Below are 56,150 nucleotides of genomic sequence, written 5' to 3'. Positions count from 1 at the left end.
GGTATACTCAGAGGCAGGCCTCAGAATGTATCAAAACGGGACCACACTGCACGGTTTGCAGTTGGAATCAGAAATTGGTCAAAAACCTACGCCGAAGTCTTACTACTATCCCAAAGGGCCAATGGCACAGGTCATAACGTCTGAGTTTGGACGAGAAGCCGACAGCATCGGTATTGTCGGCCTCGGAGTCGGTGCTCTTTCCTGCTACAAGCTTCCATTTCAGAAATGGGCATTCTTTGAAATCGACGCCATGGTTGACCAAGTGGCGCGCAATCCTTCCCTTTTCACCTACATCTCGGAATGCGCACCAGATTCGCCAACACACCTTGGTGACGCACGCATTGTCCTGGCGCACACAGATTATTCCTTCGATATTCTCGTCCTGGACGCATACAGCTCTGATGCTATTCCTGTGCATCTGATCACTGAAGAAGCGGTGCGGATGTATACAGAGCGACTGGCTGATGACGGAATAATGGTCTTTCACGTCAGCAACCGGTACTACGATCTGGTCGACCCGCTTGCGCGCATTGCAGACAAACTTGGGTTCCACGCGGCCAAACAGTTCCATCGGGTTGAGCCGGGCGCAAACGAACTAGGCGCATCGGATTCCCAAGTGGTGATTGTCAGCCCAGATCAGAGAAGAGTCGACGGTTTTGTCCAAAATGGAAAATGGCAGTCCGTGGTTTCTGATGGGGGTGAGCCGTGGACGGACGATAAGGCAAACTTGCTGTCCGCGCTCATATTGCTCAAAGACTAGTAGCAAACGCACTAATGTGAGACAGCGTTTTCTTCCAACCGGCAGAAATTCCGCTTTTAAGGTTCAAATGACCCCGCCGTTTTCCTCAAGGTGCCTTTACGGCACTGGAAAAGGCGGCGTTTTGCCGATACAGGTGCGCCAACAAAGGACGCCGGTATGCTGAAAACCCGTATCATTCCCTGTCTGGATGTCGCCGATGGCCGTGTTGTCAAAGGTGTCAATTTCGTTGGCCTGCGTGACGCGGGCGATCCTGTAGAGTCGGCCAAAGCCTATGACGCAGCAGGCGCGGATGAGATCTGTTTTCTGGACATTCACGCCACCCATGAAAACCGTGGCACCATGTTTGATGTGGTTCAACGCACGGCTGAACAGTGTTTTGTTCCGCTGACTGTCGGTGGAGGCGTCCGCACCAAAGACGACGTGCGTGCGCTGCTGTTGGCTGGTGCCGACAAGGTCAGCTTCAACTCGGCCGCTGTCGCCAACCCCGATGTCATCGCCGAAGCTGCAGATCAATTCGGTAGCCAGTGTATTGTCTGCGCCATCGACGCCAAAACCGTCAGCCCGGGCAAATGGGAGATTTTCACCCATGGGGGTCGCAAACCGACCGGCATCGACGCAGTTGAGTTCGCCAAAACCGTTGTCGCCAAAGGGGCCGGCGAGATTCTGTTGACCTCGATGGACCGCGACGGCACCAAAGCCGGGTTCAATCTGCCCCTGACCCGCGCGATCTCAGACGCGGTGGACGTGCCGGTGATTGCCTCGGGCGGCGTAGGCAACCTGGATCATCTGGTCGAAGGTGTGACAGAGGGCGGGGCCAGTGCCGTACTGGCGGCCTCAATCTTCCACTTTGGCGAATACACCATCCGCGAGGCCAAGGAACACATGGCTGCTGCTGGCATCCCCATGAGGCTGACATGAACATCCTGCACGATCTGGCCGCGACGATTGAAGCCCGCAAGGGGGCCGAGCCCGACTCCAGCTGGACCGCAAAGCTACTGGCCAAGGGGCCTGAGAAATGTGCCGAGAAATTCGGGGAAGAGGCTGTTGAGGCCATCATCGAAGCCGTCAAGGGTGACAAAGGTAAACTGACGGCCGAGGCTGCGGATGTCCTCTATCACCTGTTGGTCATGCTGGCCGCGCGGGACGTGGCGCTGGATGACGTTTTGGCCGAGTTGGCCCGACGCCAGGGCACAAGCGGAATCGCGGAAAAGGCATCACGCCCAAAGACCTAAGCGCGGGTTCCGTCCTGCCGCCCTGCCCTGTATAGTCAGGGATCAGTGTGGGACCGACCGAGGAACGCAGGAATGACCAGGGCTCTGGCCAGTGTAATGGCTTTGCTTTCGCTTGTGATGATTACCGCGTGTTCGGCGCCGCCGCGCACGACCGGTGATGAAGTTCAAAGACTGGCAATGGAAATCCGCAGCCTTGGTCCCGACATCGACCCCGAAGAAGCCGACCGCGCAGCCAGCATCGCCTATTCCTATACCGCGCAGTTGGTTCAGGAATACGAAATTACTGACCCGCCGCTGATCCACAATGCCAAGGTCAACAAGGGTCTACGCCCGCGTGGGCTGTGTTGGCATTGGGCCGAGGATATCGAACGTCGACTGAAGCAAGAGAACTTCCAGACCTTGGAATTGCACCGCGCGATAGCAAATGCGGACAATCAGTTCAGAATCGACCACAGCACGGCCATCATCAGCCGCAAGGGTGAGACGATGTATGACGGCGTGGTGCTGGACCCATGGCGGTACGGCGGTGTTCTGTTCTGGTCGCCCTTGGTGGAAGACACCAAGTATGAGTGGGTGCCGCGCAGCGTTGTTCTGGAAAAGCGCCGCCAGGAACAATACGGGGAATTGCTGCCGTATGTCGGCGGCTAACCTTCACAGTCTGGAAGAAATCACTCCGGTCGCGAATCCACCCATGCGCAGCTCACCAAACAGGCGCTGATATTCGATTTTAGGGCAGCGATTCATCACCACATCCACGCCGCGCGCCTGTGCTTTGGCTGCGGCTTCGGGGTGTTCAACGCCGATCTGCATCCAGATCGTGCGTAGGTCGGGAAAAGAAGACAGTGCTTCGTCGACTATTGGCGGAACAGCTTCGGAACGGCGAAAGATGTCAACCATATCGACCGGCTGAGTAATCTCGGACAATGACGCGCGAACGGTCTGCCCGAAAAGTACTTTCCCGGCATGACCTGGGTTCACCGGGATCACCGTGTATCCCTTAAGTGAAAGATACCGCGCGACATAATAGCTGGGCCGCACCGGGTTCATCGAAACGCCCACGACAGCAATCACCTTGGTGCGACGCAGGATGTCTTTCAGGAATGGGTCTGTGTAATTCGGCATGCGGGCACCCTAGACTTGGCGCAGCAAAGAAAAAAGCGCTCAGGTCAAACCTGAGCGCCAGTTGTTGGAACGAGGGACAGTGAAATGACCCGCGGCAGTTCCGTTCCGCGGTCACTGTGACATTTAGGCATAAGTTCAGAGAAAAAAAGAGGGGCGTCGCATTTTTGTGATGACAGCCCGAAGAAGGCGGAAATTCGCCTAGTCTTGATACAGCACCACAGGCCAGTTTTCCTCGGCCATGTGAATGTATTCTGCACGATCTCCGCGCCAGAGCTGCTCAATCTCAGGTGAGTGGGTCAGGTACAGCCGGCCTTCCACCATATCCCAAAGCATCGGATCGGTGCTTTTTAAGATACCTTGCGCCATGGCATAGGCGCAGTAGCCCCCGAACTGAGGGGAAAAGGCGCGAGGATTGCTTTCAAACAGATCGCGATTCTCGGCCGAGGCGAAATGCCACTCGGCCCCTTTCCAGATCACAGAATATTCTGGCAATCCGCGGACCGGCGTTTCCTCAAGAAAATATGAGACAGGGTCGTAGCCGGCCATGACGGCACCGTCCGCCTCATAGAAGACGGGCATGTCCTGTGCTTGGGCGGCAGAAAGAAGGGCAACGGCGGCTATCGCGCCAAGTATGAAACGTTTGATTGGCATCACATGCTCAGGATTACAAATTCAGGGTATCAAAATGCAATCTTTTGTCGCGCGAAACACCCCTATTAACGCGGTTGTGAACGCTCGTGTCGTATTATCCCACGTCAGTCAAAGATATCCTCGACCACATCCCATGCTTCATCAATGACGCGCGCAAAAATCCCCTTTTTCTTCTTTTTCTTTTTGGACTTGTATGCGGTAGCGGTTTTGTAGCTGTCGCGCTTTGGCTTGTCATTGCACAGCTTGCGCTTGGGAACCATCTTGAGGTCATGCAAAGGGGCCCCACAGCTAGAGCAGCTGAGTTCGTGGCGTTGCTTCCCTTTCAGAACCAACGCAGCGCGCGTTCCGCAGTAACAGCAAGTAGCGATTTTGGTCGGGCTGGTAATGGCTCTCTCCTGTCTATCGATGCCTTGAAGCATATAAGGCAATTGCGGCAGCATTTGAGACGTTAAGAGAACCAAACCCACCGGCTGCGTCGATTTTCACCAGTTGATTGACAGTTTCCTTGGTCTTTTGCCGCAGGCCGGGTCCTTCGGCCCCCAGCACCAACGCGACAGGTTGGTCCAGTTTGCCGCCCAACGCCGTCTCGATGGTTTGTTCGGCCTCACCGTCCAGACCCAATACCTGAAAGCCCATGTTCTGCAGCTCGACAATAGTATCCGCCAGATTGCGCACGCGCAGATAGGGCTGACGCTCCAGTGCTCCACTCGCGGTTTTGGCCAGCGCGCCCGTCTCCGGCGCCGAATGGTGCCGCGTACCGATCACGGCACTGGCTCCAAGCACTTCGGCCGAGCGAAGAATCGCCCCGACATTGTGCGGGTCAGTCACGCGGTCCAACAAAATGACTCTCGGATGTTCACGCCCGATGCAGTTTTCGGCCAACCCGCCCCAATCCAGCGGCTTGACCTCAAGCGCAGCCCCCTGATGAACCGAACCGGGATCAATGGGCGCGTTGAACTTGCGCGGGTCGACCATTTCGGCCTCAATCCCTGCAAATTCAATCGCTTCGGCCAGTTTGTCCCGCGCGTTTCGCGTCACGATCAGTTTCAGTTTCTGCCGGTTCGGGTTCATCAAAGCATCCCGAACGGCATGCAAACCGAACAGCCAAACGGTTTCAGACGCCGCAGCTTTGCGCGCCTGTTCCTTTTCAACGACCCACTTGGGTTTCTTCATTTCTTGGGCCTCCGGGCCGGGAATTCGGTTTCCTGCGTCAAAGCCAAATTTTCCTGTTGACGCTTCTTCAAGGCGCTAGTAATCACGCCTCCACGTCAGGTGCAACGCCTGACAGTGGGCGACAGGCCGCAAGGTGTGGCAGGGGACTGTAACTCCCTCGCGGAGACGCACGCCTGGTTCGATTCCAGGGTCGCCCACCACTTTCCAATCACATGCAGATCACTCAATCCAAGCACTTTCGTTTGCGCTGGCCTTCGATTGCGCGGCTCTGTTGCAAATTGTTGACATCGGCGGGACGCTGCGCGACGGATCAGCGGTCTTGCCACTGGAAGTGCAAATCGCCTCCGGTTAATCTGATCGCAAACAACGAACAGCAGGATACCCAGCGAAGTCAGGGCTTTGCGGATCCATCCGATGTGGAGAGCAAATGCTACAGGCAATACGTGAAGCGCAGGAAATCGGCATTCCGTTCGATGATGTTTTTCCCCATCAATACGCAGTCAGATCGGACAATGTGGCAGCGCCCGAAGGTTGGAATACAGTTGAGTTCGCCCCGTTCAAAATTCATCACAGTCCTCGGCTAAACGTTGCGCAACCCGATTGCGCCGACGCCAGCCTACAGCTGTTGATTCTGGGGATCGCGGTCGACACCGGAACGGTTATAGCAGACGATACACAGGTCGATCTTGGTGCCAGCCCGACTTGGCGCGATCTGGAAGACTGGCTTGAAAACCTGGCCGGGCGCTTTGTCATATTCGGCAGGCTTGGACGCGAGCAAAGGCTGTACTTCGATCCTACCCTGGAATTGTCCTGTTTCTATGATCCAAAGACCGGCCTTATCGGCTCATCACCTTTCATGGCGCTGGACCGACCCATTGAGCCAAGTCGCTATATCCGGGTCGAGGACGTCATGTCTGGGGCAACCAACTTTTCACTGGGCATCACTGGTGATCGCGATTTGCGGCTGGCGCGGCCAAATCACTCTCTGACCCTTGACCGGTATCAGCAATTCCGCCATTGGCCCCGATCGGACGCGCCGTTTACCGCAGTTGCGGATATTGACACTGATGCATCAGAAATAGTGACACGTCTCGGGGCGACAGTTGGTGCGCTTGCGCGATCTTTCCGGTCCGCCATTCCGATTACTGGTGGGTATGACAGCCGGGCACTGGTCGCGTCAGCCAAGGACCACCTTGGACATGTCAGTGCGTTTTATACTCACCGGATTAACTATCTGTCATCGCTGGATTGTCTGCTTGCCCAGAAAATTGGACAGAAGCTTGGTTTTGAGCCCGAACGGATTGATGGCATGAAGCTGGCTGAAGAACACGGCCCGTCGGATGAACTGAGCCTCGAGGAAAAGCTGTTCGGGCTTCGTACGGGCGGACATACGTCGACTATGGGGTATCGTGAACTGGCGGCACACGAATTCCTGCCTGATGCCGAGATTTCTATGCGTGGAAATGTCATGGACATGAACCGTGCAAATCAGTGGAAAGGGCAGGATGCGTTTCGATTTCCACATCTGGTGCGGCGCCTGCGCTTAAGGGCGCCTGAAGGCATTCCACCCGCTGTCTATTGGCAACGTGAGGTGATGACTTGGCTTGACACACTGCCACCGGAAACGCACCGCTACGCGTTTGACCTATCATTTCTTGAGAACATCCTTCCAAACACAATGGGTGCCGGGCTGAACGGGATGCCGCGTCACTTTACGCTCAATCCGTTCAATGACAGATATCTGATCTCGCGCAGTATGGGCATTACTCCTGCCCTGCGCCGGAACGGAGAGCTAAACGCGGCGATCCTGCGTCAGTCGGTGCCCGAACTGGCCGAGCTTCCTTACAACCAAGAGATCAAGCGCGACCCCGAGGCGCGCCGTGCCGCCGAAGCCCTGTTTGCAGATTAACCGACGCCTAGTTGGGCAGGCATGGCCATTCACCAACCACCTGCCCGCCTCGGATGGCAAGCATGGTGCCGAACTGATTCAGTACAGCCTCGCTTTGAGCAGGGCGCAGCAAGGCGATGTCGCCCGGCGACACGTCTGCCGTTCGCGGGCCAGTCCACACTTCCTGATTGCTTGAACGGCCAAAGACCGCTGAGTAGCCAAACCCTGCTGGGAATACCGGCTGGGCAAGGAAGTGGCCGCCAAAGATCGCTATATCCGTTTTTTGTCGCGGCAAAAACTCTAGACCCGGCAATGCGTTACCCGGCATTGCTTTAAGAACTGGTGTCGCAATGAACGCGGCTGGTGCAAACGCCTGCGTCGTGGCGTGGTCAAAATCGCCGGGCTTTACCAGGACCGAGCCGAATGCGACCTCATTCGCGGACCCCTCGGCAAGGTAGGATTGAAAGGTCAGGCTGCCACCTGTGTTCAGACACAACTCATCTTCGTCATGCGGCAAAGCGGCGACGGCTGTGTTGAACGCATCTGCGCTGGCCCGCGCCGCGCGGTTGCGCAAAACGCCCGGCATTTTCGCCAAATGCGCCTCGTACCCCATCACCCCGGCAATCTGCCCGTAAGGGTGCGCCATTATTTGTTGGGCAAGTTCTGCGACATTCTGAGAATTTAGCCCGCCACGGTGCAGGCCGATATCCAGTTCCAAAGACAAACGCAGTGACGTCTGGCGATTTGAAGCCAACGCCAGATATTCCCCAAGCCGAGCTGGAGTGTCGATCAACCATTGAACGCGCCTTGCCGCATCGGGATTGGTGGACAGAAGCCTTGCAGCAGAACTGACAGGCAAGGGCTTTCCAATCAGATGGTCCGTATCGGGCTCGGCCGTCAAAAGCGCCTGCAACATCGGTTCGGAAAACGTCATCAGGCCAGAGGTCGATATGCGCTCGCGAATGAAATCCAATAAAGGCAGACAGGGCAGAGACTTGGCGACCAGCCTGCGGGCCAGTCCAACATCAGCAACCCTGTCGGCGACAACACAATTGGCGTCCAACAAGTCCAGGTCCACTACGACGACCGGCTTGTCGACCCCGTGCGATCGCAGAACATCTGACAGAGCTTTCAGGGCTGCTGCATTCATGGTCGAAACAACCGAGCAAGCGCGGAGGTCAAAAACTTACCCTGTGGATCGAGCCGTTCGCGCAGCGCACAAAACCGATCAAAATCCGGATACATTGCGGACAGGTCTTTGTAAGCCAAATTGTGCATCTTACCCCAATGAGGGCGGCCCCCTGCTTCGACAAATAGCGGCTCAATGGCTTCGAAATACCGTTTATGATCCTCGGCTGCGTCGGCGTGAATAGCGATGGAAATGCGCGGCCCACCCTGGAACGGAGACAGACAGGCCGTGTCACCAGCAGTCTGGCGCACTTCGATCGGAAAGTAGATGTCCTTGTGGTGGCGATGTAGGCGCGTCAGAACCTCTTGCAGAACATCCCCAGCCACATCTGGCGGCAGATGGTATTCCATTTCCTTGAAACGAATATGCCGGTCGCTACATAAAACCCGCCAGCTCTCGCCAACATAATCCTCGTCCGACTGCGCCATCGTCAGCACTTTGAGCATTGCACTGCGCAACCCTTCGCTGATCCGTCCCGCGCTGCGCGCAAGTTTCAGTACCTTTACAGCGATCATATCCAAATCGCGCGGTGCTTTGCTTTCGGCTGCATCCGTGATGGCGTGACGAAGTTCGACAGTCTTTCCGGTAAACGGGATGCAGAAGAATTCGAAATTCCGGTTCTCTGCCCATTTCTCGTGCATCGTGGCCAGACTTTCCTCGACCGAGGCAAGCTGAACCTGACGACGTAAGTTGTACTTTGGCACGACCGAAATCTGCGCTTCGGTCAGAACGCCTAGCATCCCCAAACTGACCTGTACCATCTCAAGCGGGATATCATCCGTGGTCAGAATATCGCCGCTTGCCCCGACCATTCGGGCCGCCGTGACTTCTGCCGCAAGGCACGGCAAGTCCCGCCCGGTCCCATGGGTCGCCGTCGACACCGCGCCGGCCAGTGATTGTGCGTTGATATCTCCAAGGTTACGGAACGCCAGCCCCCTGTCCGCCAGCGTCGGTGACAAATCTCGCAACCGCGCATTGGCGTTGACCCACACCCGATCCTGCCGGGCATCGCCAGGTGTTGATAGATCCAAATCAGACAAGTCCACGATCCGGTCACCACCGGCTACGATTGGCGTAAAGGAATGCCCCGCACCCAAGACCCGCAGGCTTTGGGGTCGCGCGATCTCATTTTGCAGTTCAGCAATCGACGTCGGGCGCGCTATTGGCGTATCCGTGCGCTGGTTTCCGGCCCAGTTGGTCCACATGCACTGTCTCCTCCGAGAGAAAGGATTGCAGCACATGCGACACGAAACAAGTCAGGAAAACAGAAGCTTACCCAACGGGAGCTTTGTCAGGCCGCGGCCTCACGTTGCGCAGTGACTCGGTCGAACCATGCGATGATGCTTTCAGAATCAGGTTCGATCTGTTCAGCAGCACCACCTGTGAACGCGTCGAATTTTTCCTTGTTCAGACCATTCACACCGACAAGGACGGGAACATCCTGCGCCAGTGCTTCGGCGATCACCGGGCGGAATCCGCGCCCGTCAGCCTCATGTTTTCCGAACTTGTTGATGATCAGCAATTGCGGCGCGTCGGCCAGCGTAGAGGTCACATATCCGACGGCCTGTTCCAGCGCGGCAGGATCCAGACGACAACCACGTGACTGCTCACCAAGGGATTGCGAGATACGGATCGTCTCACCCTCGGGCAGAACGCGAACATCCATGTCACATTTGCTGCTATCCGCGCATTCGGTGTTGGTTTGAACCACACCCGCAAGGCTCGCGCCTTTGGCGAGCAGGTGTTCGGCAACCGCACTTAACAGGCGGTCGGTTGCGCCGCGGTCGGTGGTAGTAACATAGGCCAGATGCATCCAAGGACCCCTTAGTACAGATTTGTAACGTTCCAGATAGCACGCAAGGTCCTGCGCGACCACTCTCTTGGATCACGGTAATGGCGATAATCCGATCACAGGCGCGTGCAAATGAAGCAATGCCATGAAGATCGCAATTGCAACCAGCCAGACCCAAGGGCGCGGCCACGGTTGTGGTACGCGCAGCGACAGGCGGGCCGTGTTGCGGGACAACCGGGTCCATTCCATACCCAAGTCGCGTTGTTTGCGGCGGTCGATCAGTGCCATGCCGAATGTCGAAAAGCCTGCAAAAAGCCCGAACAGGATCACGTGTGACAGGCTGCCATTGGCCAGCAGATGAGCCCCCGCCCACAGCATCAAAGCCGCAAGAACAGGGTGGCGCGTGGACCGCAGGATGCCCGGTTTTTCGGGATCGAATGTACGATGCCCCATCCCGCCAAATGAGAACGGGTTTTGGATCGATATGCCCGCGACAGCCAGCCAGCACACGATTGGCATCACCAAGAGTGGCGCCCAGCGAAAGATGACAAGCGGCGGGATGACCTCAACATATGGCGCTTGCGCTGCGGCGACGATCAGCCATGCCAGCACCAGAAGGGAAAGTGCGGAATATGCCGCAAAATAACCCTTGCGCCCTAGTGTTTCGATCAGTCGACTGCGAACACCCGGCCTCACCGGGATGGCATGGCTGAGAAGAAAGGTGATCAGTGCTGCAAGAAAGAAGGCCCAACTGGTCATAGTATTCTCCGAACGTGTTACGCGCGGTCTACGCCCCGAAGGCTGTCCGGTCTTTGTCCAAGATCAAACGCGGGGTAGAAGGGGCGGACGCGCCGCCCCTGCCCCATTTTACAGTCCCAACGCTTTGCGCCGTTCTTCGGCAAAACCCTGCACGATACGATCGGCAACAAGCGCTAGAATCGCCATAGCGGCACCGGCCGAGATGCCCAGACCCACATCCGCCTGACCTAGCGCCAGATAGATCGACTGTCCCAGACCGGTGGTCCCGATCAGCGCAGCGATCACCAGCATTGCAAAGGCATAAAGGATGGTCTGGTTCAGCCCCAGCAGGATCGTCGGCGCAGCATATGGCGCGCGCACATCCCGCATGATCTGCCACTCGGTCGCACCGCTTGAGATCGCGGCCTCCATCATCTCTTCCGGAGTGTTGACCAGCCCGTGACGCGTGTAGCGGATCATCGGAACGATGGCGTAAGCACAGATCGCCAGAAAGGCCGAGAACTCGCCAATCTGGAACACCATCAGCACCGGGATCAGGAAGACGAATAGCGGGATCGTCTGCAGCATGTCGCAAATTGGACGAACGACCTTCCAGACCGGCGCCCATACCGCGCTGGCCAGGCCGATCAAGCCCCCTGCGACGGCGCAGGAAAACACCGCAGCCCCACTGAGGTAAAGCGACAGCAAGGCGCGTTCCCACAGTCCGGACACGAGGATGGTGCATAACAAACCCACCGAAAGCGCCGCTAGACGCCAGCCGCCCGCGACACAGCTGAGCGCGGCAGCGCCGGTCAGAACGAAAGGCCATGGCAGGTTTGCAATACCAGTTTCCAACATTCCGATCAGGATCAGCACGATCAAACCGCCCGTCAGGTGACCGCGCCATGCCATCAGTGCGGCGATCGCCGCGCCGACGGCGAAAAGGCCGAAGCTCATGCCAGCCGTCCACTGGAAACCCCAGGTGAATGGCAGAACAGCCTGATCCAGACCGATCCGCAGCGGCAACAAAACATAGAACAGCGAGTTGTTCTTGAGCGCATCCAGCCAAGGACCGTTCGTTTGCGTGAACGCGGTCAGGCCGCTATCGACAGCCTCAGCCATCGGGTCCAGCAGGGTCAACTCGGAGGGGTTCGGCAGCCATGCCCAAAAGGCGGCGGTAAACAGGACCGTAAAGCCCAGAACTGCCCAGACGACGCGTTGGTCATAACGTTTACGCTCGGTGGCCAGCGTGCCGCTCATCCTGTCGATCACTACGGCAAAGACCACAATGACCAGGCCAGCCATCAGCGACTCGCCAAACTGCGCCTTGCGCATGGTCAGAAGGACTTCCCAACCGATGTCGTTGAACCCGCCGATAACGGCGGCGATGATGACCATCGACAAAGCGGCCATCAGACATTGGTTTACGCCGACCATGATCTGCGTCGCGGCAGCCGGAATTTCGACTTGAAACAGCTGCTGAAACCGCGTGCCGCCAGACATGATGGCAGCCTCTTTGATCTCGGGTTCGACCCGTTCCAGACCCAGCATCATGTTACGCGCCATTGGCGGTGCCGCGTAGATGGCCGAGGCAATCAGACCCACAACCGGGCCAAAGCCGAATAGCAGCAATAGCGGGGTCAAATAGGCAAATGTCGGAACCGTTTGCATCACGTCCAAAACCGCCTGAACAAAGGACCTGACGCGCGGCACCTCGTTGGCAAGGATGCCGATGGCACCGCCGACGACTAACGCGACGGGCACAGAAACGGCAACCAGCGCCAGCGTATTCATACTCTCGGCCCAGTAGCCAGATGCCAGCACAAAACTCAGGCCAAAGAATCCCAACGCCGCCATAGGCAAACCGCCCAGAAACCAACCCAGCGCCGTCACCAGACCAATCAGAATCGGCCACGGTGTATTACCTAATACGAAATTGGCCCCGTTCATGGGATATGCCATCAAATCGGAAAACAACCGCATCGCTGGTTTGATGCCGTTCAGAAACCAGTCCAAAAACGCGCCAACCCACTCAGTCGCGGGCAATTCCCAGGCGGTGGGCCACTTGACCAGCCAAGGCGCAAGACCCTCCAACGCAAGGCAAACCGCGCCCACGACGACTGTGATTAATGCCGCCTTCGCGCCAACCGTCAATTGGATCGCGCTGTTGCTGGGGATGTCTGAAACGGCAGTCATGTCTCATCCACCTGAAGGGCGGCGGCAAGATCAGAAGGATGAACCGTGCCAACAATATTGCCATTTTCATCGCGCACAGGAACGGGCTCATAAAGCTCCATGCAATGCGCCAACGCGGCGTCCAGGGTCATCGAGGTTGTCAGGCCAGGATCATCCGGGCCACGTTCAGACTCGTCCCGCATGACCGAGGCAACCTTGGCGTGCTGACCCTTGGCCACGTCTTTCGAGAATTCGCGCACGTAATCATCTACGGGGCGCAATACGATATCCGTCGGCGTTCCGATCTGGACGATCTTGCCATCGCGCATGATGGCGATGCGGTCGGCCAGTTTCAGCGCTTCTTGGATATCGTGAGTAATAAACACGATGGATTTCTTCAGCGTCGCCTGAATGCGCAGGAATTCGTCCTGCAGCTGTCGGCGGATCAGTGGATCAAGGGCCGAGAACGGCTCGTCCAGAAACCAGATGTCCGGGTTCACCGCCAAAGACCGTGCAATTCCCACGCGCTGACGCTGACCACCGGAAAGCTGACGCGGGTAGCTGTCCTCGCGGCCCTCCAGCCCGACCAAAGTGATGACCTCTTGCGCGCGAGCCATTCGTTCCTTTTTGCCGACGCCCGATACGCGCAGTGGATAGGCCACGTTGTCCGCAACGGTCATGTGTGGAAACAGGCCAAAATGCTGGAACACCATGCCCAACTTCTTGCGCCGCAATTCGGTCAGCGCTTTCTTCGACGCACCGATGACGTTTTCGCCGTCGACACGGATTTCGCCCCCCGTGCCCGGCAACAATTGCGAGATACAGCGGATCAGTGTGGACTTGCCCGACCCAGACAGGCCCATGATGACGAACAGCTCGCCCTCTTTGACTTCAAAATTTGCGTCCTGAACGGCCGGGATGAACCCGTGTTCGCGCAGATCGGCGGCGGCTTGGTCTGCATCATTCCCTGACCGAGACAGCGCGTCGGTCAGGGCTTTGTCTGCGCCTTGACCAAAAACCTGCCAGAGATTCTGGCAGGTAATGGCTGGCGTATTCGCGTCAGTCACTTATGCGAACTCACTGCGTTGCCGCGTCAACAACCGGACGCCATTTGTCTTCGTTCGCAGCCATCCATTCGGCGACAACTTCTTCGACTTTACCGCCGTCAACGTCGATCGCGCCCATCATCGGCTGCTGGTCCTCGACCGCCAATTGATAGTTGGACAGGATTTCATAGGCCGCGGGCCATTTTTCTTCCATCCCGTTCCAGCTGGCTTTGAAGATGCGCGAGGGCGAGAAATCGCAGTCGTTCACGGCGTTCGGGTTCGGTCCCCATGCCGGATCGTTAAAGCAGGCTTCTTCACCGGCAGGCAATTCAACGAACTGAACGTCATAGGCCGACATCGCCCAATGCGGCTGCCAAAAAGTGATCAGCAGCGGCGACTTGCGCTCGGTCGAGGCGCGCAATTCTGCGATCAGAGCACCTTCGGAACCGGCAGGCACAGCTTTGAACGGCAGCTCAAGACCGGTCATACGGTCGGCGCCGGGCGTACCCCAATCAGCAGGATAGTCGACCAGGCGACCACCGGGCAGAGTTTCAGCGGTTGCGAAAACCTGCGCGCAATCCTTCAGCGCTTCCCACGCCGGCAGACCGGGGCACAGATCGGCCACGTGCGCCGGATAAGCGATGCCTTCCTTGGCATCCAGGCCCAGATCGCCGATCTCAACGACGGTACCTTCGTCGATTTTCTTGGCGTATTCGTCCGAGACGTTTGACGACCAGATTTCCAGCGTCGCAGTGATGTCGCCATCCGCGATTGCCTGGAACTGGTTCATCATACCAGCGGTCACGTATTCGACGTTGTAACCTGCGGCTTTCAGCATCTCGCCCGCTACTTGGGTCGTTACGTGCTGACCGGTCCATTCGTTGATCGCCAGTTTGATCGGCTCGTCCACGGCCCCCATATCGGCGGCGTAAGCGGAACCGGCTACCATCATAGCCAACAGGCTGACACTGAGTTTTTTCATCGACATTCTCCCTGTCTTTTTTTGTTTTTCGTCCACCTCAGCGCACAGGTGCGCGCCGGAAGGTTGAACAGACGACAATACCATGTCGCAACATGCACAAAATTAGCCGCAAAAGGGAAGTGAACACTTTGAACAAAGGCGGAATTTTTCGCCTTGTACTAAGCTGCAAGTCCCCACCCGCTGCGTTGTACTGATCGCGCGCGTTTTTGCTTAACACAAATATTTGGCGCAGGTCTTTGATTGACGAGTCAATCACAAACCCGAATCCCCTGTTTTGTCGAGTATTTCTTTTCCCGATGTTCAATTTTTTTGCATTTTTTGATCTCAGACGCACCAAATGTCCAAAAACTCACTCTCTTTGAGACCTTGCGACGAAGCGATCAACAAGCAACTTTGTCGGTGGAGGACATGATTGATGCATCACTTCGATGAAATTTTTGTAATGGCTGCCAATCGCCATGGTGGTCCGGATGCGTTGAATGAAAAGTTGAGCAAACCCAAAAGTCTGGCCGAGCTTGCTGAGATGCCGGAAGATCGCTGGCTTTCGATTATCACCAAATCCATCTTTCAGGCGGGGTTCAACTGGAAGGTCATCGAAAACAAGTGGGACGGGTTTGAAATCGCATTTGACGGTTTCGATGTCGGACGCTGCGCCTTCATGGATGATGAGAAATTCGACGCCTTGCTGCAGGATACCCGCATTGTGCGCAACGGAACCAAGATCGCGACTGTTCGTGACAATGCCGCCTTTTTGCTGGAGCTTCGTGACGAAGGCGGTGCGGGTCAGGTTCTTGGGGGTTGGCCATCGGACGACTTTGCCGGGCTGCTAGCGATGCTGGGCAAGCGAGGGTCGCGTCTGGGCGGGGCTTCGGCCCAATACGCCATGCGATTTGCAGGGCGCGACAGCTTTATCCTCTCGCAAGACGTCATCGCGCGATTGATTGGCGAAGGCGTGGTCGACAAGGCCCCAACATCAAAAAAGGCGATGGCTGCGGTGCAAGAGGCCTTTAATACATGGATGAAACAATCCGGCCGATCGCTGTCCGAAATCAGCAGGGTTTTGGCAATGAGCCTGTGAAAACGGGTTGCAGCGCGGGCACTTCGCATTAGGCTTTGATTATGGCCTTTCGTATTTTGATGACGCTATTAATTTTGCTTGCTGCCTGTGGTCGCCCTTTGACGGATCAGGAACGCGCATTTGCAAGTGCCGTTCAAGGCGACACGCTGGATTTGGATCGCGTGCGACTTGTCGAAGGTGCGCCGGTAACGCCGATCACGTTTTACCGCAAGGACCGGCCGCGCTTGGCCTGTCGGGAACGTATCCTGCCACCAACCGAAGAAGGTGTCGTCACCGCGAAACCCGCCGCTGTTGCGTTGTTCAATAAGGTCTATTTTAACAAGGACTGGTACCTTGAGGACTATATGTCCGATTTCCCGGAACAGATGGACCTTATTGCCGGGATGTTGCTTGCACACGAACTGACCCACGTCTGGCAATGGCAGAACCGCCAGTCCACTGGTTACCACCCCCTGCGAGCCGCCGCCGAACATGGCGGAAGCAAGGACCCGTACTTGTTCGACCTGCAGACATCGCCTGATTTTTTATCCTATGGATTCGAACAACAGGGGGCGATCGTCGAGGAATACGTCTGCTGCCGGGCATTGGACCCTACCGCACCGCGGACCCAGCGCCTGCATGACATGTTGGGCGCGCATTTCGACTTGTCACCGCTGCCTGGCGCGCAACGCGAGCGTGCCGTTGTCATTCCGTGGAGCGGAGCGAAGGTCGAAGGGATCTGCCGCGAAGGCTAAGCCTTATTGCAGCGTCTCCAGATATGCCACCAGATCCACAATCGGCTGACTGGTCAGGATAGGCTGACCGTCTGGGGTTTTCATCGTGGTATCCTGCCCGTCGAAATAGGGACCGTAAACCGGCATCGGGCTGCCATGACTTACCAAGGGATCACGCCCGTCGATACGCGCCACAACGCTGGCTGTTGGGAACATTCCATCCCCGGATGCCAGCTGTGTCAGATCAGTCGGCTGGATCACCAACACACCAGCCATTGGCCCCTGCCCGGTCGCATCGATCCCATGACAAGTCGCACAATAATGCTGATAGAGTTCGGCACCGGTTTCAACGTTCTGCGCTATGGCCTGAGACGCCAACGCAGCAACACTCGCGCAAACGGCCCTGAACATCGGTCTGATCATCGCATCCTCCTGTCACGATTGACATTTGCAGGCTTGCCCGCCGGGCGGCTTGGCGCAATGATCCAGATCAACGAAGCGGGAGGATACGGGCAATGACACAATACGCAGCCATTATGCTGGCGGCCGGGATCGGCGTTCCGATTCTGGCGGCTTTGAATGCCGCACTGGGCAAGCTGATCGGGTCCCCGACAACCGCCGGCGTAGTCCTGTTTGCCATCGCGTTCCTGGCGTCAGCCCTGGTCATGCTGCTGTTTCCAGGAATGGAAGCGCTATCCAAGGTGGCCCAAGCCCCGAAACACCTGTTGTTGGCCGGTGTTTTGATTGCGTTTTATGTTTTGTCGATCACGCATGTTGCCCCCCATTTCGGGGTCGGTAACGCAGTGTTCTTTGTTCTGCTTGGACAGCTGATCAGCACGGCGGCCATCGATCATTTTGGCCTGTTTGGTGCTCAGGTCACGCCGCTGACATGGATAAGGGCCGGGGGTATCGCCGTGATGGCGGCCGGTGTCGCCATCACTCAACTGGCTTAAGAACACCCGCCTCCAGCCGCAGTTTTCGGTCCATCCGCGCGGCCAGATCCATGTTATGCGTGACAATCAACGCTGAAAGCCCTTCATCCCGGACCAGCGACATCAAAGCACCAAATACCTGATCCGAGGTTTCGGGATCCAGGTTACCGGTCGGTTCATCCGCCAGCAAAACGCGTGGCTTGTTCGCCAGGGCCCGGCAAAACGCAACACGCTGCTGCTCGCCCCCTGACAGGGCGGCGGGGCGGTGTTTGGCACGTGCCGCCACTCCAACGCGGTCCAGCAAGGCCATCGCCCTGTCCAGTGCAGCCTTCTCGGATACACCGTTAGCCAGTTGCGGCAGGGTGATGTTTTCCAGCGCAGTAAACTCGGGCAACAAATGATGGAACTGGTACACGAACCCAACGTCCTGCCGTCTAAGCGCTGTACGGGTTCGATCCCCCCTGCCCGCTACATTCTGGCCCGCGATCTCAACTGATCCTTCATCTGGTTTGTCCAGTAGCCCAGCAATGTGCAACAGTGTCGATTTGCCTGCCCCGGATGGCGCGACCAAAGCCACAGCCTCACCTGCGCGCAATTCCAGATCGACCCCACGCAACACCTGCACCTCACCTGGAGTGCCCTTGAGGTAGGTCTTGGTCAAACCGTTCAGCCGCATCGTCAGATCATTCATAGCGCAGCGCCTCAACCGGGTTCAGCCGCGCCGCGCGGCGGGCCGGGAAATAGGTGACGATGAATGACAGCCCCAACGACAGCCCAATCGCCTTGAGAACATCTGAAAGGTGCAACTCGGCGGGTAAGGAGTAGATGCCGCGAATGGACGGATCCCAGACGCCGCCGCCCATGACGTAGTTCACGAATGAGAATATCGGGTCGATATAGATGGCAAACAGGCAGCCGAGGATCACGCCCATGACGGTGCCAATGATGCCTGTGAATGCACCGCAGATGAAAAAGACCCGCAGGATCGACCCTTCGCTCAGGCCAATGGTGCGCAGGATACCGATATCGCGCCCCTTGTTTTTCACCAGCATGATCAGGCCCGACACGATGTTCATTGCTGCGATCAGGACGAGGATCGACAGGATGATAAACATCACGTTGTCCTCAACCTCAAGCGCACGCAGAAATCCGCCCGACGCATCCTGCCAAGTCCAGATCTGGCTGCGCCCGCCTGCGGCCTCGAGGATGGGAATCAGAACCGGGGTCATTTCCTCGGGCCGTTCGACCATCACTTCGATCTCGTCGGCCACACCGTCGCGGTTGAAAAAGCTCTGAGCTTGCGTGAACGGCATATAAACGCGGGTGCGGTCGATGTCATACCGCCCGGCCGAGAACACATAGACCACCTGATAAGCGTTCACGCGCGGAGACGTCCCAAAGGCGGTTTTCACCCCATTGGGTGAGGTCAGTTTGACCGTGTCACCAACCGCCGCTCCGATGCTGCGCGCCACACCGGACCCAATGGCAATCACATCCTCTCCGTCTTGAAACTGGGTCAGATCACCGACGGCTTGTTCGCTTTGCGCGACGCCCGGCAGATCGCGCAAGTCGTCGGGGCGGATACCAAAGACCTCGACCCCGCTGCTGCGATCGCGATTGGTAATCAGGACCTGCCCTTTGACCAGCGGGGCCGCGCGTTCCACGCCCGGAACCTGCGCGATCCGGCTGGTCATCTCTTCATATTCCGCGATTGTGCGGTCAACGCGCCCCTGCGCATCAAACTCTCCGGCGGAGTACACAGTCACATGGGCGTTTGCGCCCAGAATAGTGCCGACGAATTCGGACCGAAATCCAGAACGGACGGCCAGAGTGGCAATCAGGGCAAAGACGGCCAGCGTGATCCCGATCAGGGAAATCCACGTCATAACGCTCACGCCACCTTCGGCACGGCGCGCGCGCAGGTAACGCCACGCGATTTTCCACTCAAATGGGGCAAAGGGCGGGGGTGTTCTGGCCATGCCTGCTCCGGTTATTTTGTTGTCGCGACCCTTTCGGCATTTCACCGGATGGTCAAGCCGGTTGTCAGCCGGTCAGCGTTGCCGCGCGGTTTAGCACCTCTTCGGCGCGCGGTCGGGTACAAATACCCCTGTCTTCCAACTCGGAAAACACACGATCCCGCAGATCGCCGGGCAACAGCGACAAGGCGCGGTTATGCAGACCCAACGTCAATGCAGCGGGATCATCCAGCATCGCCAACTGCGATGCCATTTCCTCGGGCGAATAGGTCGGCCAGAGCCCGATATTGCATTGCGCGTGGTCCTCGAACCACTGTGCATAGCCATCAGGCGACTTGAGGCAGAACGCATTCAGCAGCATGAACTCGGACGGCCGCCTGCGCGATCCAAACAACGCCTGCACCGAGCCATACCGATCGTTGATCTCGTCCAACAGCGCCAAGGCCAAGGATCGGCGCATCGCGAAAGGGGTCGCAAATGTCGTGGTCCTTAACCCGTTGAGGTCGGTACCTGACGCGCCCAGTGCATCATGGCTCTCGACCAGCCAATTGCGGTGGTAATCGCTTTGGACGTCGATGAAAGCGATACGCGCCGCACCATTGTCAGCAAAGAACTCAGTCGGATCAAAGCTGCGCAGAAAGACGTTCTTGGTGTCCAGGACAACCATGTTCTCGGACGCCGCAACGCGCGCGGCGCCCAGCTTCAGAACTTGCTGACTGCGATACCCGTTGGACCCGCGCCACCCCTGCCTGCGAATGCCGGGAATACGAAACCGATTTTCGATCATGATCCGATCCGACAAGGATCGCCGCGCGTACTGACCGGGCTGCAACAACAGGTCATCGCCGCCCAGGACCTGAACCTTGGATCGCAGTGGGCCGTATGAAGCCAAAAGGGGTTCGATTTTTGCCCTGAGCGTATCTTCGTCGCAGTCATTCATGATCACGTGAATCGACGAAACCATGTCCGGATCGACAAAACGGGCAAAAGACAGCGCCTGAAGTTCAAGCAGGGGAAAGTCCTTGGAATACACGACGGTCGCGAAACTCAGCACAGCGCGGGCCCTTTCATCGTTTTGCCCGGTTTATCAGCAATTTCGGCGCGGTCAAATTCGCTCTCAAAGCCCCGAAATTGCGAATCAGCAACGCCACCGGTCAAACGGACACTCGAACTAAAGGAGATCATCCGCCATTAAAATATACCGCCGGTTGTGACGCTCTTCACAGACAGCCCGGTATTGTTTCAGGTATGAAGTTAATGTGAGCATGGCGAGGCAAACTGACCTCAAAATGCAACATTATTAGCGCAATTTTATTTCGCGTTTTGCTTATTTTTGGAAACTTTGTCACCCTGACTATGGGGGAATTCATTTTACAGAGCGGGGGTCGCTCATGAGTATTCGAATTGAAACTGAACAACCGGACGCATTTTCGGTCCGACAAACATCAACCGAACTGGATTGTGAATCCGCAGTTCTTCTGCGCGCAACCATCCTTCCGGTCTTTGCCAGCGCGGCAAGCTGGGCTGGTCTGACCGACATCCTGAACGACAAGGGATATTGTCTGGCGTTCCGGGATGGACGGATGTGCATCACCGATCAAACCACCGGAGACCGGGTTTGCGGTCTGCGTTTCCTGGGCCTTGAATTCAGGGATCTGGTGCGACAGCTGGGCCGTCCGATCGTCGTGGCACGGGGCCATGAGGCCAACGGAGATGTTCTGACTGCCCGACCGACGGCCTGACGCGCCTAAAAGCTGCGCCAGAACTGAACGGATCGGCGTGTGGTCTTCCACAGACTGTGGCGCGCGGCGGCTTTGATGGCATCCGACGTGCCGGGCTTTAACATTCGCTCAAGGATCAGTGCCGCGGGCATGTGACCACGTTGGTAATACCGAACGAAATCGGATTGTGTCAGACTATCGGTCGACCTGTAACCGCCGTAGTAATTCATCCAGACACGGGCGTAGTCTTCCGCTGTTGCGACATCGTCGCTCGTGGCACCCCTGCCCCAGAACATGGATATCGGGTCGTCAATGCGCTCGCCCTGATACCCTTCGGTCAAAAGGCGTAACATCAGATCGTAATCGGCCGCGACGCTAAATTGAGTGGCATGTCCGCCCAGCGCCAAAAACACATCCCGCTTCAGCAACACCGAGTTATGGCAGAACGGCATCCGCTGCAGAATCGCTGTCAGCGACATCCGTTTCTCTCGGCTTTCTGATCCATCCTCGAACCGGCGCAACGTCGAACCGAACAGGAAATCCGGCTGTGTCGCTTCAAGCCGATCAGCGACGATGTTCAAAATGTCGTCGGATGCCAGCGAGTCATCCGAGTTCAGGAACAACAGATATTCCCCACGCGCGGCCTTCGCGCCCTTGTTCATTGCGTCATACAAACCGGTATCCGGTTCGCTGAACAGCCGGGTGCGCGGTGCGTCCGCAGTCAGGTCCTGTAGAAACTCGACCGTGCCATCACTCGACGCCCCATCTTGAATGATATGCTCAGCCCGGCCGCAATTCTGACGGGCCATGCAATCGATCACCTCGCGAAAACTGTCCTGCCGCCCTTGCGACAGCAGGTCATAAGTCGCGGTGATGACCGAGATCAGCGGCGCGTCAGAGGTATCAGGCGATGCGCTCATAGATCTCGGCGATCTTGGTAACGGCGGCCTCGGGGGGCAACTCCTCGCTTTCGCCTGTGCGGCGGCAGGTCAGTTCAACCACTCCGTTTTTCAGACCGCGCGGGCCAACGGTGATGCGCCACGGCAGACCGATCAAGTCCATGGTGGCGAACTTGCCCCCTGCCCGTTCCTTACGGTCATCATACAATGGGTCGAGGCCCAGCGCAGTCAGCGCGCCGTAAATCTTGTTACACGCGGCGTCGGCCTCGCCATCACCCTGTTTCAGGTTGACGATACCGCAATGGAACGGCGTCACGCCTTCGGGCCAGATGATGCCCTTGTCGTCATGGCTGGCCTCGATGATTGCACCGATCAAGCGGCTGACGCCGATACCGTGGCTGCCCATGTGAACAGGAACCGGCTTTCCGTCGGGGCCTTGAACAGTTGCACCCATGGCTTCGGAATACTTGGTGCCGAAGTAGAAGATCTGGCCAACCTCGATCCCACGCGCCACGCGGCGACGCTCCTCGGGGACCTGATTGAACAGCGCCTCGTCATGGGTCTCATCGGTGCGGGCGTATTTCGAGGTGAACTCCTCAAGAATGGCCTGGCACTGCTCGGGGCTGTCGTAGTCGATCTGACGGTCACCAAAGGTCAGGTCGGTGACTGCGCTGTCATAGAACACCTCAGATTCACCGGTATCAGCCAGAACGAGGAACTCGTGCGTGTTGTCGCCACCGATGGGGCCGGAATCGGCGCGCATCGGGATGGCTTGCAGGCCCATGCGCTCATAGGTGCGCAGATAGGTGACCAGATGGCGATTGTAGGAGTGCAGCGAATCCTCTTTGGTCAGGTCGAAATTGTAGCCGTCCTTCATGTAGAATTCGCGCCCACGCATCACGCCGAAACGGGGGCGGATCTCATCGCGGAACTTCCACTGGATTTGGTACAGCGTCAGCGGCAGGTCTTTGTAGCTGCTCACATGACCGCGGAAGATGTCGGTGACCAGTTCCTCGGCAGTCGGCGTGAACAGCATATCCCGGTCATGCCGGTCCTTCATGCGCAGCATTTCCTGACCGTAGTCATCATACCGCCCGGATTCGCGCCACAGGTCAGCCGATTGGATGATGGGCATCTGGATCGCGATGTGGCCAGCGCGCGCCTGCTCTTCGTGGATGATGTTTTCCAGCTTGCGCAGCACTTTGAAGCCCAGCGGCAGCCAGGAGTAAATTCCGGCTGAAGCTTGCTTGATCATCCCGGCGCGCAGCATCAGCCGGTGGCTGACGATCTGGGCCTCGGAGGGGTTTTCCTTGAGAACGGGCAGAAAGTAACGGCTGAGGCGCATTGGTGAACCTTTAAAGGTGAATTTGGACTTCAAAGTTGCTTATGCCAAAGCCCCGCCGGGGGCAATCATGCATTGGTTATTTTGCGACCTCGGGTCAGTCGGTTTTTTGATTGACCCGCCAGTCAGAGACTTCGATTGTGACGGAAATGTAATTCCAAGGGGCACCCATGCAGACCATTCAGGAACCCGCTCGTAAGATTCCCGTGGTACACCAAACGGACGTTCTTATTGTTGGATCAGGCCCAGCCGGACTGGCCGCCGCGCTGGCTGCGGCGCGCGCCGGTGTTGAGGTTTCGTTGGTCGACCGCTTTGGCTGTATGGGTGGCAATATCACCGCCGTGGGTGTTGAGGGCTTTGCCTGGTACCGCCACGAACAGACGGTCGAGGCTGGTGGCATCGGCATGGAGTTCGAGACCCGTGCTAAGGACATGGGCGCCGCGGTGCCCGAAAGCCAGTCGCTGAGCTATGAATTGGACAGCGAGGGTTTTAAGCTAGTGGCCGACAAGCTGGTTGAAGAGGCAGGCGTTCATCCGATGCTGCACCGGCAATTCGTCGCTCCGATCATGGAAGGTGACCGGATCACCGGCATCATTACTGAATCCAAAGCGGGGCGCGAGGCGATCCTGGCCAAGGTTGTGATCGACGCCACCGGCGACGCCGATGTTGCCCACCGCGCAGGCGCGCCGACGCACAAGACCGCCCGCGAAGATATGATGGCCGCCTCGGTCATGTTTCATCTGGCTGGTGTCGACAAACGCGCTTTTATGGAGGGCGTCAAGGCAGATCCCCAGACCTACAAGGATTGGGGCGGCGGCGGTGAGTGGAACATCGAAACTTCGGGCAAAGAAGACGACATGTTCTCTCCCTTCGTGCACAAGCCGTTCCAGCAGGCCATCGATCAGGGCCTGATCCCGCCGCATCTGAACACCATCGCGGGCACATGGGGTGCAATGCACGACACGGGCGAGCTGACCTATATGAACCTCATCCACCTGGCCGAGATCGACGGCACGGACCCCGACAGTTTGACACGTGGCGAGATTGAGGGCCGCCGCCAGTCGATGCTTGCCATTGAGGCGCTGCGCCGGTTCATGCCCGGTTGTGAAAACGCACGGCTGCGGAACTTTGGGATGACCATCGGCATTCGCGACACGCGGAAGATCGATGCGGTCTATAACATGACTGAAGATGACGCCCGCCATCAGGGCCGGTTCGAGGATACAATCGGTATCTATCCCGAATTCATCGATGGCTATGGCATATTGATCCTGCCGACCACGGGGCGATATTTGCAGGTTCCCTATCGCTCGATGCTACCCAAGGGCATCAAAGGCTTGCTGGTCGCGGGCCGTTCGCACGGTGCGGACAAGGTGGCCCACGCCGCAACGCGCAACATGGCCTGTTGCGCGGTCATGGGACAGGGTGCAGGAATTGCCGCGGCCTTGTCGCTGAAAGGCAACCAGGACCTACACGCGATGAACCTTGCCCCTGTTCACGCGGAACTGGACCGGCAGGGCGTGAGGGTTCACTGATGCAGTCAATCCCCACGATCGACATCTCTCCGCTGCAAGACACGGCCCATCCGGACCATGACGCAACCGTTCAGCGGATATTGAACGCCTGCACTGACATCGGCTTTCTCTCCATCACAGGCACTGGGGTTTCGCCTGACACCGTTAATCAGGTCCGTGCCAAGACGCGCGCGATCTTTGACATCGATGAACAGAGCAAGTGGGATCAGGCCATCACCCGCAACAATTATCGCGGATATATCCCCATGGGTTTCTTCACGCCCAATGATGGCTCGGGCAAGGCGGACAAATACGAAGGTTACAAGCTTCATTTCGAAGTTTCCGAGGACCACCCGGTTCGTGATGACTGTGCGCTTTATGGCCCGAACCTCTGGCCAGCTGAAGTACAGGGCGCGCAGGAAGTGATATTGGAGTATTGGTCGCAACTGGACCACGTGGCCGAACTGCTTCTGGGCGCGCTTGAAATCGGTCTGGCTCTGAAGCCCAACGTCCTGAAAGAGGCCTTTGCCACCCCCATGACAAACATGACGCTGTTGCACTATCCGCCGCAGGCACCGGATGAGGAAGGCTTTGGCATTCATCCCCACAAGGACACGGATGCCCTGACGATTATCGCCCCCGACCCCGTTGGCGGGCTAGAAGTGCAGACCCGCGATGGCGGATGGATCACCCCGGATTGCCCACCCGGCGGCTTTATCGTGAATATCGGCGACATGCTTGAGCTGTGGTCGGGTGGACGGTTGAAATCAACGCCGCATCGGGTGGTCAACAAATCTGGCAAAGAACGCTATTCCTTCCCTTATTTCGCGGTTCCGCGTCACGAAGTGATCGTCGAGCCACTGTTACCGCCGCTGCCCGGCTTTGATCGCCCTGCGGTTCACTGCGGGCTTTGGTCGGCCGAAATCTGGCGCACAAACTGGCCCGATGAAACCGCCACGGCTGATACGCCCGAGCTCGGAACGCTGGACTCATAATTCCTGGAAATCCCCAAGGCATGAACCGCTTGCATCGCGGGACCGGTTAAGCCAAGAACACCGGTAAGAGCCAAAAACAAGGGGACAAGCATGGCCTTGCCGGTAAAGGATCAACTCAGGTATTGGGGCGTCGCGGCTGCCATTTTTGTGCTTTGCCTATGGGCACTTGGAGACGTTTTGCTACCCTTTGTGATTGGCGGTGCAATCGCCTATTTCCTTGACCCGATTGCAGATCGTCTTGAAAATCTGGGCCTGTCGCGCATGGCAGCCACTGCGATCATCACAGTTGTTGGCATTCTGGGCTTTGCTCTGGCAATCCTGATGGTTGTTCCCGCGCTGATTACCCAGTTGATCGAGTTGGTCGAAGTTATGCCAAGCCTGTTCCAACAGCTGCGCAGCTTCATCGAACAACAGTTCCCGTCCCTTCTGGACCGCGAATCCAATTCGCACCAATTCCTCGTCTCACTGGGTGAAACGCTGAAATCCAAAACAGGCGATGTCTTGCAATCCGTCGCTGCCTCATTGGGTTCGGCGATCAACGTCGTCGTTCTGTTGGTCATTGTTCCGGTTGTGGCCGTCTACATGCTGTTGGACTGGGACCGCATGATCGCCCGGATCGGTGATCTACTGCCCCGCGATCACGCCCCGACGATCAAACGACTGGCCGGTGAAATTGACGCCGTTCTGGCCTCATTCGTGCGCGGCATGGGCACGGTCTGCCTGATCCTTGGCACCTATTACGCCGTGGCACTGATGGCGGTCGGCCTGCAGTTCGGACTGATCGTCGGTTTCATCGCGGGTCTGGTCACATTCATTCCCTACCTCGGCGCGCTTATCGGCGGCACGCTGGCCATCGGTCTGGCGCTGTTCCAGTTCTGGGGGGATTGGGCGCATATCGGTCTGGTTGCCGGGATCTTTGCGCTGGGCCAGGTAACCGAAGGCAATTTCCTGACGCCAAAGCTGGTAGGTAGCTCAGTGGGTTTGCACCCAGTGTGGTTGCTACTGGCTCTGTCAGTTTTCGGTGCCTTGTTCGGCTTTGTCGGGATGCTGATCGCGGTGCCCGTTGCCGCAGCGCTGGGAGTGCTGGCGCGGTATGCAACATCGGTCTATTTGGGCAGCCGCCTGTATACCGGCCTCGAAAGCGCGGATCAGGAAGACCTGTAGTATGGCCCTTCAGCTAAGCTTTGATCTTCCGGCGAAAACTGCGCTGGGGCGTGAGGATTTTTTCGTCTCTCCCGCGAATGCACTTGCGGTTGCCATGATCTCGGCCACGTCCTGGCCGGGCAACAAACTGGTTCTGAGCGGCCCTGCGGGTGCAGGTAAAACCCATCTGGCACATGTCTGGGCGGCGGAAACCGGTGGTCGGATCATTCAGGCCACGGATGTGCGTCACGAAGACGTGCCGGATCTGGCACGCGCGCCTGTCGCGGTTGAAGACGTCCCGATGATCGCGGACGACTTAGAACAACAGAAAACACTGTTTCACTTGCACAATCTTGTGTTGGCCGAAGGCAACGCCCTTCTCATGACTGGGCGGCTGGCCCCTAATTTCTGGCAACTTCCGTTGCCCGATCTCCAAAGCCGGATCGAGGGCGCGCATCACGTAGCGCTTGACCCGCCGGATGACGCATTGCTGGGCGCGGTTCTGGCCAAGCTGTTCGTGGACCGGCAATTGAACCCCAGCCCTGAGGTCATCGCCTATTTGGTCAAACATATGGACCGGCGCTTTGAAACTGCCGCCAGTGTTGTGGCGCAACTGGACCAGCTTGCCCTATCGGAAAAGCGCGACATTACCCGCGCCTTGGCGGTGCGTGTTTTGAGCGCAGATTTAGATGATATCCAATCTGGGAATTGACCCACGCCGGGTCATCTCGCATTCTGCACGCGGAATATCTGGAAGAGACATGGATCAAACTGTCGTTACCGAAATCCCTGACTGGGGTCCGTTCGGAAAACCCCTCTTTGATGACCCCCAAGCCCGAGCTCTGTCACGCGTGGGCGTGGTTGACGTCGGATCAAACTCAGTCCGGATGGTGATCTTTGACGGTGCCGCGCGCTCACCGGCTTATTTCTACAATGAAAAAGTGATGTGCGAGCTCGGCGCGGGCCTTTCAGACACGGGGCGGCTTAACCCAACGGGTCGCAAACGCGCCTTGGCCGCTTTGGGCCGGTTTGCCCAACTCTCCGATGACCTTGGCCTGCCCGGCCTGCATGTCGTCGCCACCGCAGCCGTGCGTGAGGCCGAAGACGGCCCCGAGTTTTGTGCCGAAATCAAAGCCGAAACCGGCCTGACCGTATCGGTCATCAACGGCGATGAAGAGGCACGCCTGTCCGCGCAGGGTGTCCTGCTGGGATGGCCAGGTGCGTATGGGCTGATTTGCGATATTGGCGGGTCCTCAATGGAATTGGCCGAGATCGGAGACGGCGGTGTCGGTCGGCGCCTGACCTCGGCGCTGGGGCCGCTGAAACTGCGGGACATCAAAGGTGGGCGGCGTGCGCGCAAGGCACACATCAAGGTCACGATGGAGGATCTGCGCGACCAGATGGGGCCGCAACGAGATCGCCTGTTCCTAGTGGGCGGAAGCTGGCGAGCATTTGCGCGTCTGGACATGCTGCGTCGGGGTTATCCCCTGAACGTGCTGCATGAATATCGCATGACCACCAAGCAGGTGCGCGAGACCATTAAATTCATCGAAAAAGGTGACCCGGAAAAGCTGCGCAGCAAAGCCGGTGTGTCGGGATCACGGATGGCACTGATCCCCTATGCGATGGATGTGCTGGCACGCTTGATCCGCACGTTCAAACCCAAGGATATCGCCATTTCCAGCTATGGTATCCGCGAGGGTCTGCTTTACGAGCAGATGCCACAAAACCTCCGAGACCGCGATCCGTTGATCGAGGCGAGCCGTTTTTCCGAAGCCAAGGACGCCCGCCTGCCCGGTTTCGGAAAACATCTGCTCGATTTCGTGATGCCGCTGTTCAAATCAGCCCCACCCGCGCGCATCCGCCTGATAAAGGCGGCCTGTCTGTTGCACGACGTCAGCTGGCGCGCACATCCTGACTATCGCGCCGAGGTCTGTTTCGACTACGTCACACGTGCCAATCTGGGCGGCTTGAAGCACTCGGAGCGAGTTTATATCGGGCTGGCCCTGCAACACCGGTATCGCAACAAACGCGAGGGCAACCGGTTCACCGCACTGTACGAACTCCTAGACGAGAAAGACCAGAAACAGGCCGAGATTTTGGGAAAGGCCATGCGGTTTGGTGCTATGCTGTGGATGCAGAACGATGCGCCGATGGCGACTTTGAAATTTTACCCCAAGAAGCAACAACTGGACCTGTTCTTGCCAACTGCAGCACGCCCCCTGTTCAACGAAGTGGCCGAGGCACGGCTAAAGTCACTCGGCAACGCTTTGAAATCCGAGACTCGCGTCATCATCCGGGGCTAGATATCAAATCTCGGTTTCGCCCTCGGGCGGGCCTTCAGGGATCTCTGGCTGTATCTCTGGGTCCTGCGGCGGCTTTTTGCGGATAATTATATCGCCGTTAGGCAGGATCTCGGGTGCTTCATAGGCGCTCCAATCCTCAATCTCATCAGCCAGCTCGGCCAAGGCAGGGCCCATTTCAGCAATAAAGGACTGCATGGCCGGGCCAAACTGTTCGGCCAGGCCCAATAGGTCATCCAAAGCAGGCTCCATCTCTTGGCGCAGGCCTTCAAAGAACAGCTCTGCGCCCTGCTCCATCAGGGATTTGTTCCCCTCTTCCTCGGCAGACGCCGGAAGGGCCATAACGACGGTCAACGCGCAGATTGGAATGAAACGTTTCATATTGAAAATATAGGGCAACTGAAACACGGTTGAAAGATCACAGCTCGATATCCAGAGTGACAGGGAAATGGTCGGACGCGGTTAACAATGCCTCATGCAGGTCACGCGCGTCACGGCAGGCCGGATCGCGAAACGGATGCCATATGCGCCAGTCCGGGCGACGATCCCTTAACCCATCGCTGATCATGATGTAATCCAACAACGCCTCAAGATACCCGCGATCTTGGGGCCGATAAAAGCGCGCGGTCGACGGGCGTTCACCCGGTTCTGACCCAAAGGCCGTATCCGCGTGGGGGTCGAACACCCCCGATTGTAGCAAGATTTCAACCGATGAACGACCAAACAAGTTTTCGAACTCGTCCAGCCCCGGACCATCGTTCAGATCGCCCATTAAGATCACCTGATCATCGGCCGCCAGATGCGCCTTAACCCGCCTGCCCAGCCAGATCGCCTGAGCCAGCTGTTTCCGACGATTGGCGATCGAGATGCGGATCGCCGCGTCGCGGGTTTCCGCCCCGTGAGGCGCCTTTGACTTCAGATGCGCGCCGATAAGACGAAACGGTTCGCCTGCCTTGGTTTCGACGGCTAGTTCCATTGGCGGCTTGGAAAACTGTACCTGATCCTCGGTTGCGTCGATATCGAGGTCGATGTGAAACACCTGATCGAAACGCGGAGCCCGGTGCCCTCCGTCCTTTGGATCATGTCGCACCCTCAGAACGCGCGGGTCATACAACAAGGCCAGTTCTTGGTGCGTATCGTTGGCAAATCCCATCACGGCTTCGCTGGTGCGCAAATCGAACGCCTCAGCAAAGTTTTGTAGCGCGCGGACCGTGTTCTGAGATTTTCCTGTGTTTGGTGCTTCGACAACCAGCACAGCATCCGCATCGATCGCCGTCAGAACCTTGGCGATAGCCTCGATCTGCTGTGCTTTGGTGACATCATGGCGACCTGACCAACGGTCATCGGCGATCAGTTCATCATGACGATCAAACAGATTGGCGAACCACTCGATGTTATAAGTCGCGAGGCGCATGCCTCAGGCCTGCGCGCCGTTGATTTCGTCCCAGGCACGGTTGATGTCGATCATCTTCTTTTCAGCCAAACGTACGGCCTCTTCTGGGACACCACGTGCCAACATCGCATCGGGATGTGTTTCGCGCACAAGTTGCCGCCACACCTTGCGAATGTCGCGCAGCGGCATGTCGCGAGGCACCCCAAGAACCGTGTAAGGATCGTTGGGCGCATCAGGCACAAACCGTGCACGCAAGGCCATGAACTGCGCATCGGTCTGGCCGAAAATATGGCTGACCTCTTCCAGAAACTCGTTTTCGTTGGGGTGATAGAACCCGTCCGCCATGGCGATGTGGAACAACCCTTCCATCAGGTCGCACAGCGTGGTGCTGTCTTCGGAAAACATGCGCGCGATCTTGCGGGCATAGTCCTGATATCCCGCAACATCCGTGCGGGCCATGTTGAACACACGCGCCGCGCCTTCCTCGTCATCACGCGCGATCTGGAATACGTCGCGGAAAGCGGTGACCTCATCTCGCGTCACTTGCCCGTCAGCCTTGGCCATTTTCGCGCCCAGTGCGATCACGGCGATGGTGAAGGCCACCGACCGTTCAGGTGGCGAGCGCAGCTTTTCAAAGACTGCGGTAAGGCTTTCACCCTGGGCAAGCGCGCTTAGCGCATCGGATATACGGATCCAGATCGACATGAGCGCACCCTAGCGTCCCAAATCGGGACTGTCAGGTGCAACCAAACCGTCTGTGGCAAGAATTTTCTGCATCAGCACAAGGTCCAGGCGTTTCCCCCACTTGAACCCAACCTCGGGCATGCGTCCGACTTCGACAAAGCCCACGGCCGCGTGAAAAGAAACTGCCGCCGGATTTGCCGAAGAAATTCCCGCCACCAGTGCATGAGTTCCTTCTGCCCGGGCGGCGGCCTCAAGCGACCGCATCAAAACGCGCCCCGTACCTTGTTCACGCGCATCAGTGGCCAGTTGGATCGTTAGCTCTCGGCACTGCGCGTATCCCGGACCGGATCGAAACGGACCATAGGTGGCAAACCCAAGAATCTGGTCGTCCTGTTCAGCCACAAGATAGGCCGGACCGCGCGCTTCGATGTCACGCGCAATGCTGTCTACACTGCGTTCGTCGGTTGTGAATGTTACCAGCGTGTCGCGGATGATTGCGTTGGTGATCGCAGCTATCTCTTTGGCATCCGCAGCTTTGGCTTGTCTGATTTTCATTCCAAAACGCGTTTCCCATGCGGTGTTTCGAACTCTGCCCGCAATGCGGCCGGGCCAGTGTCGAAAACCACAGCGTCCATTTCGCCTAGCAGCCTGGCTAGCTCCAGCGCGTCCGGGTGAAAAACCACCAACCGACGCAAGCAACATCCGCTATCCTGCAGCATATTTGCCGGATGCAAATCTCCGTGCCACTGAATAAGCGCCGGGAACAGATTGTCGAAGGGCAGACGCCCGTTTGGCGGAACCGCCATTTGCCATCTCAATGCGCCACGGGCCAGGTCGATCGGGTGGCCCACCCCATCCGGAAACACGGTCAACGAGGCTGAAATGTCCGGCACCCGGCATATCCAGTTGGTAAGGCGCGGCACGCCCTTGAACCGGTCCAGATCGAACCATCTGGTTCTATGCGGATTCGGTGCCTGTGGGTCAATCGCGATGGCCTCAAGATACAAGCCGTCTCGCAATCCTAACAGGCGGTTATATGTGCCAAACCTTTCATGCTTGCCGCCGTCCTGCAGCGGTACTCCCAATGCCTGTTCGACATGGGCAGACGCTTCTTCGAGCGTTTCGCCCGCAACCGCCAGATGATCCAGTAACACGCAGCGCCTCCTATGAAAAACGACCAAACCCTATCGGATCTGGTCGCATGTTTTCCTTAAAGGCGGTGGATCACAAGATTTTTCGACGAAAATCTTTGAAACCCTCAGCCTTTCGCTTCACCGATCAGGCGCAGGATGTCCTGAGCGGCTTCGGGGATGTTGGTGCCCGGGCCAAAGATCGCTTTGACGCCGTGATCATAGAGGAATCGATAATCCTGCTGCGGGATCACCCCGCCGCAGATTACAAGAATGTCCTCGGCACCGGCTTTCTTCAGCTCTTCTACTAGCTGCGGTGCCAGTGTTTTGTGCCCCGCTGCCTGCGACGAAATACCGATGACGTGCACGTCGTTGTCCACGGCGTCCTGCGCGGCCTCAGCCGGGGTTTGGAACAGCGGGCCTACATCCACGTCAAACCCGATATCCGCAAAGGCGGTTGCGATCACCTTGGCACCGCGGTCATGCCCGTCTTGCCCCATCTTGACCACAAGCAGGCGTGGACGGCGGCCTTCGGCCTCGGCAAACTCTTCGATGGATTTCTGGATCGCAGCAAAGCCTTCATCGCCTTCATATGCCGCGCCATAGACACCGGCCAACGTTTTCACTTCGGCGCGGTGGCGACCGAATTCTTTTTCCATTGCCATGCTGATCTCTCCTACGGATGCACGGGCGCGGGCGGCCTCAACGGCAGCAGCCAGCAGGTTTCCACCCTCGCGGGCGGTCTTGGTCAGAGCATCCAGTGCCGTTTGACAGGCGGCTTCGTCACGGGTTGCACGGATACGTTCCAATCGCGCGACCTGAGCTTCGCGCACGGCCACATTGTCGACGTCCAGAATGTCGATCGGGTCTTCCTGTTCCTTGCGGTACTTGTTGACGCCGACGATCACCTCGTCACCCCGGTCGATCATGGCCTGACGGCGGGCGGCGCTTTCTTCAATCCGCAGCTTGGGCATGCCGCTGGCAACAGCCTTTGTCATGCCGCCCATTTCCTCGACCTCTTCCATCAAGGCCCAGGCTTTTTCGATCAGCTCATTGGTCAGGCTTTCGATGTAATACGAACCGGCCAGCGGATCGACCACATCGGTCACGCCGGTTTCCTCTTGCAGAACCAGCTGCGTATTCCGCGCGATGCGGGCCGAGAAGTCGGTCGGCAGCGCAATCGCCTCGTCCAACGCGTTGGTGTGCAACGACTGGGTGCCGCCCAGAACCGCACTCATCGCTTCATAGGCGGTGCGGATCACATTGTTATAGGGATCTTGTTCCTGCAAACTGACGCCGGACGTCTGACAGTGGGTGCGCAGCATCTTGGACCGCTCGGATTTCGCGCCAAAATCGGTCATCACCCGGTGCCAAAGCGTACGCGCAGCGCGCAGTTTGGCGATCTCCATGAAGAAGTTCATGCCGATGGCAAAGAAGAACGACAGACGCCCAGCAAACTTGTCCACGTCCATTCCGGCCTGAGTTGCAGCCCGCACATACTCACGACCATCAGCCAGCGTATAGGCCAGCTCCTGCACCAAGTTCGCCCCAGCCTCTTGCATGTGGTAGCCAGAGATCGAGATCGAATTGAATTTCGGCATCTCGTTCGATGTGAATTCAATGATGTCCGAGATGATCTTCATCGAAGGCTCAGGCGGGTAGATGTAGGTGTTGCGCACCATGAACTCTTTCAGAATGTCATTCTGAATAGTGCCGGACAAGACGGATTTGTCATGCCCCTGCTCTTCGCCTGCAACGATGAAACTGGCCAGAATTGGAACCACCGCCCCGTTCATGGTCATCGAGACCGAGACCTTGTCCAATGGAATACCGTCGAACAGGATCTTCATGTCTTCGACGCTGTCGATGGCCACACCGGCCTTGCCCACGTCACCGACAACGCGCGGATGGTCACTGTCATAGCCTCGGTGCGTCGCCAGATCGAAAGCGACCGACACACCCTGCTGACCGGCCGCCAGATTGCGGCGATAGAACGCGTTTGATTCTTCAGCGGTCGAGAAACCCGCATATTGGCGGATCGTCCACGGACGCCCGGCATACATCGTGGCCTTCACACCACGTGTGAAGGGACCAAACCCCGGCAACGATCCCATATGCGGCAGTTCAGCCGTGTCTTCCTGAGTATAGAGTGGTTTGACGTCGATACCTTCCAAAGTCTCTTTCGTCAGGTCGTCCAACGGGCGTCCGCGCAGCTCTTTCTCGGCCAGCGCCTGCCAGTCTTTCGTATCGGTCATTGCGTATTCCTTTTCTCAATTCGGGTCGCGAACAGGCATTGCCTGCGCGTTTTAAGGTTCGGTGCCGCGCGTCGCGGCAGGTGTAAACGCGTTATTTTGAAGCCTGCGTGCATTTCGCCAGTCGCATTCACCGGCGCAGAGGCTATATTCAAACGAACAGGAGGCCCTATGACACGAACGCTTGCCCTTGTTTTCTCGGCACTATTCCCGCTGGTCGCCATGGCGGCAGATGGGTCTGCGCCCGCCGATGAAGATTTTGTCCGCCCCGCTGGTGATAGCGAGCTGAGCGAATACTTATGGGTCAACCGGCCCATCGTCGTCTTTGCTGATACGCCTGCCGATCCGCGTTTCCGGCAGCAAATCGACATGCTTTTGGAAGGCGAAGAGGCCATGCGCGACCGGGATGTGGTCGTGCTGACCGATACCGATCCGTCCGCCCGATCTCCGATCCGGTCACAATTGCGCCCGCGCGGCTTCCAGATGGTGTTCGTCGACAAGGACGGCGTGGTCAAACTGCGCAAACCTTCGCCGTGGAGCACACGTGAAATCGGCCGTTCCATCGATAAAACGCCCCTGCGCGAACGCGAAATCCGCGAACGACGCGACGGCGGCTGAGCGCTTTCGCCACGCCCAAAGCTCCCGGCGCGAACCGCCGGGAAACCATGGAGATATGGTGAAAACGCGATCATGATCACTCGAACTCGATGATCACGTCGTCCACGGCCAGGTTGTCGCCGGGGCCTGCGTTGACTTTGGACACGACACCTTTCTTCTCGGCGCGCAGGATGTTTTCCATCTTCATCGCCTCAACAGTGCACAGCGCCTGACCTTCCTGCACTTCCTGCCCTACTTCGACATCGATCTTCACGATCAGGCCGGGCATCGGGCACAGCAGCATTTTCGAAGTATCCGGCGGCAGCTTTTCGGGCATCATACGCGCCAGCTCGGCCTGACGCGTCGTGCGGACATGGACCTTGAGGTCTGCGCCCCGGTTGCGAATACGGAACCCGCCCGAGATTTTTCCGACTTTCAGAACCAGCGGGCTGCCATCGACGTCCAGCACCGCCAAGTGATCGCCCGGCGTCCAGTCCGAAGTGACCCGCACGGTGGTACCGTCTGAAAACGTCACGGATGACCCATCGCGATCCGCATCAATCTCAACTGCATATTCCTGCCCTTGCAGTGTGACGACCCAATCAGAGCCGACCTTGCGTTCGTGATTGTCCATCCGGCCAGAAACGCGGGTGCGGCGAATCTCGGCCACGCGGTGCATGGCTGCGCAGGAAGCCGCGATGCGGCGCAAGTCGGCCTCGGACAGTTCAACGCCTTCGAAACCGTCGGGATATTCCTCGGCGATAAAGGCCGTGGTCATGTCCCCGCTGACGAATTTCGGATGGTCCATCACAGCCGACAGGAATGGCAGGTTGTGGCCGATGCCTTCGACCTCAAAGCTGTCCAGCGCTACGCGCATCGCCTCAATCGCCGCCTCGCGGGTCGGGGCCCAGGTGCACAGTTTGGCGATCATCGGGTCATAGTACATGCTGATCTCGCCGCCTTCATAGACGCCGGTGTCGTTGCGCACGGCGGCTTCACCTTCGGGCGCTTCACCTTGCCATTTATCGTTCACCAACAGCGGACCAGAGGCAATCTCTTGCGGCGGACGATAGCGGGTCAGACGACCAATCGACGGTAGGAAGCCGCGATACGGATCTTCGGCATACAGGCGGTTTTCGATGGCCCAGCCGGTCAGGGTCACGTCGTCCTGTGTGATCGACAGCTTTTCACCCGCCGCCACTCGGATCATCTGCTCAACCAGATCGACACCGGTGATCAGTTCGGTGACTGGGTGTTCCACCTGCAAACGCGTGTTCATTTCCAGGAAATAGAAGTTCTTTTCGCCATCGACGATGAATTCAACCGTACCGGCGCTGGCATAGTCCACGGCCTTGGCCAGTGCCACGGCCTGTTCGCCCATCGCTTTACGGGTCGCTTCGTCTAGGAACGGCGACGGTGCCTCTTCGACCACTTTCTGGTTCCGACGCTGGATCGAGCATTCACGTTCGCCCAGATAAATGCCGTTGCCATGGCTGTCGCAAAGGACCTGAATTTCGATGTGACGCGGCTGGGTCACGAATTTTTCAATAAAGATACGGTCATCACCGAACGAGTTTGCCGCCTCGTTCTTAGACGACTGGAAGCCTTCGCGCGCCTCTTCATCATTCCAAGCGATCCGCATGCCCTTACCACCGCCGCCGGCACTGGCCTTGATCATGACCGGATAGCCGACTTCGTTGGAAATCTTAACGGCCTCTTCGGCGTCTTCGATCAGGCCCATGTAACCGGGAACGGTCGAAACGCCGGCTTCTTGCGCGATCTTTTTCGAAGTGATCTTGTCACCCATGCTTTCAATCGCTCCAACCGGGGGGCCGACAAAGGCCACGCCTTCCGCCTCAAGCGCCTCGGCGAATTTGGAGTTTTCCGATAAAAAGCCGTAACCGGGGTGAACCGCCTGCGCGCCACTTTGGCGGATGGCCTCCATGACCTTATCGATAACGATGTAGGATTGGTTCGCAGGCGGCGGGCCGATATGCACCGATTCATCCGCCATCGACACATGCAAGGCGTTCTTGTCTGCGTCCGAATAAATAGCAACGGTGCCGATACCCATCTTGCGGGCTGTCTTGATGACCCGGCAGGCGATCTCGCCCCGGTTGGCGATCAGGATCTTGTTAAACATGGAACGTCCTTTGTCTTGATGTTCTGAGAACGCAAAACGCCGCCGCAGGGAACGTTCCCCACGACGGCGTGATGCGCGATGACGGTCGGGGCGACGCGCGCCCCGAAAAACCCGGTTTTACCTACAGTTGTTTTGTGTCTTGCAGTACAGGACATTGCCCGCCGCGCCGACAACCGCGCCGAACAGCGGGTCGGCGCTGACAACAGCCGCCCCGACGGCGCCTGCGCCGCCGCCAAGCAGCGCCTGTTCGCCCGTCGTGTCACCACAGGCGGCAAGGCCTGCGCAGGTCGCCATTGCAAGAACGAGTTTCGAGATTCGCATGATATCTGCCCCTTTGGAATTCTTGATGCGTTCCGGGGCAGATGTCCGATTTCGACCTTGTTATTCAATAACAGGCCGTCCTGAACAGAGTTTTGCGCAGATTTGTGCCGCTTTACGCTTGGATATTGCGCAAAGAAAAACGCGGGCAGGACTTTGTGAACATCACAAGCCTGCCCGCGGAAGGAAGGGGTACGGAATAGTAGGTGCTTGTGCGACGCAGGCAAAGTAGAGCCGCACGGCTTAGTCAGGTTGCTTGGCACAATCAAATGCGTAAACAAAGTATTGTTTCCGGTCAGGATTCCGGCTGGAAATCGCCCATTGGGCGAATGCGCGCGCAGATTCGCGCCGAGATCGGATGCAGTTTTGGGGGTGAAACGCGAGGCCAATGCCGTCACGTTGCTGTTACTTTTCCTCAGCAATTGGTCTGTTTCTGCGCCTGCAACATCACGGGTTGCGAAAAAGGGCGCCTGAATTTGTCTTTTCAAACGCAAAGGGTTAACCGATCTGTTCACCTTAGGGTGAAAACGGCCCGATAATTTTGCACGTTTCCTTGAGAAACTAGGAGATTCCCATCCCGTTCTCGTGATTTCCCTCAAGTTCTCTTGCGTGGAACGGTACCCGTGCACACTCGCACACAAGGAAATATCCACATGATTGCAAAGAGAAAAACGGCGTTGCTGCTTGCCGTGTCCGCGCTTGGCATGTCCGGCGCGGCTGCTTTCGCCCAAGACGCCCAGACGCAAACGGAACTTGATGCCCTGCGTGCCCGCGTCGAGGCCCTCGAGGGAGCAAAACCCGGCGCTGGCACTGGCGATCTTCGAATCGGAAACACCACGCTTGATGTTTATGGGTACGTTAAGGCTGATTTCTTCTACGACACCGACTTTGAACTGGGCGACCTTGCCGATGCGACCCGAATTGGCGAGCCAGCAAACGCCACCAGCGGCACCTTTGGGGCCACCGTGCGCCAATCGCGCATCGGGCTTCGGACCAATACGCCGTCTGCCATCGGCGATATTGCGGGCCAGCTGGAACTGGACCTGTTTTCCGGCGGGACGGATGGGCCTGCTGAACTGCGCCTGCGCCACGCCAATATCCGCATTGGCGACAACTGGTTGATCGGTCAATACTGGACCAACTTCCAGCCGCTCGACACCTATCCCACGACCGTCGAATTCAACGGCCCCGTTGGCATTCCTTTCGCTCGCGTTCCTCAAGTGCGCTATACGAACACGCTGGGCTCTGACACAACCTTTGCGGTGGCGATCGAGGAGAACGTTGGCGGCTCGGATTCGAATGATCCCGTCCTGACCGGCTCCATCGAATACAACAACGGCACCTACCTGGCCCGCGCCTCGGCTTTGTACGGTAAGGCACAATCCGGCGCGGTCGAAGTGGATCAGACCGGCTATACCCTCTCGGCTGGCATCCGGCCCTGGCAAGGCGGTCTGTTTCAGGTCAACTATGTCGACGGCGAGGCTTTGGGCCCCTACCTGATCGCTGCCGGTGACGCCATCGTCAACGGACAGGCCAACGACGTGGACGGATTCACTGTGGAATTCCGCCAGGAACTGAGCCCCAAATGGAATGTCGGCATCGCCTACGGGCAAGAAAACTATGATCTGCCGACCTCGACCGGGACCCTGTCCTTTACCGAAGTTGAAACGATCCACGTGAACGCCTTCTACAAGGCGACCGACAATCTGACCCTTAGCGCCGAATTTTTCTACGGCGAACGAAACGACGCACCGACCGGGCGCACATTTGACAGCAATCGCATTCAACTGGCAGCCCAGTTGAACTTCTGACCGCACATTCCGGCCCTGCCCCGATGTGGGCAGGGTTCCGGGCTCTGACGGCACCACGAAGGTATGTGCGACAGCGGTTTGCACGATCAGCGCACCCCGTCGAAAATTTCGGGGAAGGAAATCCGGCCCACATTCGGATCAATTACCAAAAGCGCATCATAACTAGCCGGATCAAACGGATCTTCGGCCGGAATGACCTCGCGTTCGAAAAGCCAGCAAAGACGACCGGCATCCAAATTGCCCCGCTCAAACGGTTGGTCGCCAAAATGCGCCCACAGGGCTTCCATAAAGGCTGCATCCGCGCGCTTATCCGCGGGTTTACGATCTCGAAACCGCTCGCGGCGGGTCAGGGGCGTCACGCCTTTGGGATTGGCCCGACGAATGATGAACTGAAAGTCAGTACCCGGCAGGCGCCCGGGAAATCCGCGATGTTTCAGCATGGTTCCACCTCAGTTGCACAAGGGGTCATGGGGATCAGATATTCACATCCGTCACAGGATGATGTCATGGTGCGCACCTCCAAAGCCGCGTAGCTGTTCAGAAATGCCCTGACGGGATGAATAGCGCGATTCATGGTCAAAGCCCCTCCCAGATACACCGGGACTGTTCCAGCCGGTAGGCTTCAAAGAACTGCGTGGCGTCAGGGGATGTACGGCCGAATTCGATAGGTCGGTCAGACAGGGAAATGACCACCCGGGCAGCGTCCAATTCGTACTTGGCGACATAGGTAACCGCCAGCGTCTGGCACAGATGCTCCATATCGACCGAGGCGACATCGTACCCGATCCGGCCAATATCCGAACCGATCTTGGGCGCAATAAAGCGAAACCGCACCCAAAGCTCACCGGGGTTATTGTCCAGCAGTACGTCGCTCAGGTGCACTGGCTGTCCGGACGGGACCGGCAACAGGTTTTCGGTATCAGCCAGAACGGGGACCGCAAAAATAGACAGCACCACAGCTAAGGCGCGATCCCGGACCCGCCTCAGGCGAGCTCCTCTCTCCGGGATCGCGCGCGCCTGGCTTTCGGCCCGCGCTGTTCTATGTCTGATTGGGCAACTCATTAGCAGTTGTGGCCTCAAAGTCAATTTTGCACCCAAGTAATCTGCCCTGACCGTTTGTCAGAGACGCTGTCCAAACCGTTTTGGCCGGGCAGATTTCCTTGCACATCCCCTCAAAGAGGGATGTTGTCGTGCTTTTTCCACGGGTTTTTCACGTGCTTGTTCCGCAAGCTGGCAAAGGCCCGCGAAACGCGACGGCGGGTCGATTGAGGCATGATCACCTCATCGATAAAGCCACGCTCGGCCGCGACAAACGGGTTCGCAAACCTGTCCTCATAATCCTGCGTGTGCTGCACAATTTTCTCGGCATCGCCCAGATCGGCACGGTGAATGATCTCGGTCGCGCCCTTTGCGCCCATCACCGCGATTTCGGCTGTAGGCCAGGCATAGTTGAAGTCACCGCGCAGGTGCTTGGACGCCATAACATCATAGGCACCACCATAAGCCTTACGGGTGATGACGGTAACTTTTGGCACCGTGGCTTCACCGTAGGCAAACAACAGCTTGGCGCCGTGCTTGATCACTCCGCCATATTCCTGCGACGTCCCCGGCAGGAATCCAGGTACATCCACCAGCGTCAGGATCGGAATTTCGAAGCAATCGCAGAACCGCACAAACCGCGCGGCCTTGCGCGAGCTGTCGATGTCCAGACAACCGGCCAGAATCATCGGCTGATTGGCTACAACGCCCACTGTCTGCCCTTCAAGCCGGATGAACCCGGTGATGATGTTTTTGGCAAAATCCTCCTGAATTTCGTAGAAATCACCCTCATCCGCCACTTTGGTGATGAGTTCCTTCATGTCGTACGGCGTATTAGGGTTGTCGGGGATCAATGTATCCAGCGAGGTTTCCAGACGGTCGGGTTCGTCAAAGAACGGGCGCACTGGCGGCTTTTCGCGGTTGTTGAGCGGCAGGAAATCAACCAAACGGCGCACCTCGGCCAGTGCTTCAACGTCGTTCTCAAACGCTCCGTCAGCAACCGAGGATTTCTTGGTATGGGTCGACGCCCCACCCAGTTCCTCAGCGGTAACCACTTCGTTTGTGACCGTCTTGACCACGTCGGGGCCGGTCACAAACATGTACGAGGTGTCTTTGACCATGAAGATAAAGTCTGTCATCGCCGGGCTGTAGACTGCGCCACCAGCACAGGGCCCCATGATCACGCTGATCTGCGGAACCACGCCTGACGCCATGATGTTGCGCTGGAACACCTCGGCATAACCAGCCAGCGACGCCACGCCTTCCTGAATTCGCGCCCCGCCCGAGTCGTTAATGCCAATCACCGGTGCACCGTTCTGAACGGCCATATCCATGATCTTGCAGATCTTCTGAGCATGGGTTTCCGAAAGTGAGCCGCCAAAGACTGTAAAGTCCTGGCTGAACACATAAACCATGCGGCCATTGATCGTACCCCAGCCAGTAACGACACCGTCACCCGCTGGCCTTTGCTTCTCCATCCCGAAATCGGTGCACCGATGGCTGACAAACATGTCAAATTCTTCAAAGCTGCCTTCATCCAGCAACAGTTCGACCCGTTCCCGCGCAGTCAGTTTGCCGCGCGAGTGCTGTGCGTCGATGCGCTTTTGTCCACCACCCAGCCGCGCGTTGTCGCGACGGTCTTCAAGTTCGGAAAGGATGTCTTTCATAACGATGATCCCCTGTAAAATCTGGCCGGACACTATACGCAGATGCCGCGAGACCAAAGTATCTTTCGGCAAATTTGCAAATCTTATCCAATCATCCTGGTGAATATTGTAAACTTGCTAATTTTCACTCACAAAACGCGTGATGGATGGCATTCTGATCCGTGGTGACTATACACGTGAACTATGCAGTTTAGTTCTTCGTCGGCGCATCGCTCGCCTCCTAAAATTACCACTCTGGTTTTGCTGTCCGGATTGTCCGCGCTCAGCCTTAATCTGTTTTTGCCGAGCCTGCCCAATATGGCACTGCACTTTCAGGCCGACTACAAAGTCATGCAACTGTCGATTGCCCTGTACCTGCTGGTCAATGCGGTGCTTCAGATCCTGATCGGACCAATTGCCGACAAGGCGGGGCGCCGTCCCGTTCTACTTTGGGGGTTGGTCCTTTTTTTAGTGGCTACTTTGGGCTGCATCTATGCCCCCAACGTCCAGGTTTTTCTTGTTTTCAGAATGTGTCAGGCAATCATCGTGGTCGGCATGGTTCTTAGCCGTGCGGCGGTTCGGGACCTATATGATCAGGACCAGGCGGCGTCGATGATCGGTTATGTAACGATGGGCATGGCCATTGTCCCCATGATCGGACCCGCGATCGGAGGCCTGTTGGAGGAGAGCTTTGGCTGGAAAGCCAACTTCTGGCTGCCCTTCGTTCTTGGCGTAATGACGTTGGTGCTAACTTACTTAGATTTTGGCGAAACCTCAGCCAAGAGCGGCAAAACACTGGTTCAACAATTCCGGGAATACCCCGAACTGCTGGGTTCCCCGCGATTTTGGGGCTATTCGCTGTCATCCGCGCTGTCGTCTGGCGCCTTCTTTGCCTATCTGGGCGGCGCTCCCTTTATCGGCACCGAACTATTCGGCCTCAGCGCCGCCGAGGTCGGCATCTACTTTGGCGCCCCAGCTGTAGGGTACTTTTTTGGTAACTTCTTCAGCGGTCGCTATTCCGTTCACTTCGGCGTCAATCGAATGGTACTTTGGGGCTGCTGGCTGAACGCAGCAGGCGTTGCAATGTCCGCCATCTTGTTTCTGGCCGGCTTCGGAACAGCGCTCAGCTTTTTTGGATTCATGACCTTCGTCGGCATTGGAAACGGCATGACGATTCCCAACGCGACATCCGGCGCGCTTTCGGTGCGACCGCATCTGGCCGCCACAGCATCCGGACTGAGTGGAGCGATCATGCTGGGCGGCGGCGCGGGCCTCAGCGCCCTTGCAGGAGCTTTGCTAACGCACGAAACCGGTGCAATGCCCTTGCTCTGGCTAATGCTGACAACCTCGGTCCTGGCGGTCTGCGCAATTTTGTCTGTCATTCGACGCGAACGGCAACTAGGCCTTTGACACGGCTTGCCTATGACGGTTTGCAAAGTTAGCTTACCGATTTAGGAAAGTTGCAAAGGCTCATCATGGCGACTCAGAAACTTTATGCAGGTGCAAAGCTGCGTGAAATGCGTACGCGCTTGTCACTTACCCAAAAGGAATTTGCCGCTAAACTGGGTGTTTCCCTGCCCTATCTGAACCAGATGGAGAACAACAACCGTCCGATTTCGACTACGGTCGTTCTGGCGCTGGCGCAAGAATTCGGAATGGATGTCACCGAGTTGAGCACCGGCGACAGTGAGCGTCTGGTCTCGGACATGCGCGAAGCATTGGCCGATCCGGTCTTTGACGACGCTGTTCCACCGCTCGCCGATCTCCGCCTCACGGCTTCAAACGCACCCGCTCTGGCACGGGCCTTCATTGCCCTGCACCGCACCTATCGTCAGACGCATGAACGCCTGGCCTCCCTTGACGAAGCATTGGGGCGCGAAGACGCACAAATCCAGGCTAGCCCATGGGAGGAAGTGCGGGACTTCTTCCACTATTGCGACAACTACATCGACGCGGTGGACCGCGCGGCTGAACGATTTGCCGGGCGCGCCGGGGATGCAGGCGGCATACGTGCGGCAGCCCTGGACAGCCTCGCAGAGCGTGGCATCCGGGCACAATTCCCGGACATCGATGAAACCCGAAAGTACGACGCAGAGAACAAAACTCTGCAGCTTTCGTCCAGAACCGCACCACAAACTCAGGTGTTTCAGTTGTTGTTGCAGGTTGCACTGATCAGCCAGGACAAACTTCTTGAAGCAACGCTGGATTTTGCCAAATTTCACAGCGATGAAGCCCGCGCCATTGCCAAGATCGGGCTGGCAAACTATTTCGCCGGCGCATCATTGATGCCTTATGCCAAATTTCTGGCCACAGCGCAGGAATATCGTCACGATCTTGAACTGCTTAGCAACCGGTTTGGGGCATCAATCGAACAGGTGGCGCACAGGCTTTCAACCCTGCAACGGCCCGGCGCAAAAGGCATCCCGTTCTTTTTCGTGCGCGTCGATCAGGCTGGTACGATCACCAAAAGACACTCGGCCACGCGTCTGCAATTTGCGCGGTTCGGCGGCGCCTGCCCCCTATGGAACGTCCATCGCGCTTTCGAAACGCCCGGCCACTTCCTACGACAGCTTGCAGAAACACCCGATGGTGTTCAGTATATATCTTTAGCTCGGGACGTGTCGAAATCGGGCGGCTCATACGGCGCACCTGTGCGCCGTTATGCGATTGCACTAGGTTGCGAGGTGCGCCACGCCGAGGCGCTGGTTTATGCCGACAATCTGGATTTCAACAACGCCAGCGCTTACGAGCCAATTGGCATATCCTGCCGCATCTGCGAGCGGCAGAATTGTCATCAGCGATCGGTTCCGCCATTGGAAAGACGCTTAACGATAGACGCCCACACCCGCGGCACCCTGCCCTATGAAGTCACCTGATCTTCACCTGACCTGACAATATCCCAGGGGAGGCGCGGCCTGCCGCGACGGGGGCGGAGCCCCCGTTATGCCTCAGGCTTTCGACAGGATAGCCCAGATCTCGTCTTTCAGAACCGCACGTCTTTTACGCAGATCTGTCTCAGCGATATCATCCATCGGTTCGACATTCGTTTCGGCTCGATGCACTTCGCGGTTGATCTCATGGTATTCATCCGCCAGCCGCGCAAAATGAGCGTCCGTCTGTTTGAGCTGGCTCATCAGCTCAACCTTGTCCGGAAACTCTTCAGCCAATTCGTGCGGGGTATGGGACATTCCTGTTCGCTCCTAAAATATGTTGTTGCGATTCAAGTCTATTCGTCCGGTCCCCGTCAATCTTTGACGCGGATCAAATCATGCATTCGATCATCGCTGCGCAACCGCCCATTGGGGATTAATCCAAGGTTGGTCATTGGCTGCTGGCAGGGCATCCTTACCCAGCAGATGATCGGACATCTTCTCACCCACCATGATAGACGGCGCGTTCAGATTCCCATTGGTGATCTGCGGGAAGATTGAACTGTCAGCAACGCGCAGCCCGTCCACGCCAATTACGCGTCCCTCGGGATCGACCACAGCGTTTTTGTCATCTGCCCGACCCATCCGGCAGGTTCCACAAGGGTGATACGCGCTTTCGGCATGTTCCGCGATAAAGGCATTGAGCGCTTCGTCAGACTGCACGTCCGCACCCGGTTGGATTTCTTTTCCCGAATAAGGTTTGAACGCATCCTGCCCGAAAATCTCACGCGTCAGGCGAATACAGGTGCGGAAATCCGCCCAATCCTCTTCATGGCTCATGTAGTTGAAGCGGATCACCGGCGCGTCTTCGACCTTGGCCGACCGCAGCGTCACTGCCCCGCGCGACGGCGAGCGCATCGGCCCGACATGCGCCTGGAAACCATGACCTTCGGCTGCGGCCTGGCCATCATAGCGGACGGCAATTGGCAGGAAGTGATATTGAATATCCGGGTATTCTACGCCCGGCTTGGAGCGAATGAACGCCGCACTTTCGAATTGGTTGGATGCACCCAGACCGGTCTTTGTGAACAGCCACTGCGCCCCGATCAGACCTTTGCTGATCAGGTTCCAGTGTTTGTACAGCGTGATGGGCTGTAGGGATGCCTGCTGGATGTAAAGCTCCAGATGGTCCTGAAGGTTCGCACCCACACCAGGGCGATCTGCGACAACGTCTATCCCGTGTTCAGCCAAATGCGCCGCCGGACCGATGCCAGACAGCATCAGCAGCTTGGGAGAGTTGATGGAGGACGCGGCAAGAACCACCTCGCGCCGGGCGCGGATGACCTCTGTCTTGCCACCTCTGATCAATTCGACCCCGATTGCGCGGCCGTTTTCCATGACCACCTTTGAGGCCAGTCCGCGCACGATATCGCAGTTATCGCGCTTGAGCGCAGGTTTCAGATACGCATTCGCCGCCGACCAACGCCGTCCTTTCCAGACGGTTTGCTCCATCGGGCCGAAGCCTTCCTGCTTTTCACCGTTATAGTCGCCGGTAACTTCGTATCCCGCCTGCTGTCCCGCATCGACGAAAGCCTGAAACAGCGGGTTCTCGCGCGGTCCGCGCGAAACATGCAGCGGTCCATCGGTGCCACGCCATGTCGGATCGCCGCCATGGCCACCATCATGCCAGGTCTCCATGCGTTTGTAATAGGGCAGCACATCCGCATAGGACCAGCCATCGGCGCCCATCTCGGCCCAAGTGTCAAAATCACGCGCGTGGCCACGTACGTAAACCATGCCGTTGATCGATGACGATCCACCAATAACCTTGCCGCGCGGACAAGCCAGTTCGCGGTTATTCAGGTGCGGCTCGGGCTCGGACTTGTAACCCCAATCGTACATCGGCATGTTCATCGGATAGCTCAATGCCGCTGGCATCTGGATGAACGGACCAGCATCAGTCCCGCCGTGTTCGATCACCAATACTGAGGCCCCGGCCTCGCTCAGGCGATACGCCATTGCGCAGCCTGCCGATCCTGCGCCAACGATGACGAAATCTGCTTCCATTTTCAGGTCTCCATATCCCGCCGAACCAAATTTCTGATCGTCCGGCAGGCGTATTTTCGAAAAGGTGAAGAGGTTACTCGCCGCGCGGGAAGCGGGCGTTTTCCTCTACGACATTCAGATCCATGTGATTGCGCATGTAGCGCTCAGATGCCTTCTGCAGTGGCTGGTAGTCCCACGGGTAATACCCACCCTGCCGCAACGCCTCATAGACAACCCAGCGGCGCGCCTGATTGGCACGGACGTCGGCATCGAACTGGTCCAGATCCCAGCGTGCCTCAGATTTCGCGCGCAAAGTTTCCAGCGTGCCTGCGTGTTCTGGGTGTTCCGCGAGGTTTTCCAATTCATGCGGATCATTTTCCAGATCGTACAGTTGATCGGGGTCCAGAGCGCAGCGATTGTATTTCCACTTACCATAGCGCAGCGAAACCAGCGGCGCATACGAGGCTTCGGCCGCATATTCCATCTTCACCGGGGCAGTTCGTTCGGTGCCATTGGCAAGAGGCACAAGGTCTTCGCCATCGGTCCACGGCGCGATCTCGGCCATATCTACGCCCGCCAGTGCGCCAAGGGTTGGCGTGACGTCGATTGTCGAAACCGGCGTGTCGATACGGCCTGCCGGCATATCCGGCGCGGCAATCATCAACGGCACGCGTGCCGATCCCTCGTAAAAGTTCATTTTGAACCACAGGCCCCGCTCACCCAGCATGTCGCCGTGATCCGAGACAAACATGATGATCGCCTCTTGCCGGGTTGTTTCCAGCACCTCGAGGATTTCACCGATCTTGTCGTCCAGATATGAGATATTGGAAAAGTACGCGCGGCGCGACTTGCGGATGTCTTCTTCTGTGATGTCGAAACTGCGCCAATCATTGGCGTCAAATATGCGCTTAGAGTGCGGGTCCTGATTGTCATAGCCAATGTCCGCAATCTCGGGCTGCAGGTGTTCGCAATCTTCGTAGAGGTCCCAGTATTTGCGACGCGCCACATAGGGATCATGGGGGTGCGTAAAGCTGACGGTGACGCACCATGGGCGGTCATCCTTGCCACGCGCAAGATCATAGAGCTTGGCCTTGGCATTATAGGCGACCTCGTCGTCATACTCCATCTGGTTGGAAATCTCGGCCACGCCTGCGCCGGTCACCGAACCCATATTGTGGTACCACCAGTCGATCCGCTCGCCGGGTTTGCGGTAGTCGGGGGTCCAGCCAAAATCGGCGGGATAGATATCGGTTGTCAGGCGGTCCTCAAACCCGTGCATCTGATCTGGGCCGACAAAGTGCATCTTGCCGGAAAGGCAGGTGTAGTAGCCCGCGCGGCGCAGATGGTGTGCATAGGTCGGGATGTCGCTGCGGAATTCTGCGGCGTTGTCATAAACACCCGTGCGCGAAGGCAGCTGACCGGACATGAAGCTGGCCCGCCCCGGCGCACACAGAGGCGACGCGGTATAGGCGTTGGCAAACCGGGTCGAGCGTTCGGCCAGTTTCTTCAGGTTCGGAGCGTGAAGCCAGTCAGCGGGACCATCCGGAAAAAGGGTCCCGTTAAGCTGATCCACCATCAGGATCAGAATGTTCGGTTTTGTCATTTTTCAGCCTCGAGCAGAGTATTGAGGACACGCATCGCGTGATTGACCGCCAGCTGCGGTTCTTCCGGCGCGCTGAGTGCGGCGCGGATATATAGCCCATCGATAAGCGCGATCATGTTTTCGGCCGCCTCGGCCGGATCACCCAGTAATGGGCGCAGGGCGTGGGTCAGGTTCGACCGGATACGCGCCTGATAGATTTGCCACAGGCGCAAGGCGTCATCATTGGTTTGGGCCAACACGTAAAATGTCATCCACGCAGCGATGACATCCGGTGTGAAACATGATTGTGCAAAACAGGCCCGGATAATGGCCTGCGCGCGTTCCTGCGGGACAGCATTCTTCAGCTCCTGCCTAGCCTCGTCGGCAAAGTCCGACAGGATGCGGCGCATGGCAGCCAGAAAGATCTGATCTTTGCCACCGAAATAATGATGCGCCAGCGCGCTGGACATACCTGCGCGTTTGGCGATCTGGCTGACAGTCACATCAAGGGATTTCTTCGACCCGAGTTCGGCAATTGTTGCCTTGACGATCGCGTCACGGCGGATTGGCTCCATTCCGAGTTTCGGCATCGCTATCCCCTCACTAAGTATAGTGAGAAAACGCTAAGGGCTTTTTATTGACTCGTCAATCAATAACGTTTCACGCGACCACCAATGGTCAGAGTTTGGGTGCGATGCTGGGGGTCGTCAAGCTGCTGCGGTTCAAAACCGCTTCGCGCCAGGCAATGAAACTGACCGCTAGCAGAATCACCGTTCCACCCGCGACTACCCAGATGTCGATGCTTTCATTGAAAACCAGCGCGCCCAACAAGGTGGCCCAGATCAACTGCAGGAACGTAACCGGCTGTGTGACCGCTACCGGGGCCGCCTTAAGTGCGATCGTCATGAAATAGTGGCCCGCCGTGGCAAAACTGGCCACCAGAAACAGCACGCCGAGGTCGCGCAAGCTGGGCGTGGTCCAAACCGCAATTGCAAAAGGGATCAAAGCTATGGTCACCCAGATCGACATATGCGCCACAACAACTGACGGCGGCAGATCACGCACAAGCACTTTGGCGATCAGATAGGATCCGCCCAAGGTCAGGGCCGTGCCCAGCATGGTGATATGACCCAGTGAAATCTCACGAAAACCCGGCCTTAGGATGATCAGAACGCCAACCAGTGCCACACCAATCGCGGCGATCCGACGGATGGCCAGCTTCTCGCCCAGAAACAACGCGGCCCCCAGCGTGACATAGACCGGCGTCATGTAGTTCATCGCCGTGACCTCAGCCAGCGGGATCTGGGTCATCGAGAAGAACCACAGCATCACTGCAAATGCGTGGACGACACCGCGCGTCCCCAGCAATATGATGTGGCTGCGTGTAAGGTGGGTTTTCAACACCAGGCGCAACGCAGGCAACAGAAAGATCAAGCCGAAGGCAAAGCGCAGGAACGCAGCTTGCGTAGGGTCCATCGTGGAGCCCAGCGACTTCACTAATGCCGTCATGACCACAAACGACAGGCCTGCCGAAAACATCCAGAGCATGCCAGCCATGGGGCGGTATTGGGCGGTTAAAGTTGACATGTTAACGGTTGAACACCGAATACTTGGCAGAGGCAACCCGTCACATCAATACGAGCTTTGCAGCAATTGCCAGCATGACCACGCCGATTATTAAATCCAGCACCTGCCACGCCCGTGGTCTTGTAAAAATCGGGGACAGCATCCCTGCCCCATAGCCCAGCGAAAAGAAGAACACAAAGCTGGACGTCATTGCCCCAAGCGCAAATGCCAGCCGGTCATCATACTGCGCCGAGATCGACCCAATCAGCACAACTGTATCCAGATAGACATGCGGGTTCAGCCATGTGAACGCAAGAACGGTCAGCAGAACAGATTTCAGGCTGACCCGCTTACCCTCGCCGATCTCCATCACCACTCCGCCGCGCCATGCTGAACTCAGGCTGCGCAAACCGTACCATATCAGAAAGATCGCCCCGCCATACCGCATGACGGTCTCGAACCAGGGCAACGCGTGCGCCAATGTTCCGAAACCCGCAACGCCGGCGGCTATGAGAATGGCATCAGACACCGCGCAAGTCAGGCACAGTGGGAATACATGCTCGCGCCGCAATCCCTGACGCAAAACAAAGGCGTTTTGCGCGCCAATGGCGAGGATCAGGCTGAAACCAAGCACAAAGCCTGCAATCAAAGATGTGGACATGAAACCTCCGATAGTCTGAGGCGTTGACTACTTGCTTACCGAACATCTATCAAATTAAAGAAACTGACCTGAATTAAGTCTGTCTAATGCTACTGGATCCAAACCACCTGACTGCGCTGTCTGCCATCCTGCGTCATGGCAGTTTTGACGCGGCCGCTTCGGAACTTGCAGTTACGCCTTCTGCGGTTTCACAACGGATCAAGGCACTGGAAGACCTTGTCGGCGCAACCCTGATCAATCGCGGAACGCCCTGCACGGGCACTCCGATGGGTTTGCGTATCGCTCAACACGCCGAGGATATCGGGTTACTTGAGACACATCTGGCCCGCGAACTGACACTTGATCAAACCAACGGCCCTGCACGCGTGCGCGTCGCAGTGCCAGCCGACGTTCTGGCGACGTGGTTCATCAATGTCATGTCTCAGGTTGACGGCCTGCTGTTCGATCTGGTCGTTGACGATCAGGATCATTCGGCGGAATGGTTGAGGCGCGGAGAGGTCAGCGCCGCCATAACGGTCGGAGGTGATACAGTCCCAGGCAGCGACGCCGTCGCCCTTGGCGCCCTGCGGTACATCCCCACGGCCAGCCCCGATTTCATGCGCAAATGGTTCGCGGACGGTGTAAATGTCGAGACGTTGTCCCGCGCCACCTGTTTGACATTCAACCGCAAGGATGGGCTGCAAAAAGCCTGGATTACCCGGCAGACAGGTCAACGGCTATCACCCCCTTCGCATTTCCTGCCCTCCTCTCAGGGATTTGTAGAAGCGGCCATTGCGGGGATTGGTTGGGGAATGAATCCGGAAAGTCTTGCGCGCCCAGCGCTGGAAGATGGCCGGTTATGCCCTTTGGTACCGGGCGCGCGGCTTGACGTAGGGCTGACCTGGCAGGTGGGTCGTGTGCTATCCACGGCGTTGGCCCCGCTGACTGACGCAGTCAAACGCGCCGCCAATGGTGCCCTGCTTCCTGCTGACACGGCAGACTAGGACTGAACCGCTTTTTTCTCGCTGGGTACAACCACACGGTAACAGGCGATCGCCGCGAAAACGCTTGTGGCGACGATGAAGGCGATTGCCCAGGCGACCTCGTGCAAATGCGCAACGCCTGCCAACGCGGCCGAGAGCAATACGCCAGAGATCCGGCAAATGCTCTTGATCGCTGCGGCACCTTTGACCCTCTGATCTTTTGGGGCAACGTCCAGGAAGTACAGCTTGCGGGCACTGCTGATCCCTGTCACCGCAACAGTGACAACGAACAAGGCAATGGCGTGTAAGTGAACGTCATGGTCCATGCCCAGAAAGTGCACGGACAAAAGCGCACCGCCCGTCAGTGCCACCATCAGGTTCCCGGTGACCATCACGGCGCGATGCGATTTCATGTTCACCAATTGCCACAGTGGGGCAGATACAAGATACCCCGACGCCGACGACACGATCATCGCCGTCAGCCCCTTGGCCGAGGCGTGGTGCGCTTCGGCAGCGATCAACGCAAAGAACGGTACCGACAGGGATACCACGACAAGCGGCATGCGCATGACCATATAACGGCGGAACCAGCGCTGATCAAACATTGCGGCGATATCGGTGAAGTTATCGAGGAACTTTCGCTTCTTGTCCCCTTGCGTGTCCTTTTTGTCGGTGGGACCAGCGGTTTCGGACATCATAAGAATTGACAAGCCAGACAACACAAAGAATGCCACAGACACGGCAATCACCGCGGAATGGCGCGAAAAAGGTGAGTTTTCTTTGGTGATCTCGTGAACCAGCAACGCCAATCCGATTGCGCCCAATCCACCCACCCCCAGCTGCAGATAATGCATGATCATCCGCGATTTGGAGCGCACCTGATCGCCCAGCAGATCGGTATACATCAGCGACTGAATTTCTTCGATCAAACCGATCATAAAAAACGCAGCGACAAACGCCACTCCGATGACCGGTACCACACCTGTTGAGGCCACCAACAAAGCCAAAATCAGGCAGGCACCGATTGCGACCTCAGTCATCGCGATTGCACGTTTCTTGCGGTCACGCGCTGCGATGGGATACGCGAGGAAAACATCCGAGATCATGCTGCCAACCATCCGCACCGACACCAGCGCGCCGGCTATGTACATCGGAAGCTCAAGCGACACGGCCAGAAATGGCAAGACCACGGATGGGCTGCCTAGGGTCCACGCCACCTGAGACAGAATGCTTTGCCCAGCCAGGACCGGAACGTTTCTTTTCGATGTGTCCAGTGACTTGTCAGTCATATGCGCGCTTGGGTTCCTCGGCTCGCAAAAGGGCGCGCCACTTGGGTTTGATCAATCCATGGTACTCAGTTCCACGCAACCGGCCAAGAACCCCCTGTGTCAAAAATGAAAACCCGGCCAAAGACCGGGTTTTTCGTGCTTTTCTTGCAATGCGGATCAGAGCTGAGCCATGACTTCGTCCGTGGCTTCGAAATTCGTCGTCACGCGTTGAACGTCATCGTCGTCCTCCAGCGCATCGACCAGCTTCATCAGCTTTTGCATGTCTTCCAGACCCAACTCGGTTGTCGTCGTAGGCTTCCAGATCAGCTTGGTGGAATCGGTTTCCCCCAGCGCAGCTTCAAGGGCGCTCGACACTTCGTTCAGGTCGGTATCGGCACACCAGATGATATGCCCTTCTTCCGAGCTTTCGACATCTTCAGCGCCGGCTTCGATTGCGGCTTCGAACACGGTGTCCGCGTCGCCGACGGAACCCGGATAAACCACTTCGCCCTTGCGTTCGAACATGAAGCCAACTGAACCGGTTTCGCCCAGGTTGCCGCCGTTCTTGGAAAAGGTCGAACGCACGGTCGACGCTGTGCGATTGCGGTTGTCGGTCATCGTCTCGACGATCACCGCCACACCGTTCGGGCCATAGCCCTCATACCGGATCTCTTCGTATTCATCGCCTTCGCCCGCCGTCGATTTCTTGATCGCGCGGTCGATGACATCTTTTGGAACCGACTGTGACTTGGCTTCTTTCACGGCCAAACGCAGCCGTGGGTTTTTTTCAGGATCGGGGTCGCCCATCTTGGCAGCGACGGTGATCTCTTTCGACAGTTTGGAAAACAGTTTGGACCGCGCGGCGTCCTGACGCCCCTTGCGGTGCTGGATGTTGGCCCATTTGGAATGGCCTGCCATGTTGCGTCCTCGTCATCGTGATTGCGTATTCGGCGCTCATATAGACGTTTGCGGGGCCAAGGATCAAGAGAGCGGCTTGCGACAGTCGCCGCGAAGGGTATGGTGGCCGCATGACGACAGACCAGATTATTCTTTTTTCCCTTTTCGCCACTGTGTTTGGAATGCTGCTTTGGGGGAAGTTTCGATACGACCTTGTGGCCTTCACCGCGCTATTGATCGGAGTTACGCTGGGTGTTGTGCCGGTCGATGACGCCTTTGCCGGGTTCGGACACCCCGCCACGATCATCGTCGCTTTGGTATTGGTTGTCTCGGCCGGGTTGGTGCGCTCCGGCGCTGTTTTTCTGATCACCCGCACACTGGTCGATGCCTCGCGCGGGCTTGGCGCGCACATCGCACTGATGGGCGGGATTGGCGCTGTTCTGTCAGCCTTTATGAACAACGTGGCTGCGCTGGCACTGCTGATGCCGGTCGATATCCAAACCGCGCGCAAGGCGGGGCGACCGGTCGGCCTGACCCTGATGCCGCTGAGTTTTGCCACTATTCTGGGCGGCATGGCCACGTTGATTGGAACGCCCCCTAACATCATCATCGCATCGATCCGGGCTGAGACCTTGGGTGAACCGTTCCGAATGTTCGATTTCGCCCCCGTTGGTGGATTGGCCGCGATTGCCGGGCTAGCATTTGTCGCGCTGGTCGGATGGCGGTTGATTCCCAATCGCGGAACACAGGAAGAGGCCTCGGAAACCCTTGCCGAATACATCGCGGAACTGACGGTCCCGCCAGAGTCGCCGCAAATCGGAAAACGTGTCAGCGAACTTTATGAGGCCGCCGAGAAATCCGACGTGGCCATCATCGGCCTTATTCGAGATGGAAAACGGCGCTATGGCCGGTCGGCCCATGCTACAATCAAACCGGGCGACGCTTTGGTGCTGGAGGCCCGCCCCGAGGCGCTAGACGAATTTCGCACCGCGCTGAACCTCGATTTCTCGGATACCCGCCGTCAGGAATTGCTGACCGCCGAAGGGGACGGTCTTGAGGTGATTGAGGTTGTTGTGCCGTTGAACGCACGCGTCACCGGTCGCACCGCGCAGGGCCTAGGATTGGCTTGGCGTCAAAGCACCGTTTTGATGGGGATTTCACGTCAGGGCCGCCGCATAACCGAACAGGTCCGCAAAACTCAGATTGAAGCGGGCGATATTCTGTTGCTGCTGTGCCCACGTGACCGCAGTGCCGATGTGACCGAATGGCTGGGTTGTTTGCCACTTGCTGAACGCGGTCTGAACGTCACCGCCAACGAAAAAGCGTGGCTTGCCATTGGCTTGTTTGGTGCAGCTGTTCTGGCGGCCAGTGTCGGGCTGATCTACCTGCCCATCGCTTTGGGGTTGGTCGTTGTCGCCTATGTTCTGACCAAGATCATGCCGATTGCCGATATCTACAATCATATCGAGTGGCCCGTTGTCGTTCTGCTGGGTTCAATGATCCCGCTAGGCAGCGCATTGGAGACTTCCGGCGGTACAGAACTGATTGCGAATGCTTTGATTCAATTGACCGACGGGCTGCCGGCCTGGGCCATTCTGACCGTGTTGATGGTGGTCACAATGACCCTGTCAGACGTGCTGAACAATACGGCTACCGCCATTGTTGCGGCTCCGGTCGGCATCCAGATGGCCCGCACGCTTGAGGTTTCACCCGACCCGTTCCTGATGACGGTTGCCGTTGCTGCGTCAGCCGCGTTCCTGACGCCGATCGGGCATAAGAACAATACGCTGGTGCTGGGGCCCGGAGGGTATCAGTTTGGTGATTATTGGCGCATGGGGTTGCCGCTGGAAATCCTGATCATCGCCGTTTCCATTCCCGCCATCCTTGTATTCTGGCCACTGTGACGGATAAAGGCCTTTCAT

General features: G+C 57.5%; 57 protein-coding genes and 1 tRNA gene (2 of these 58 only partly in view). 22 read left to right on the top strand and 36 right to left on the bottom strand.

The window, feature by feature from the left end; genetic code table 11:
* From AC2FI9_RS12085 to AC2FI9_RS12070, 4 genes are all read left to right on the top strand, one after another.
* Positions 1-760: the 3' portion of a spermidine synthase gene (locus AC2FI9_RS12085; protein ID WP_496767934.1), read on the top strand. It extends 1,280 nt beyond the left edge of the window; the window shows 760 of its 2,040 coding nt (coding positions 1,281-2,040); its start codon lies off the left edge, out of view; the stop codon is at positions 758-760.
* 156 nt (positions 761-916) lie between these two features.
* Positions 917-1,678, top strand: coding sequence for an imidazole glycerol phosphate synthase subunit HisF (gene hisF, locus AC2FI9_RS12080; protein ID WP_170383233.1), 762 nt, complete (start codon positions 917-919; stop codon positions 1,676-1,678).
* Entirely contained in the window at positions 1,675-1,992 is a 318-nt protein-coding gene (locus tag AC2FI9_RS12075) for a phosphoribosyl-ATP diphosphatase (RefSeq protein WP_496767932.1), read from the top strand. Before hisF ends, AC2FI9_RS12075 begins: the two co-directional genes overlap by 4 nt.
* 72 nt (positions 1,993-2,064) lie before the next feature.
* Complete coding sequence (locus AC2FI9_RS12070; protein ID WP_496767930.1) at positions 2,065-2,640, top strand: hypothetical protein; 576 nt, start codon at positions 2,065-2,067, stop codon at positions 2,638-2,640.
* Positions 2,641-2,643: 3 nt separating this feature from the next.
* On the opposite strand, the gene AC2FI9_RS12065 is transcribed toward AC2FI9_RS12070, so the two are convergent.
* The 4 genes from AC2FI9_RS12065 to rlmB all read right to left on the bottom strand — a co-directional run bounded on the left by AC2FI9_RS12065 (position 2,644) and on the right by rlmB (position 4,938).
* A complete protein-coding gene (locus AC2FI9_RS12065; RefSeq protein WP_496767929.1) occupies positions 2,644-3,114 on the bottom strand; it encodes a CoA-binding protein in 471 nt (156 codons plus the stop codon).
* 198 nt (positions 3,115-3,312) lie between these two features.
* Positions 3,313-3,765: a YHS domain-containing (seleno)protein gene (locus AC2FI9_RS12060; RefSeq protein ID WP_282151636.1), complete on the bottom strand. Its 453-nt coding sequence runs from the start codon at positions 3,763-3,765 to the stop codon at positions 3,313-3,315.
* A 104-nt stretch (positions 3,766-3,869) separates the two neighbouring features.
* Positions 3,870-4,184, bottom strand: coding sequence for a hypothetical protein (locus AC2FI9_RS12055; protein WP_496768104.1), 315 nt, complete (start codon positions 4,182-4,184; stop codon positions 3,870-3,872).
* Positions 4,165-4,938 carry a 23S rRNA (guanosine(2251)-2'-O)-methyltransferase RlmB gene (rlmB, locus tag AC2FI9_RS12050; protein WP_496767927.1) on the bottom strand — a complete coding sequence of 258 codons (774 nt, stop codon included), beginning with the start codon at positions 4,936-4,938 and terminating at the stop codon, positions 4,165-4,167. The genes AC2FI9_RS12055 and rlmB overlap by 20 nt, the downstream gene beginning before the upstream one ends.
* Positions 4,939-5,054: 116 nt before the next feature.
* Between rlmB and AC2FI9_RS12045 the strand changes: the two genes are divergently transcribed.
* Together AC2FI9_RS12045 and AC2FI9_RS12040 are read left to right on the top strand one after the other, a co-directional pair.
* Positions 5,055-5,138, top strand: a tRNA-Tyr gene (locus tag AC2FI9_RS12045).
* A gap of 227 nt (positions 5,139-5,365) precedes the next feature.
* Positions 5,366-6,847 carry a hypothetical protein gene (locus tag AC2FI9_RS12040; RefSeq protein WP_496767925.1) on the top strand — a complete coding sequence of 494 codons (1,482 nt, stop codon included), beginning with the start codon at positions 5,366-5,368 and terminating at the stop codon, positions 6,845-6,847.
* Positions 6,848-6,854: 7 nt separating this feature from the next.
* On the opposite strand, the gene AC2FI9_RS12035 is transcribed toward AC2FI9_RS12040, so the two are convergent.
* From AC2FI9_RS12035 to AC2FI9_RS12005, 7 genes are all read right to left on the bottom strand, one after another.
* A complete protein-coding gene (locus tag AC2FI9_RS12035) occupies positions 6,855-7,976 on the bottom strand; it encodes an alanine racemase (RefSeq protein ID WP_496724339.1) in 1,122 nt (373 codons plus the stop codon).
* Positions 7,973-9,220 carry a D-arabinono-1,4-lactone oxidase gene (locus AC2FI9_RS12030; protein WP_496767924.1) on the bottom strand — a complete coding sequence of 416 codons (1,248 nt, stop codon included), beginning with the start codon at positions 9,218-9,220 and terminating at the stop codon, positions 7,973-7,975. The genes AC2FI9_RS12035 and AC2FI9_RS12030 overlap by 4 nt, the downstream gene beginning before the upstream one ends.
* Positions 9,221-9,306: 86 nt before the next feature.
* Positions 9,307-9,828, bottom strand: a complete 522-nt coding sequence (locus tag AC2FI9_RS12025; RefSeq protein WP_496767920.1) for a DUF2478 domain-containing protein — start codon at positions 9,826-9,828, stop codon at positions 9,307-9,309.
* A gap of 72 nt (positions 9,829-9,900) precedes the next feature.
* Positions 9,901-10,566, bottom strand: a complete 666-nt coding sequence (locus tag AC2FI9_RS12020; protein ID WP_496767917.1) for an NnrU family protein — start codon at positions 10,564-10,566, stop codon at positions 9,901-9,903.
* A gap of 108 nt (positions 10,567-10,674) precedes the next feature.
* On the bottom strand, positions 10,675-12,741 hold the full coding sequence (locus AC2FI9_RS12015; RefSeq protein WP_496767915.1) for an ABC transporter permease: 2,067 nt from the start codon (positions 12,739-12,741) through the stop codon (positions 10,675-10,677).
* Positions 12,738-13,787 carry a quaternary amine ABC transporter ATP-binding protein gene (locus AC2FI9_RS12010; protein ID WP_496724332.1) on the bottom strand — a complete coding sequence of 350 codons (1,050 nt, stop codon included), beginning with the start codon at positions 13,785-13,787 and terminating at the stop codon, positions 12,738-12,740. The genes AC2FI9_RS12015 and AC2FI9_RS12010 overlap by 4 nt, the downstream gene beginning before the upstream one ends.
* 10 nt (positions 13,788-13,797) lie before the next feature.
* Positions 13,798-14,748 (bottom strand): ABC transporter substrate-binding protein, encoded by a 951-nt coding sequence (locus AC2FI9_RS12005; RefSeq protein ID WP_058275748.1) that lies wholly within the window; start codon positions 14,746-14,748, stop codon positions 13,798-13,800.
* A gap of 415 nt (positions 14,749-15,163) precedes the next feature.
* Here AC2FI9_RS12005 and AC2FI9_RS12000 point away from each other — a divergent pair, with 415 nt between their 5' ends.
* Positions 15,164-15,826: a DNA-3-methyladenine glycosylase I gene (locus AC2FI9_RS12000; RefSeq protein ID WP_496767911.1), complete on the top strand. Its 663-nt coding sequence runs from the start codon at positions 15,164-15,166 to the stop codon at positions 15,824-15,826.
* Between the two features lie 59 nt (positions 15,827-15,885).
* Positions 15,886-16,560, top strand: coding sequence for a hypothetical protein (locus tag AC2FI9_RS11995; RefSeq protein ID WP_496767909.1), 675 nt, complete (start codon positions 15,886-15,888; stop codon positions 16,558-16,560).
* 3 nt (positions 16,561-16,563) lie between these two features.
* On the opposite strand, the gene AC2FI9_RS11990 is transcribed toward AC2FI9_RS11995, so the two are convergent.
* A complete protein-coding gene (locus tag AC2FI9_RS11990; protein WP_496767907.1) occupies positions 16,564-16,962 on the bottom strand; it encodes a c-type cytochrome in 399 nt (132 codons plus the stop codon).
* A gap of 92 nt (positions 16,963-17,054) precedes the next feature.
* On the opposite strand from AC2FI9_RS11990, the gene AC2FI9_RS11985 reads away from it, so the two are divergent.
* A complete protein-coding gene (locus tag AC2FI9_RS11985; RefSeq protein ID WP_058276854.1) occupies positions 17,055-17,492 on the top strand; it encodes a DMT family transporter in 438 nt (145 codons plus the stop codon).
* Here the strand turns inward: AC2FI9_RS11985 and AC2FI9_RS11980 are convergent.
* The 3 genes from AC2FI9_RS11980 to AC2FI9_RS11970 form a co-directional block, all read right to left on the bottom strand.
* Entirely contained in the window at positions 17,476-18,162 is a 687-nt protein-coding gene (locus tag AC2FI9_RS11980) for an ABC transporter ATP-binding protein (RefSeq protein ID WP_496767904.1), read from the bottom strand. The genes AC2FI9_RS11985 and AC2FI9_RS11980 overlap by 17 nt on opposite strands.
* Positions 18,155-19,450 (bottom strand): lipoprotein-releasing ABC transporter permease subunit, encoded by a 1,296-nt coding sequence (locus AC2FI9_RS11975; protein WP_496767902.1) that lies wholly within the window; start codon positions 19,448-19,450, stop codon positions 18,155-18,157. Before AC2FI9_RS11975 ends, AC2FI9_RS11980 begins: the two co-directional genes overlap by 8 nt.
* A gap of 64 nt (positions 19,451-19,514) precedes the next feature.
* Positions 19,515-20,501, bottom strand: a complete 987-nt coding sequence (locus tag AC2FI9_RS11970) for a DUF6492 family protein (protein WP_496767899.1) — start codon at positions 20,499-20,501, stop codon at positions 19,515-19,517.
* 337 nt (positions 20,502-20,838) lie between these two features.
* Here AC2FI9_RS11970 and AC2FI9_RS11965 point away from each other — a divergent pair, with 337 nt between their 5' ends.
* Positions 20,839-21,189 (top strand): hypothetical protein, encoded by a 351-nt coding sequence (locus AC2FI9_RS11965; RefSeq protein WP_496767896.1) that lies wholly within the window; start codon positions 20,839-20,841, stop codon positions 21,187-21,189.
* Positions 21,190-21,194: 5 nt separating this feature from the next.
* Here the strand turns inward: AC2FI9_RS11965 and AC2FI9_RS11960 are convergent, their stop codons facing one another.
* A complete protein-coding gene (locus AC2FI9_RS11960; RefSeq protein WP_496767894.1) occupies positions 21,195-22,088 on the bottom strand; it encodes a glycosyltransferase family 2 protein in 894 nt (297 codons plus the stop codon).
* A complete protein-coding gene (gene proS, locus AC2FI9_RS11955) occupies positions 22,072-23,412 on the bottom strand; it encodes a proline--tRNA ligase (RefSeq protein ID WP_496767892.1) in 1,341 nt (446 codons plus the stop codon). Before proS ends, AC2FI9_RS11960 begins: the two co-directional genes overlap by 17 nt.
* A 167-nt stretch (positions 23,413-23,579) precedes the next feature.
* Between proS and AC2FI9_RS11950 the strand changes: the two genes are divergently transcribed.
* From AC2FI9_RS11950 to AC2FI9_RS11930, 5 genes are all read left to right on the top strand, one after another.
* Positions 23,580-24,944, top strand: coding sequence for an FAD-dependent oxidoreductase (locus tag AC2FI9_RS11950; RefSeq protein WP_496767889.1), 1,365 nt, complete (start codon positions 23,580-23,582; stop codon positions 24,942-24,944).
* On the top strand, positions 24,944-25,918 hold the full coding sequence (locus tag AC2FI9_RS11945; RefSeq protein ID WP_496767887.1) for an isopenicillin N synthase family dioxygenase: 975 nt from the start codon (positions 24,944-24,946) through the stop codon (positions 25,916-25,918). Before AC2FI9_RS11950 ends, AC2FI9_RS11945 begins: the two co-directional genes overlap by 1 nt.
* Positions 25,919-26,008: 90 nt before the next feature.
* Positions 26,009-27,082 (top strand): AI-2E family transporter, encoded by a 1,074-nt coding sequence (locus tag AC2FI9_RS11940; protein ID WP_496767885.1) that lies wholly within the window; start codon positions 26,009-26,011, stop codon positions 27,080-27,082.
* A 1-nt stretch (position 27,083) separates the two neighbouring features.
* Entirely contained in the window at positions 27,084-27,773 is a 690-nt protein-coding gene (locus AC2FI9_RS11935) for an HdaA/DnaA family protein (RefSeq protein ID WP_496767883.1), read from the top strand.
* 49 nt (positions 27,774-27,822) lie between these two features.
* Entirely contained in the window at positions 27,823-29,367 is a 1,545-nt protein-coding gene (locus tag AC2FI9_RS11930) for a Ppx/GppA family phosphatase (protein WP_496767880.1), read from the top strand.
* Positions 29,368-29,370: 3 nt separating this feature from the next.
* Here AC2FI9_RS11930 and AC2FI9_RS11925 read toward each other — a convergent pair whose 3' ends face one another.
* From AC2FI9_RS11925 to scpA, 6 genes are all read right to left on the bottom strand, one after another.
* A complete protein-coding gene (locus AC2FI9_RS11925) occupies positions 29,371-29,745 on the bottom strand; it encodes a hypothetical protein (protein ID WP_496767878.1) in 375 nt (124 codons plus the stop codon).
* A gap of 37 nt (positions 29,746-29,782) precedes the next feature.
* A complete protein-coding gene (locus AC2FI9_RS11920; RefSeq protein ID WP_496767874.1) occupies positions 29,783-30,778 on the bottom strand; it encodes an endonuclease/exonuclease/phosphatase family protein in 996 nt (331 codons plus the stop codon).
* Between the two features lie 3 nt (positions 30,779-30,781).
* Positions 30,782-31,462 carry a TerB family tellurite resistance protein gene (locus AC2FI9_RS11915; RefSeq protein WP_496767872.1) on the bottom strand — a complete coding sequence of 227 codons (681 nt, stop codon included), beginning with the start codon at positions 31,460-31,462 and terminating at the stop codon, positions 30,782-30,784.
* A 9-nt stretch (positions 31,463-31,471) separates the two neighbouring features.
* A complete protein-coding gene (locus AC2FI9_RS11910; protein ID WP_496767870.1) occupies positions 31,472-31,996 on the bottom strand; it encodes a GNAT family N-acetyltransferase in 525 nt (174 codons plus the stop codon).
* Positions 31,993-32,595 (bottom strand): VOC family protein, encoded by a 603-nt coding sequence (locus AC2FI9_RS11905; RefSeq protein WP_496767868.1) that lies wholly within the window; start codon positions 32,593-32,595, stop codon positions 31,993-31,995. Before AC2FI9_RS11905 ends, AC2FI9_RS11910 begins: the two co-directional genes overlap by 4 nt.
* A 104-nt stretch (positions 32,596-32,699) precedes the next feature.
* Complete coding sequence (gene scpA / locus AC2FI9_RS11900) at positions 32,700-34,826, bottom strand: methylmalonyl-CoA mutase (protein ID WP_496767867.1); 2,127 nt, start codon at positions 34,824-34,826, stop codon at positions 32,700-32,702.
* Between the two features lie 168 nt (positions 34,827-34,994).
* On the opposite strand from scpA, the gene AC2FI9_RS11895 reads away from it, so the two are divergent.
* Complete coding sequence (locus AC2FI9_RS11895) at positions 34,995-35,441, top strand: DUF4174 domain-containing protein (protein WP_496767865.1); 447 nt, start codon at positions 34,995-34,997, stop codon at positions 35,439-35,441.
* 76 nt (positions 35,442-35,517) lie between these two features.
* Here the strand turns inward: AC2FI9_RS11895 and AC2FI9_RS11890 are convergent, their stop codons facing one another.
* Entirely contained in the window at positions 35,518-37,563 is a 2,046-nt protein-coding gene (locus AC2FI9_RS11890) for an ATP-binding protein (RefSeq protein WP_496767862.1), read from the bottom strand.
* Positions 37,564-37,680: 117 nt separating this feature from the next.
* Positions 37,681-37,884 (bottom strand): hypothetical protein, encoded by a 204-nt coding sequence (locus AC2FI9_RS11885; RefSeq protein WP_058275656.1) that lies wholly within the window; start codon positions 37,882-37,884, stop codon positions 37,681-37,683.
* Between the two features lie 650 nt (positions 37,885-38,534).
* Here AC2FI9_RS11885 and AC2FI9_RS11880 point away from each other — a divergent pair.
* Entirely contained in the window at positions 38,535-39,692 is a 1,158-nt protein-coding gene (locus tag AC2FI9_RS11880; RefSeq protein WP_496767860.1) for a DcaP family trimeric outer membrane transporter, read from the top strand.
* 86 nt (positions 39,693-39,778) lie between these two features.
* On the opposite strand, the gene AC2FI9_RS11875 is transcribed toward AC2FI9_RS11880, so the two are convergent.
* The 3 genes from AC2FI9_RS11875 to AC2FI9_RS11865 form a co-directional block, all read right to left on the bottom strand.
* Positions 39,779-40,132 (bottom strand): hypothetical protein, encoded by a 354-nt coding sequence (locus tag AC2FI9_RS11875; protein ID WP_058276835.1) that lies wholly within the window; start codon positions 40,130-40,132, stop codon positions 39,779-39,781.
* Positions 40,133-40,268: 136 nt separating this feature from the next.
* Positions 40,269-40,646, bottom strand: a complete 378-nt coding sequence (locus AC2FI9_RS11870) for a DUF6497 family protein (protein ID WP_496767858.1) — start codon at positions 40,644-40,646, stop codon at positions 40,269-40,271.
* Between the two features lie 218 nt (positions 40,647-40,864).
* A complete protein-coding gene (locus AC2FI9_RS11865) occupies positions 40,865-42,397 on the bottom strand; it encodes an acyl-CoA carboxylase subunit beta (protein WP_109313344.1) in 1,533 nt (510 codons plus the stop codon).
* A gap of 183 nt (positions 42,398-42,580) precedes the next feature.
* Here AC2FI9_RS11865 and AC2FI9_RS11860 point away from each other — a divergent pair, with 183 nt between their 5' ends.
* Positions 42,581-43,786 carry a multidrug effflux MFS transporter gene (locus AC2FI9_RS11860; protein WP_496738087.1) on the top strand — a complete coding sequence of 402 codons (1,206 nt, stop codon included), beginning with the start codon at positions 42,581-42,583 and terminating at the stop codon, positions 43,784-43,786.
* Between the two features lie 65 nt (positions 43,787-43,851).
* A complete protein-coding gene (locus AC2FI9_RS11855) occupies positions 43,852-45,252 on the top strand; it encodes a helix-turn-helix domain-containing protein (protein ID WP_496767856.1) in 1,401 nt (466 codons plus the stop codon).
* 72 nt (positions 45,253-45,324) lie between these two features.
* Here the strand turns inward: AC2FI9_RS11855 and AC2FI9_RS11850 are convergent, their stop codons facing one another.
* From AC2FI9_RS11850 to AC2FI9_RS11825, 6 genes are all read right to left on the bottom strand, one after another.
* Positions 45,325-45,564, bottom strand: a complete 240-nt coding sequence (locus tag AC2FI9_RS11850) for an HP1242/YdcH family protein (RefSeq protein ID WP_496767854.1) — start codon at positions 45,562-45,564, stop codon at positions 45,325-45,327.
* 90 nt (positions 45,565-45,654) lie between these two features.
* Positions 45,655-47,313: a choline dehydrogenase gene (gene betA, locus AC2FI9_RS11845; RefSeq protein ID WP_496767853.1), complete on the bottom strand. Its 1,659-nt coding sequence runs from the start codon at positions 47,311-47,313 to the stop codon at positions 45,655-45,657.
* 73 nt (positions 47,314-47,386) lie between these two features.
* Positions 47,387-48,895: a choline-sulfatase gene (gene betC / locus AC2FI9_RS11840; protein WP_496767851.1), complete on the bottom strand. Its 1,509-nt coding sequence runs from the start codon at positions 48,893-48,895 to the stop codon at positions 47,387-47,389.
* On the bottom strand, positions 48,892-49,464 hold the full coding sequence (gene betI, locus AC2FI9_RS11835) for a choline-binding transcriptional repressor BetI (RefSeq protein ID WP_496767849.1): 573 nt from the start codon (positions 49,462-49,464) through the stop codon (positions 48,892-48,894). Before betI ends, betC begins: the two co-directional genes overlap by 4 nt.
* Positions 49,465-49,552: 88 nt before the next feature.
* Positions 49,553-50,461, bottom strand: coding sequence for a DMT family transporter (locus AC2FI9_RS11830; RefSeq protein ID WP_496767847.1), 909 nt, complete (start codon positions 50,459-50,461; stop codon positions 49,553-49,555).
* 40 nt (positions 50,462-50,501) lie between these two features.
* Positions 50,502-51,101: a LysE/ArgO family amino acid transporter gene (locus AC2FI9_RS11825; protein WP_496767845.1), complete on the bottom strand. Its 600-nt coding sequence runs from the start codon at positions 51,099-51,101 to the stop codon at positions 50,502-50,504.
* Between the two features lie 86 nt (positions 51,102-51,187).
* On the opposite strand from AC2FI9_RS11825, the gene AC2FI9_RS11820 reads away from it, so the two are divergent.
* Positions 51,188-52,084, top strand: coding sequence for a LysR family transcriptional regulator ArgP (locus AC2FI9_RS11820; protein WP_496767843.1), 897 nt, complete (start codon positions 51,188-51,190; stop codon positions 52,082-52,084).
* Here AC2FI9_RS11820 and AC2FI9_RS11815 read toward each other — a convergent pair.
* On the bottom strand, positions 52,081-53,352 hold the full coding sequence (locus tag AC2FI9_RS11815; RefSeq protein ID WP_496767841.1) for an MFS transporter: 1,272 nt from the start codon (positions 53,350-53,352) through the stop codon (positions 52,081-52,083). The genes AC2FI9_RS11820 and AC2FI9_RS11815 overlap by 4 nt on opposite strands.
* A 156-nt stretch (positions 53,353-53,508) precedes the next feature.
* Positions 53,509-54,249, bottom strand: a complete 741-nt coding sequence (locus tag AC2FI9_RS11810) for a YebC/PmpR family DNA-binding transcriptional regulator (RefSeq protein WP_058275643.1) — start codon at positions 54,247-54,249, stop codon at positions 53,509-53,511.
* Between the two features lie 110 nt (positions 54,250-54,359).
* On the opposite strand from AC2FI9_RS11810, the gene AC2FI9_RS11805 reads away from it, so the two are divergent.
* Both AC2FI9_RS11805 and AC2FI9_RS11800 read left to right on the top strand, forming a co-directional pair.
* On the top strand, positions 54,360-56,132 hold the full coding sequence (locus AC2FI9_RS11805) for an SLC13 family permease (RefSeq protein WP_496696013.1): 1,773 nt from the start codon (positions 54,360-54,362) through the stop codon (positions 56,130-56,132).
* Between the two features lie 16 nt (positions 56,133-56,148).
* Positions 56,149-56,150, top strand: partial view of a glutamine amidotransferase gene (locus AC2FI9_RS11800; protein ID WP_496767839.1) — a 2-nt sliver only. Its footprint extends 733 nt past the window's final position; just 2 of its 735 coding nucleotides fall inside the window; only part of the start codon is in view: it crosses the right edge, with 2 bases visible at positions 56,149-56,150; the stop codon falls past the right edge of the window.

The organism is Ruegeria sp. CDSA246 (assembly GCF_059611225.1).
Note: the sequence above shows the minus strand (reverse complement) of the source record. Positions and strands in the feature narration are given on the sequence as shown.

Bases quoted from the DNA above. Each gene is read 5' to 3' on its own strand.
- hisF (WP_170383233.1), top strand. From the start codon at position 917: ATGCTGAAAACCCGTATCATTCCCTGTCTGGATGTCGCCGATGGCCGT.
- AC2FI9_RS12075 (WP_496767932.1), top strand. From the start codon at position 1,675: ATGAACATCCTGCACGATCTGGCCGCGACGATTGAAGCCCGCAAGGGG.
- AC2FI9_RS12070 (WP_496767930.1), top strand. From the start codon at position 2,065: ATGACCAGGGCTCTGGCCAGTGTAATGGCTTTGCTTTCGCTTGTGATG.
- AC2FI9_RS12065 (WP_496767929.1), bottom strand. From the start codon at position 3,114: ATGCCGAATTACACAGACCCATTCCTGAAAGACATCCTGCGTCGCACC.
- AC2FI9_RS12060 (WP_282151636.1), bottom strand. From the start codon at position 3,765: ATGCCAATCAAACGTTTCATACTTGGCGCGATAGCCGCCGTTGCCCTT.
- AC2FI9_RS12055 (WP_496768104.1), bottom strand. From the start codon at position 4,184: ATGCTTCAAGGCATCGATAGACAGGAGAGAGCCATTACCAGCCCGACC.
- rlmB (WP_496767927.1), bottom strand. From the start codon at position 4,938: ATGAAGAAACCCAAGTGGGTCGTTGAAAAGGAACAGGCGCGCAAAGCT.
- AC2FI9_RS12040 (WP_496767925.1), top strand. From the start codon at position 5,366: ATGCTACAGGCAATACGTGAAGCGCAGGAAATCGGCATTCCGTTCGAT.
- AC2FI9_RS12035 (WP_496724339.1), bottom strand. From the start codon at position 7,976: ATGAATGCAGCAGCCCTGAAAGCTCTGTCAGATGTTCTGCGATCGCAC.
- AC2FI9_RS12030 (WP_496767924.1), bottom strand. From the start codon at position 9,220: ATGTGGACCAACTGGGCCGGAAACCAGCGCACGGATACGCCAATAGCG.
- AC2FI9_RS12025 (WP_496767920.1), bottom strand. From the start codon at position 9,828: ATGCATCTGGCCTATGTTACTACCACCGACCGCGGCGCAACCGACCGC.
- AC2FI9_RS12020 (WP_496767917.1), bottom strand. From the start codon at position 10,566: ATGACCAGTTGGGCCTTCTTTCTTGCAGCACTGATCACCTTTCTTCTC.
- AC2FI9_RS12015 (WP_496767915.1), bottom strand. From the start codon at position 12,741: ATGACTGCCGTTTCAGACATCCCCAGCAACAGCGCGATCCAATTGACG.
- AC2FI9_RS12005 (WP_058275748.1), bottom strand. From the start codon at position 14,748: ATGAAAAAACTCAGTGTCAGCCTGTTGGCTATGATGGTAGCCGGTTCC.
- AC2FI9_RS12000 (WP_496767911.1), top strand. From the start codon at position 15,164: ATGCATCACTTCGATGAAATTTTTGTAATGGCTGCCAATCGCCATGGT.
- AC2FI9_RS11995 (WP_496767909.1), top strand. From the start codon at position 15,886: ATGACGCTATTAATTTTGCTTGCTGCCTGTGGTCGCCCTTTGACGGAT.
- AC2FI9_RS11990 (WP_496767907.1), bottom strand. From the start codon at position 16,962: ATGATCAGACCGATGTTCAGGGCCGTTTGCGCGAGTGTTGCTGCGTTG.
- AC2FI9_RS11985 (WP_058276854.1), top strand. From the start codon at position 17,055: ATGACACAATACGCAGCCATTATGCTGGCGGCCGGGATCGGCGTTCCG.
- AC2FI9_RS11980 (WP_496767904.1), bottom strand. From the start codon at position 18,162: ATGAATGATCTGACGATGCGGCTGAACGGTTTGACCAAGACCTACCTC.
- AC2FI9_RS11975 (WP_496767902.1), bottom strand. From the start codon at position 19,450: ATGGCCAGAACACCCCCGCCCTTTGCCCCATTTGAGTGGAAAATCGCG.
- AC2FI9_RS11965 (WP_496767896.1), top strand. From the start codon at position 20,839: ATGAGTATTCGAATTGAAACTGAACAACCGGACGCATTTTCGGTCCGA.
- AC2FI9_RS11960 (WP_496767894.1), bottom strand. From the start codon at position 22,088: ATGAGCGCATCGCCTGATACCTCTGACGCGCCGCTGATCTCGGTCATC.
- proS (WP_496767892.1), bottom strand. From the start codon at position 23,412: ATGCGCCTCAGCCGTTACTTTCTGCCCGTTCTCAAGGAAAACCCCTCC.
- AC2FI9_RS11950 (WP_496767889.1), top strand. From the start codon at position 23,580: ATGCAGACCATTCAGGAACCCGCTCGTAAGATTCCCGTGGTACACCAA.
- AC2FI9_RS11945 (WP_496767887.1), top strand. From the start codon at position 24,944: ATGCAGTCAATCCCCACGATCGACATCTCTCCGCTGCAAGACACGGCC.
- AC2FI9_RS11940 (WP_496767885.1), top strand. From the start codon at position 26,009: ATGGCCTTGCCGGTAAAGGATCAACTCAGGTATTGGGGCGTCGCGGCT.
- AC2FI9_RS11935 (WP_496767883.1), top strand. From the start codon at position 27,084: ATGGCCCTTCAGCTAAGCTTTGATCTTCCGGCGAAAACTGCGCTGGGG.
- AC2FI9_RS11930 (WP_496767880.1), top strand. From the start codon at position 27,823: ATGGATCAAACTGTCGTTACCGAAATCCCTGACTGGGGTCCGTTCGGA.
- AC2FI9_RS11925 (WP_496767878.1), bottom strand. From the start codon at position 29,745: ATGAAACGTTTCATTCCAATCTGCGCGTTGACCGTCGTTATGGCCCTT.
- AC2FI9_RS11920 (WP_496767874.1), bottom strand. From the start codon at position 30,778: ATGCGCCTCGCGACTTATAACATCGAGTGGTTCGCCAATCTGTTTGAT.
- AC2FI9_RS11915 (WP_496767872.1), bottom strand. From the start codon at position 31,462: ATGTCGATCTGGATCCGTATATCCGATGCGCTAAGCGCGCTTGCCCAG.
- AC2FI9_RS11910 (WP_496767870.1), bottom strand. From the start codon at position 31,996: ATGAAAATCAGACAAGCCAAAGCTGCGGATGCCAAAGAGATAGCTGCG.
- scpA (WP_496767867.1), bottom strand. From the start codon at position 34,826: ATGACCGATACGAAAGACTGGCAGGCGCTGGCCGAGAAAGAGCTGCGC.
- AC2FI9_RS11895 (WP_496767865.1), top strand. From the start codon at position 34,995: ATGACACGAACGCTTGCCCTTGTTTTCTCGGCACTATTCCCGCTGGTC.
- AC2FI9_RS11890 (WP_496767862.1), bottom strand. From the start codon at position 37,563: ATGTTTAACAAGATCCTGATCGCCAACCGGGGCGAGATCGCCTGCCGG.
- AC2FI9_RS11885 (WP_058275656.1), bottom strand. From the start codon at position 37,884: ATGCGAATCTCGAAACTCGTTCTTGCAATGGCGACCTGCGCAGGCCTT.
- AC2FI9_RS11880 (WP_496767860.1), top strand. From the start codon at position 38,535: ATGATTGCAAAGAGAAAAACGGCGTTGCTGCTTGCCGTGTCCGCGCTT.
- AC2FI9_RS11875 (WP_058276835.1), bottom strand. From the start codon at position 40,132: ATGCTGAAACATCGCGGATTTCCCGGGCGCCTGCCGGGTACTGACTTT.
- AC2FI9_RS11865 (WP_109313344.1), bottom strand. From the start codon at position 42,397: ATGAAAGACATCCTTTCCGAACTTGAAGACCGTCGCGACAACGCGCGG.
- AC2FI9_RS11860 (WP_496738087.1), top strand. From the start codon at position 42,581: ATGCAGTTTAGTTCTTCGTCGGCGCATCGCTCGCCTCCTAAAATTACC.
- AC2FI9_RS11855 (WP_496767856.1), top strand. From the start codon at position 43,852: ATGGCGACTCAGAAACTTTATGCAGGTGCAAAGCTGCGTGAAATGCGT.
- AC2FI9_RS11850 (WP_496767854.1), bottom strand. From the start codon at position 45,564: ATGTCCCATACCCCGCACGAATTGGCTGAAGAGTTTCCGGACAAGGTT.
- betA (WP_496767853.1), bottom strand. From the start codon at position 47,313: ATGGAAGCAGATTTCGTCATCGTTGGCGCAGGATCGGCAGGCTGCGCA.
- betC (WP_496767851.1), bottom strand. From the start codon at position 48,895: ATGACAAAACCGAACATTCTGATCCTGATGGTGGATCAGCTTAACGGG.
- betI (WP_496767849.1), bottom strand. From the start codon at position 49,464: ATGCCGAAACTCGGAATGGAGCCAATCCGCCGTGACGCGATCGTCAAG.
- AC2FI9_RS11830 (WP_496767847.1), bottom strand. From the start codon at position 50,461: ATGTCAACTTTAACCGCCCAATACCGCCCCATGGCTGGCATGCTCTGG.
- AC2FI9_RS11825 (WP_496767845.1), bottom strand. From the start codon at position 51,101: ATGTCCACATCTTTGATTGCAGGCTTTGTGCTTGGTTTCAGCCTGATC.
- AC2FI9_RS11820 (WP_496767843.1), top strand. From the start codon at position 51,188: ATGCTACTGGATCCAAACCACCTGACTGCGCTGTCTGCCATCCTGCGT.
- AC2FI9_RS11815 (WP_496767841.1), bottom strand. From the start codon at position 53,352: ATGACTGACAAGTCACTGGACACATCGAAAAGAAACGTTCCGGTCCTG.
- AC2FI9_RS11810 (WP_058275643.1), bottom strand. From the start codon at position 54,249: ATGGCAGGCCATTCCAAATGGGCCAACATCCAGCACCGCAAGGGGCGT.
- AC2FI9_RS11805 (WP_496696013.1), top strand. From the start codon at position 54,360: ATGACGACAGACCAGATTATTCTTTTTTCCCTTTTCGCCACTGTGTTT.